Source organism: Methylobacterium sp. 190mf, assembly GCF_900107945.1.
In the GTDB taxonomy this organism is placed as follows: Bacteria; Pseudomonadota; Alphaproteobacteria; order Rhizobiales; family Beijerinckiaceae; genus Methylobacterium.
In genome coordinates this window covers 1-43,615 of the sequence record NZ_FNVI01000037.1, presented here as the reverse complement: position 1 = coordinate 43,615, position 43,615 = coordinate 1, and the positions used below count along the sequence as shown (strand labels likewise).

38 protein-coding genes and 1 pseudogene are annotated in these 43,615 nt (G+C 73.0%); 14 read left to right on the top strand and 25 right to left on the bottom strand.

Going from position 1 to position 43,615, the window contains the following annotated elements; genetic code table 11:
- Window positions 1-276, top strand: a pseudogene (locus C4T42_RS28535) (porin family protein); the annotation flags it as partial.
- A gap of 530 nt (window positions 277-806) precedes the next feature.
- On the opposite strand, the gene C4T42_RS28530 reads toward C4T42_RS28535, so the two are convergent.
- The gene (locus C4T42_RS28530; RefSeq protein ID WP_020096044.1) at window positions 807-2,918 is read right to left on the bottom strand and encodes an EAL domain-containing protein; all 2,112 of its coding nucleotides are present in this window, start codon (window positions 2,916-2,918) and stop codon (window positions 807-809) included.
- Window positions 2,919-3,164: 246 nt separating this feature from the next.
- On the opposite strand from C4T42_RS28530, the gene C4T42_RS28525 reads away from it, so the two are divergent.
- Window positions 3,165-3,521, top strand: a complete 357-nt coding sequence (locus C4T42_RS28525) for a VOC family protein (RefSeq protein WP_103986319.1) — start codon at window positions 3,165-3,167, stop codon at window positions 3,519-3,521.
- A gap of 39 nt (window positions 3,522-3,560) precedes the next feature.
- Here the strand turns inward: C4T42_RS28525 and C4T42_RS28520 are convergent, their stop codons facing one another.
- Complete coding sequence (locus tag C4T42_RS28520) at window positions 3,561-3,857, bottom strand: hypothetical protein (protein WP_234081578.1); 297 nt, start codon at window positions 3,855-3,857, stop codon at window positions 3,561-3,563.
- Between the two features lie 95 nt (window positions 3,858-3,952).
- Here C4T42_RS28520 and C4T42_RS28515 point away from each other — a divergent pair, with 95 nt between their 5' ends.
- Window positions 3,953-4,387: a hypothetical protein gene (locus tag C4T42_RS28515; RefSeq protein WP_043713321.1), complete on the top strand. Its 435-nt coding sequence runs from the start codon at window positions 3,953-3,955 to the stop codon at window positions 4,385-4,387.
- Between the two features lie 26 nt (window positions 4,388-4,413).
- Here the strand turns inward: C4T42_RS28515 and C4T42_RS28510 are convergent, their stop codons facing one another.
- The 14 genes from C4T42_RS28510 to C4T42_RS28445 all read right to left on the bottom strand — a co-directional run bounded on the left by C4T42_RS28510 (window position 4,414) and on the right by C4T42_RS28445 (window position 16,955).
- On the bottom strand, window positions 4,414-5,106 hold the full coding sequence (locus C4T42_RS28510) for a response regulator transcription factor (RefSeq protein ID WP_020096040.1): 693 nt from the start codon (window positions 5,104-5,106) through the stop codon (window positions 4,414-4,416).
- Window positions 5,103-5,624, bottom strand: coding sequence for an MxaH protein (locus C4T42_RS28505; protein WP_103986318.1), 522 nt, complete (start codon window positions 5,622-5,624; stop codon window positions 5,103-5,105). Before C4T42_RS28505 ends, C4T42_RS28510 begins: the two co-directional genes overlap by 4 nt.
- Window positions 5,621-6,577: a YncE family protein gene (locus tag C4T42_RS28500; RefSeq protein WP_020096038.1), complete on the bottom strand. Its 957-nt coding sequence runs from the start codon at window positions 6,575-6,577 to the stop codon at window positions 5,621-5,623. Before C4T42_RS28500 ends, C4T42_RS28505 begins: the two co-directional genes overlap by 4 nt.
- 8 nt (window positions 6,578-6,585) lie before the next feature.
- Entirely contained in the window at window positions 6,586-7,134 is a 549-nt protein-coding gene (locus C4T42_RS28495) for an SRPBCC family protein (protein ID WP_181049239.1), read from the bottom strand.
- 8 nt (window positions 7,135-7,142) lie between these two features.
- A complete protein-coding gene (locus C4T42_RS28490) occupies window positions 7,143-8,222 on the bottom strand; it encodes a vWA domain-containing protein (RefSeq protein ID WP_020096036.1) in 1,080 nt (359 codons plus the stop codon).
- Complete coding sequence (locus C4T42_RS28485; protein ID WP_020096035.1) at window positions 8,219-8,848, bottom strand: hypothetical protein; 630 nt, start codon at window positions 8,846-8,848, stop codon at window positions 8,219-8,221. Before C4T42_RS28485 ends, C4T42_RS28490 begins: the two co-directional genes overlap by 4 nt.
- The gene (locus C4T42_RS28480) at window positions 8,845-9,915 is read right to left on the bottom strand and encodes a vWA domain-containing protein (RefSeq protein WP_103986317.1); all 1,071 of its coding nucleotides are present in this window, start codon (window positions 9,913-9,915) and stop codon (window positions 8,845-8,847) included. Before C4T42_RS28480 ends, C4T42_RS28485 begins: the two co-directional genes overlap by 4 nt.
- A gap of 4 nt (window positions 9,916-9,919) precedes the next feature.
- Window positions 9,920-10,873 carry a hypothetical protein gene (locus tag C4T42_RS28475; RefSeq protein WP_012321125.1) on the bottom strand — a complete coding sequence of 318 codons (954 nt, stop codon included), beginning with the start codon at window positions 10,871-10,873 and terminating at the stop codon, window positions 9,920-9,922.
- A 2-nt stretch (window positions 10,874-10,875) separates the two neighbouring features.
- A complete protein-coding gene (locus C4T42_RS28470) occupies window positions 10,876-11,730 on the bottom strand; it encodes a DUF58 domain-containing protein (RefSeq protein WP_053622416.1) in 855 nt (284 codons plus the stop codon).
- Entirely contained in the window at window positions 11,727-12,758 is a 1,032-nt protein-coding gene (locus C4T42_RS28465; RefSeq protein WP_024828913.1) for a MoxR family ATPase, read from the bottom strand. Before C4T42_RS28465 ends, C4T42_RS28470 begins: the two co-directional genes overlap by 4 nt.
- 147 nt (window positions 12,759-12,905) lie before the next feature.
- Window positions 12,906-13,196: a methanol dehydrogenase [cytochrome c] subunit gene (locus C4T42_RS28460; RefSeq protein WP_012321128.1), complete on the bottom strand. Its 291-nt coding sequence runs from the start codon at window positions 13,194-13,196 to the stop codon at window positions 12,906-12,908.
- An 86-nt stretch (window positions 13,197-13,282) separates the two neighbouring features.
- Complete coding sequence (moxG, locus tag C4T42_RS28455; RefSeq protein ID WP_012321129.1) at window positions 13,283-13,870, bottom strand: cytochrome c(L), periplasmic; 588 nt, start codon at window positions 13,868-13,870, stop codon at window positions 13,283-13,285.
- Window positions 13,871-14,003: 133 nt separating this feature from the next.
- On the bottom strand, window positions 14,004-14,912 hold the full coding sequence (moxJ, locus tag C4T42_RS28450; RefSeq protein ID WP_024828912.1) for a methanol oxidation system protein MoxJ: 909 nt from the start codon (window positions 14,910-14,912) through the stop codon (window positions 14,004-14,006).
- A 159-nt stretch (window positions 14,913-15,071) separates the two neighbouring features.
- Window positions 15,072-16,955, bottom strand: coding sequence for a methanol/ethanol family PQQ-dependent dehydrogenase (locus C4T42_RS28445; protein ID WP_026605374.1), 1,884 nt, complete (start codon window positions 16,953-16,955; stop codon window positions 15,072-15,074).
- Between the two features lie 381 nt (window positions 16,956-17,336).
- On the opposite strand from C4T42_RS28445, the gene C4T42_RS28440 reads away from it, so the two are divergent.
- The 4 genes from C4T42_RS28440 (at window position 17,337) to C4T42_RS28425 (ending at window position 23,341) form a co-directional block, all read left to right on the top strand.
- Window positions 17,337-18,200, top strand: coding sequence for a serine protease (locus C4T42_RS28440; RefSeq protein ID WP_020096026.1), 864 nt, complete (start codon window positions 17,337-17,339; stop codon window positions 18,198-18,200).
- Between the two features lie 168 nt (window positions 18,201-18,368).
- Complete coding sequence (locus tag C4T42_RS28435) at window positions 18,369-19,838, top strand: cytochrome P450 (protein WP_103986316.1); 1,470 nt, start codon at window positions 18,369-18,371, stop codon at window positions 19,836-19,838.
- The gene (locus C4T42_RS28430) at window positions 19,828-22,311 is read left to right on the top strand and encodes an EAL domain-containing protein (protein WP_244603301.1); all 2,484 of its coding nucleotides are present in this window, start codon (window positions 19,828-19,830) and stop codon (window positions 22,309-22,311) included. Before C4T42_RS28435 ends, C4T42_RS28430 begins: the two co-directional genes overlap by 11 nt.
- Window positions 22,312-22,399: 88 nt before the next feature.
- Window positions 22,400-23,341, top strand: a complete 942-nt coding sequence (locus tag C4T42_RS28425; protein ID WP_103986314.1) for a hydroxyacid dehydrogenase — start codon at window positions 22,400-22,402, stop codon at window positions 23,339-23,341.
- An 83-nt stretch (window positions 23,342-23,424) separates the two neighbouring features.
- Here the strand turns inward: C4T42_RS28425 and C4T42_RS28420 are convergent, their stop codons facing one another.
- The 7 genes from C4T42_RS28420 to C4T42_RS28390 form a co-directional block, all read right to left on the bottom strand.
- A complete protein-coding gene (locus C4T42_RS28420) occupies window positions 23,425-23,664 on the bottom strand; it encodes a hypothetical protein (RefSeq protein WP_020096021.1) in 240 nt (79 codons plus the stop codon).
- 112 nt (window positions 23,665-23,776) lie between these two features.
- On the bottom strand, window positions 23,777-25,222 hold the full coding sequence (locus C4T42_RS28415; protein ID WP_026605372.1) for a CHASE3 domain-containing protein: 1,446 nt from the start codon (window positions 25,220-25,222) through the stop codon (window positions 23,777-23,779).
- Between the two features lies 1 nt (window position 25,223).
- A complete protein-coding gene (locus C4T42_RS28410) occupies window positions 25,224-26,621 on the bottom strand; it encodes a TAXI family TRAP transporter solute-binding subunit (RefSeq protein WP_043713328.1) in 1,398 nt (465 codons plus the stop codon).
- 12 nt (window positions 26,622-26,633) lie between these two features.
- Complete coding sequence (locus C4T42_RS28405) at window positions 26,634-27,554, bottom strand: DMT family transporter (RefSeq protein ID WP_020096018.1); 921 nt, start codon at window positions 27,552-27,554, stop codon at window positions 26,634-26,636.
- 34 nt (window positions 27,555-27,588) lie between these two features.
- Window positions 27,589-28,857 carry an arsenic transporter gene (locus tag C4T42_RS28400; RefSeq protein ID WP_020096017.1) on the bottom strand — a complete coding sequence of 423 codons (1,269 nt, stop codon included), beginning with the start codon at window positions 28,855-28,857 and terminating at the stop codon, window positions 27,589-27,591.
- A gap of 71 nt (window positions 28,858-28,928) precedes the next feature.
- Window positions 28,929-30,152 carry a metallophosphoesterase gene (locus tag C4T42_RS28395; RefSeq protein ID WP_020096016.1) on the bottom strand — a complete coding sequence of 408 codons (1,224 nt, stop codon included), beginning with the start codon at window positions 30,150-30,152 and terminating at the stop codon, window positions 28,929-28,931.
- Window positions 30,153-30,497: 345 nt separating this feature from the next.
- Window positions 30,498-30,740, bottom strand: coding sequence for a hypothetical protein (locus C4T42_RS28390; RefSeq protein WP_051123794.1), 243 nt, complete (start codon window positions 30,738-30,740; stop codon window positions 30,498-30,500).
- A gap of 548 nt (window positions 30,741-31,288) precedes the next feature.
- On the opposite strand from C4T42_RS28390, the gene C4T42_RS28385 reads away from it, so the two are divergent.
- From C4T42_RS28385 to C4T42_RS28360, 6 genes are all read left to right on the top strand, one after another.
- On the top strand, window positions 31,289-32,089 hold the full coding sequence (locus C4T42_RS28385) for a MetQ/NlpA family ABC transporter substrate-binding protein (RefSeq protein ID WP_020096014.1): 801 nt from the start codon (window positions 31,289-31,291) through the stop codon (window positions 32,087-32,089).
- Window positions 32,089-33,255, top strand: coding sequence for an ATP-binding cassette domain-containing protein (locus C4T42_RS28380; RefSeq protein ID WP_103986313.1), 1,167 nt, complete (start codon window positions 32,089-32,091; stop codon window positions 33,253-33,255). The genes C4T42_RS28385 and C4T42_RS28380 overlap by 1 nt, the downstream gene beginning before the upstream one ends.
- Window positions 33,256-33,333: 78 nt before the next feature.
- Window positions 33,334-33,987 carry a methionine ABC transporter permease gene (locus tag C4T42_RS28375; protein WP_020096012.1) on the top strand — a complete coding sequence of 218 codons (654 nt, stop codon included), beginning with the start codon at window positions 33,334-33,336 and terminating at the stop codon, window positions 33,985-33,987.
- A gap of 207 nt (window positions 33,988-34,194) precedes the next feature.
- Window positions 34,195-35,439: an SfnB family sulfur acquisition oxidoreductase gene (locus C4T42_RS28370; RefSeq protein WP_042675410.1), complete on the top strand. Its 1,245-nt coding sequence runs from the start codon at window positions 34,195-34,197 to the stop codon at window positions 35,437-35,439.
- 10 nt (window positions 35,440-35,449) lie between these two features.
- Complete coding sequence (locus C4T42_RS28365; RefSeq protein WP_042675408.1) at window positions 35,450-36,688, top strand: SfnB family sulfur acquisition oxidoreductase; 1,239 nt, start codon at window positions 35,450-35,452, stop codon at window positions 36,686-36,688.
- The gene (locus C4T42_RS28360; protein ID WP_020096009.1) at window positions 36,688-38,061 is read left to right on the top strand and encodes an LLM class flavin-dependent oxidoreductase; all 1,374 of its coding nucleotides are present in this window, start codon (window positions 36,688-36,690) and stop codon (window positions 38,059-38,061) included. Before C4T42_RS28365 ends, C4T42_RS28360 begins: the two co-directional genes overlap by 1 nt.
- On the opposite strand, the gene C4T42_RS28355 is transcribed toward C4T42_RS28360, so the two are convergent.
- A complete protein-coding gene (locus C4T42_RS28355; RefSeq protein WP_103986312.1) occupies window positions 38,062-39,249 on the bottom strand; it encodes a transporter substrate-binding domain-containing protein in 1,188 nt (395 codons plus the stop codon).
- Between the two features lies 1 nt (window position 39,250).
- Window positions 39,251-40,306 carry a helix-turn-helix domain-containing protein gene (locus C4T42_RS28350; RefSeq protein ID WP_020096007.1) on the bottom strand — a complete coding sequence of 352 codons (1,056 nt, stop codon included), beginning with the start codon at window positions 40,304-40,306 and terminating at the stop codon, window positions 39,251-39,253.
- 379 nt (window positions 40,307-40,685) lie between these two features.
- Here C4T42_RS28350 and C4T42_RS32815 point away from each other — a divergent pair.
- A partial coding sequence (locus C4T42_RS32815) for a S8 family peptidase (protein ID WP_181049238.1) occupies window positions 40,686-43,615 on the top strand: 2,930 nt, incomplete at its 3' end.

The window sequence follows — 43,615 nt, the reverse complement described above, 5'->3', positions numbered from 1 at the left end:
GCCGGCAACGACAGCTTCCGCACCGGCTGGGCCGTCGGCGGCGGCATCGAGTACGCCCTGCCCACCGACTCGTTCCTGAACTTCTTCCGCTCCTCGGCCGTGACGCTCAAGGTCGAAGGCCTGTACGTCAACCTCGACCGCAACACCCGCAACCAGGGCGCGTTCGTCATCAACGCCGCCAACAACTTCCCGGTCGTCTACAGCGGCATCGGCCGCCGCTCCGACGAGTTCGCCGTCGTCCGCGCCGGCCTGAACTACAAGTTCGGCTCCTACTGAGACCGACCAGCGACGGTCGGGTGCGACGCTCGCATCCCGACCGTCGCACCCGACCCGACACGCGAAGGGGCCGCTTCCCACAGGAGGCGGCCCCTTCGCCGTTCGGGCGGGCCGAACGCGGCCCGCCGTCCTCGCGAGCGCGGCGGCGCGGAAGCTCGACGGCCGGCCGACGATGCGGCCGGCCCGGGATCGAGCCTCAGCCGATCGCCCAGAAGAGCGGCAGGGCGCCCGCCAGGAACAGCGCTGAGGAGATGAGCACGGCGACGCGCTCGCGATGGCGGAGGATGAGGGCGTGGGGCTGGGCGAACATGGGATGGCGGAGCTGAGGGAGCCGGATCGGAGGTGCGCGGTCACGCTGGCATCCGAACCTTGACGGATCGGGGGCAGGTCGCGTCATCCACAGGCGGTCGTCGGCGGGTGTCGCGGCCGTGCCACAGAGGCCGGCGGCAGGGCCGCCGCTCGGCGCTCCGCACCGGTACCGCGACGAGCGTTCGGGCGTCCGGGCCGTCGCCGGGGCGTCGCGGCGCGCCTCAGGCGACGGCCGAGTCGGGGCGGCCGGGTGGCACGAACGTTTCGGACGCGTCGATCTGCGCGGCGAACCGCTCGATCGGCTGCGGACTGCTGATCAGGTAGCCCTGGACCTCGTCGCAGGCCTCCGCGGCCAGGAAGCGCATCTGCGCCTCCGTCTCGACGCCCTCCGCCACGACGCTCATCCCGAGGCTGCGGCCGAGCCCCAGAACCGCCCGCACGATCACCGCCGCCTGCGGGCTGACCTCGACATGGCCCACGAAGGACCGGTCGATCTTGATCTTGTCGAAGGGGAAGGCCTGCAGCGTCGCGAGGGACGAGTAGCCGGTGCCGAAATCGTCCATCGCGATGGACACGCCGAAGGCCTTCAGCCGGCGCAGGATGCCGAGCGCCCGCGCCATGTCGTTGATGATCAGGGTCTCGGTGATCTCGAGTTCGAGCCGCGTCGGCGCGAGGCCCGTCTCGGTCAGGATGGCCAGCACGCGCTCGGGCAGATCCGCCTGCTGGAACTGGCGCGGCGACAGGTTCACCGCCACCTTCAGCGGGTGCGCCCAGCGGGCCGCCTCGCGGCAGGCGGCCCGGAGCACCCACTCGCCGAGCGGCAGGATCAGCCCGCTCTCCTCCGCCAGGGGGATGAAGGCGTTCGGCGGCACGAGGCCGCGGGTCGGATGCTCCCAGCGCACGAGCGCCTCGAACCCGAGAAGCCGGCCGGTGGCGGTGCTCACCTGCGGTTGATAGTGCAGGATGAGCTCGTCGCCCTCGATCGCCTGGCGCAGGTCGCGCTCCAGATCGCGCCGGGCCGCCTCGGCCGCGTCCATCGCGGGCTCGAACACCCGGTGGGTGTTCCGCCCCTCGGTCTTCGCCCGGTACAGGGCGAGGTCGGCGCGGCGGACCAGCGTCTCGCTGTCGAAGCCGTGGCCGGGTGCCCGGGCGATGCCGACGCTCAGGCCCACCTTCAGCCGCCGCTTGCCGAAGGGGATCGGCGCCTGGACGGCCGCGATCAGGCGCGCCGCCAGGGCCTCCGCGCGGGTGGGGTCGTCCGCATCGGCAACCAGCACGGCGAACTCGTCGCCGCTGAAGCGCGCCACCATGTCGTCGGCCCGCAGCACCGCGCGGATGCGATGGGCCACCGCCCGGAGCAGGAAGTCCCCGGCCGCGTGGCCGAGGCTGTCGTTGACGGCCTTGAAGCGGTCGAGGTCGAGGCACAGCACCGCGCAGGTGCCGCCGTTCAGATGCAGGTCGGCGAGCCGGATCTCGAGCCGCTCGTAGAACAGGGCGCGGTTGGGCAGGTCGGTGAGGCCGTCGTGGCGCGCCATGTGGGCGACCTGCCCCTCGGCGGCCTTGCGGGCGCTGATGTCGATCTGGGTGCCGATGAAGCGCACCGCGCGGCCGTCGGCGGCGCGCGCCACCACCTTGCCGCGCGTCATCATCCAGGCCCAGGAGCCGTCTTTGCGGCGCATGCGATGCTCGGACATGTAGGTCGGCGCCCGCCCGCTCAGGTGCTCGATCAGGGCCCGCTCGGCCGCGCCCGCATCCTCCGGGTGGAGCAGGGCCCGCCACGTCCGCGCGTGGCTCGCCAGTTCGCCGGGCTCGTAGCCCAGGACCCCCCACCAGCGGTCGGAGGACCACGCCTCCCCGGTCGTGAGATCGCAGTCCCAGAGCCCGTCGCTGCCCGCATCCTGCGCCAGGGCGAGGCGGGTCTCGCTGACCTGCAGCGTCTCCTCCGCCCGCTTGCGCGCGGTGATGTCCGTGAAGGTCCGCACCGCACCGCCGTCGGGCAGCGGCACGGTGCGGATCTCCAGCACGGTGCCGTCGGGGCGCTCGCGCTCGTAGGTGTGGGCGCGGCACTCCAGGCCGCCCGCGGCCACCCAGCGCTGCAGGGTCTCGCTCGCCTTCCCGAACTCGCCCCGCGCGATCTGGTATTGCCGCACCGCCTCGAAGGTCGGGCGGGACCGCATCAGGTCCGGCGGCAGGTCGAGCAGCGCGAGGGCGCGGGCATTACAGACCTGAACGACGCCGGCGGCGTCGATCATCATCAGCCCCTGATCCATCGTGTCGAGAACGGTGTCGAGGAGCTTCGCCTTCTCCCGCAGCGCGACCGTCCCACTGTTCATACCCGGGGATCCCAATCGTCCGCCTGGGCGAACATTCTGCTGGACGGTGCGAGGTCCCACCGGCGCGGACGGTACCATCGGGGAGCTTTCCGGATTCTTTCCGGAGGCCCGCTTTCAATCGCTGCGTGCACTTCCGGGCGGCGGACCGCGACGAGGCCGGGGCGCGGATTCCCGAGGCGCCGTCCCGGGCCTTGCCGGGCCGCCCGCGGAGCCCTCTGATAGGCGGCGCGCAGCGGGGACCGGGCCATGGCCGTGAAGCGGATCGTCACCAACATCCGGACCACGCAGGTCGAGGCGGCGCGGTCCTTCTACGTGGAGGTGCTCGGCCTGGAAGTGGTCATGGATCACGGCTGGATCCTGACCTTCGCGGCCCCCGGGATGTCGGCGACGCCGCAGATCAGCGTGGCCAGCGCGGGCGGCTCGGGCACGCCGGTTCCCGACATCTCGGTCGAGGTCGACGACCTGGCGGAGGTCCTCGCCCGCGTGAGGCGGGCGGGCCTGCCCGTGCTGTACGGCCCGGCCCGTGAGCCCTGGGGCGTGGAGCGGTTCTACGTCCGCGACCCGTTCGACCGGCTGGTCAACATCGTCGCCCATCTGGCGTGAGGCCGCGCGCGAGGCCCTCCGTGAGGCCGGGCCGGCCGCTCACTCGGCCTCGTCCCGGACCAGGGAGATGCAGGTCCGCACCATCTCCTCGAGCCGCAGGTCCTTGGTGTCCCCGATATTGGCGGTCTCCTCCAGACAGCGCATGAAGTACGCCGCGTCCAGCTTGGGCGACAGCGTGTGGAAGGCCCGGCCCATCCGGGTCGAGAAATCGATCTTGTCGGTCGCGCTCGCCCGCGGCCACAGCGAGGCCTTGTCGTCCACGGTCAGGCGGGCGGCCTTCGCCGGCAAAGTCGCGCAGGCCAGAGTCACTAAGACGATTATAAGCTTGGTCTGCATTGTAAATCTCCGATCCAGCGGCATAGAACTGCGCGACTCTTCGCAGCGGTGACGGTCGACGGACGCGCTGCTCCTGCGACTGGATGGGAGAAGCGATGCGCGCGATCCGTCTTTCCGGCCCGATCTCGGCCGGCCTCCTGGGTCTTCTGACGGCCCAGGCCCATGCTCAGGCGCAGCCCCCCGCACAGCCCATCCCGCAACACCCGATCCAGCCCCAGGGACAGCCCCCGATGCAGGCGCAGGACCCGGCGTCCGCCGATCCGCGGCGCAATCAGGCGGCGAAGCTCGCGGGGCTCGCCGGTTTCGTGAACCTCGAATGCCCCGGCCTGCGCAGCGATCCGGCGCGCCTCAAGCAGACCGTCGAGGCCCTGGGCGTCGACGCGGCGAGCCTGGAGACCGGCGACCTGCACCTGACCGCGACCCGCTACATCGCGGCCTACCAGAAGGACGTCGCGGCCAATTGCCGGAAGGCCGAGGCGACGTTCGGGCCGCAGGGATCGATCGTTCCCGGCCTGATCGTGCCGCGGTAGCCCCGGCCCGCTGACGGCGGTCGTCGTCACACCGGGCGCCCGTCCCGCGACAGGGCGATGCGCAGGAGGTCGGCTAGGCTGCCGGCGCCGAGCTTCTGCTTCATGCCCGAGACGACGGCCGACACGCTCCGGTGGCTCATCGACAGGCTGTCGGCGATCGCCTCGTTGGACTTGCCCGCCCCCAGCAGCGACAGCACCTGAACCTCCCGCGCGGTCAGGCGCGCGAGGGGCGATTCCAGGAGCCCGGCATTCAGCATCGCGATCTTGGTCGCGACCTCGTGCGGCAGGTAGCTGTGCCCGGCCGACACGGTCGCCAGCGCCTCGTGGAAGCGCGTCACCGCCGTGTCCTTCAGGACGAAGCCGTGGGCCCCGCCCTCGATGGCCCGGGCGACGATCACCGGATCGTCGTGCATGCTGAAGGCGAGGATCCGGGTCGCCGGCTCGAGGGCCCGCACCCGGCGGATCAGCGACAGGCCCGACAGCCCCTGGTCGCGGAAGCCCAGGTCGGTCACCACCAGCCCGGGCCGGTGGCGGTGGAAGGTGCGGTAGCCCGACACCACGTCCGCGGCCTCGTGGACCGCCCGGACGCCGGCATCCTCGGCGAGATGGCGGAAGCCGCGCCGCACGACCGGGTGGTCGTCGACGATCAGCACCGCGTCGAGAACCCGCGGGCCGTCCCGCCCCGCCGGACGGTCGGCCGAGGCCCGGGCGGCGCTCACGGCGTCCCCTCGCCGACCGGGTGCGGGCCGGCGAGGCGCGCCAGCGCGGCCGCGTGGTCGGCCCCCTGCATCCGGGCGTTGTAGTAGTGCTGGCACATCTCGCCGTAGAGGCTCTTGCGGCGGCCGCGCCCCGCCGCGATGCCGCCGAGACCGTCGAGGATCGCGCCGTAGCCCTCGCCGATGCCGGCCTCGGCCAGCATCTGGCCGAGCTGGACGGTGCGGTTGGCGATCATGCGCGGGTCCTCGATGAAGCCGTCGCGGGCTCCGGCCAGCGCCGTCGCCATCGCGCGCACGCGGGGATCGTCGGCCGGCAGGGCCTTGCCGGCCTCGCGGCCCGCGAGCCAGCGGGCCGGGTCGGTCCCGTCGGTCGGCGCGAGCCAGGCCGGCAGGGTGCCCTCGGCGGTGGTGGCCACCACCGCGCCGGCCTCGTCGGCGCGCTCGTCCGCCCCGCGGTCGCAGGCGCCGAGGACCAGCAGGACCAGCCCGGACGCGATCCCGATGCGGCCGGCCCGTCTCATCGCGCGGGCTCCCCCGCCAGGACCGTGCGCGGGCCCTCCGCCACCTTGATGCGCGCCGTCTCGCGCCACGTGGCGAGATCGATCACCGAGACGTCGTCCGAGAACCAGTTCGCCACGTAGGCAAGCGGACCGGCCACCGCGATGCCCTCGGGATAGGGGCCCACCGCCACGGTGGCGACGATCTCGAGCCGGGCCGCGTCGATCACCGTCACGGCGGCGGCGTGCTGGTTGGTGACCAGGATGCGGCTGCCGTCCCCGGTAACCGCCACGCCGTAGGGCATCCGGCCGGCCGGAACCGTGGCGCGGGCCCGCAGCGTCGCCGTGTCGATCACCGTGAGGTCGCCGCTGCGCACGTTGGCGACGTAGAGGCTCGCCTCGTCCGGTGCGAGCGCCAGGGCGAAGGGCGCTTCGCCGGTCGGGACCACGGCCACGCGGGCCATCGTCCCGGTGTCGATCACGCTGACCTGACGGCTCTCGCGGTCGGCGACGTAGAGCCGCCCGCGCCGGTCGAGGACGAGATGGGCCGGGTCGCGGCCCACCGCCGCGGCGCCCTCGACGGCGCCGGTCGCCGCGGAGATCCGCAGGACGCGGTCGCCCGACCAGTCGCCGACGTACAGGCGCGCCCCGTCCGGGCTCGCCGCGAGGCCGAAGGCCTGGCCGGGGACGGGCAGGCGGCGGGGCGGCGCGCCGGGCGCGACGACGGTGACGGCGCGCCCGTCCGGGTGGGTCAGATAGAGGCGGCCGGCCCGGTCGGTCGCCGCCGCCACCGGCGCCGGTCCGAGCGGGATCCGCCCGGCCACTTTCCCGGCCTCGATCCGCGCCAGCTCGGCCCCCTGCTGGCTGACGACCCAGACCGGGTCGCCGGCCGCGGACGCGTCACTGGTCCCAGCGCCGGTCCCGGCCGCGACCGCGACCGCGACCGCAAGCGTCGCGATCAGCCACAGGTGGCGCATGCGGGGCCTCAATGGGTCGTCCGGCCCTCGACGGCCGCCTTCAGGCCCTTGAGCCCGTCCGCGAAGTAGCGGTTCATCGCCGTGCGCCCGGCCTCGTCGCTGAGAGTCTCCGGCGGCTCGTTGCCGGTGTCGCCCCGGTAGAAGCGGCCGATCCACGACACCTTGGAGCCGGTCCCGTCCGGGGTCACGGTGAGCGTCGCCGAGTAGGAGGAGACGGGGAGCGCCTTCAGGTCCGGGTCGGACATCCGGTACGAGTAGGTCCGGCCGTCGGCCAGCCACTCGTCCAGCCCCTCGACCAGGGTGCCGCCGGCCTTGAGGGTCACCCGGCGGGTCGTACCCTCGACGTTGCCGCCACTGGCCTCGGCCTTGGCCACGTCCGGGTGCCAGCGCCCGATGCCGCCGAAATCGCCCACCACCTTCCAGACCGCCTCCGGGGGCGCCTGGATGGTGATCGACTGGTCGATCTTCTGCGGCGTCGGCCCGTGGGCCAGCGCCGCGCCGGCGAGGCCGACGACGGCGAGGGCCGCGGCGAGGGCCGGAAAGAGGGCGAGGGGCATCCGCATGGTCAGGTCCTGATCGCTCCGGTTGGAGCAGGGGTTGGAGCAGGGGTTGGAGCAGAGTGGCCCGCGCGCCCGCGGAGCGCGCGAAGGGCGCGGGCGAGGGGCCCCGCCAGGAGGGCCAGGAGCGTCAGAGCCAGGGCCGCCGCCAGGAGGGCGGGCCGCGGGTCGAGGCGGCCGGGCAGCGGGCGCGGCGTCGCCGCGGCGCGCAGAGGGGCGGCGAGACCGCCCGGGCCGTCGAGATGGACGTAGCCGAGGCCGGTCTCGGCGGCGAGGCGCTTCAGGTAGGGCTCGCGGACCGACGAGAGGTGCTCGGTGCCGTGGGCGGCCTGGGCCCCGAAGGGGGCGTTGCGCGGGTTGTAGCCCTCGCGGGATTCCGCGTCCGCCGGGGGCGGCCCGGAGCGGTTCTCCTGCTGGACGTCGCTCTCGCCGAGGAAACCCGTCTCGCGCCCGCGATCGTCGAAGCGCGGGATCGGCGACAGGCCGTAGCCGCCCGCGCCGACGATCAGCCCGCGCACCGCGCCGGGCCTGCCGTCGAAGGTCGGGCCGCCGGAGGCGGGCAGCGGCGGCGTCTCCTGGCCGTCGGTGAGGAACAGGAGGTCGGCGTCGATCTCCCCCGCCATGGCGATCGACCGGAACAGGCCCGCCGCGATGCGGCTGTCCCCCTCCCAGGCCATGCGCGGGTCGAGGGCCGCGATGGCGCCGTCCAGCGGCGCGAAGTCGGCGCAGACCTCGACCGGCGTGAACAGCAGGAACGGCCGCCGGTCGGTGAACAGGCCGAGCGCCACCCGCGAGCCGCAGGGGAGGTCGGGCAGCGTCGCCCGCAGCGCCGCCTTGACGGTCTCGAGCCGGCTCACCGACCCGCCGGCGGCGGGATAGTCGCGCACCGCCATGCTGCCGGTGATGTCGACCACCGCCAGCACCGACACGCCGGTGCGGGTGACCGGGATCGGCGGGGCGACCAGGGCCGCCAGCGCCAGCGCGAGGGCGGCCGCCAGGGCGCGGAACCGCCCGTCGCGCAGGTTGCGGGCGACAAGAGGGGGCAGGACCGAGGGCAGCCCGGGGGGAAGGACGCGCCGCGGGCTCACGGGCCGCCCCGCGGCTGGCCGGGGATGTCGGTCCAGATCTTCTTCGGCTCGGCGCGGAGCTCGTCCCCGGTCTTGCGGTCGAATTCCGGGTAGTCGCGCACGAGGCGCGAGGCGACGTCGAGGTTGTACTTGGCGTCCCAGAACTCGGGCCGGGCCTGGAGGGCGCGGCGGTAATCCTGCCGCGCCAGCGTCACCTGGGGCGCGGCCTTGTCGAGGTCGCCGCGGCCGATCAGCGCGAAGGCCTGCCGCATCCGCGCGTTGCCGATGACGTACCGCGCCCGGGCCGCCTCCCGCACCGCGCCGGCGCGGTCGAGGGCGTCGAGGAGGGGCTCGGTCTCGCCGAGACGGTCCCGGGCGGCGAGGAAGCCGATCCGCGCCGCCAGGAGGGCGGGCCGCGCATCCGGCTTGACCGGCCGGTCGCGGCCCGCCTCCAGGGCGGCGATCCGGTCGTCGTCGCGCGCGGCGCTCCAGCCCGAGACGGCGAACCACAGGGCGGCGGCCGCGAGGACCAGCGGCAGCGCGACCAGCAGGGCCGGCCGGACCCGGCGCCACGCCGCGGCCAAGCCGAGGCGGGGGCGGGCGGTGCGGCGCGGGGCCGGGCCGTCGAGGAGGGCGCCGGCGCTCATGCCGCCCTCCGCGCCGCCGCGCCCGCGGTCTCGGTCTTGGTCGCGGCCTCCGTCGCAGTCTCCGCATCCGCCGGTGCCGCCGCGAGGTCCACCTCCGCGAGCTTGGCCAGGACCAGCAGCGCGAGGCCCAGGGCAGCGAGCGCGGCGGCGAGCCCGGTCAGGTCCCGGCGCGGGCGCTCCTCGACGTAGGGGATCGGGTCCCGCTCCAGGGCCTCGATCTGCCGGATGGCGGCGGCCACCGCCTCGGCGCCCTCGGCCTCGAAGGCGCGGTAGGGCACGCCGAGGCTCTTGAAGAACAGGTCGAGATGGCGCTCCGGCGCGGCCTGGGGCGTGTCCTCGCCGGCCGGCCGGTCGGCGATGCCGGGCGATCCCTGGGTGCGCAGGAACAGCCAGTACAGGTTCGGCCGGATCCGCGCGACGGCGGCGCGCAGCTGGTCCTGGACGCGCGGGTCGATCACCGCGGCGCCGTCGGAGACCAGCAGGAGCACCCGCGAGGCGCCGACATCGATTCCGAACTGCGACAGGGCCATGCCGAGGCCCCGGCCGATATTGGTGTAGTCGAGGCCGGGCCGGTCGATGGCGGCGATCGCCGCCCGCACGGCGTCGTGGCGGTCGGTCATCGGCATGACCAGCATCGGCGCGGTGGAGAAGGCCGTCACGGCGAACAGGTCGTGCGCCCGCGCGCCGACGAAATCGGCGAGGAGGCGCCGGGAGGCCGCGGCCTTCGACTCCTCGGCGCCGGAGGGCTGCCGGCCCGCGAAGGTCTCGTTCATGCTCCCCGAGCGGTCGATCAGCAGCGAGACCTGCGCGCCGATGCCGAGGCGCTCGATCCGCGCGCCCGTCCGGTAGGGGCCCGCCAGGGCCGCGATGAGGCCGGCGACGGCCAGGATGCCGGCGAGCGTCAGCGTGCGGCCGAGCCAAGCCGAGAGGGGGTCTGCCGGCGCGGCGGCGACCGCCGGCACGGACGTCCGGCGCAGGGCCGAGCGGGCCAGCGGCAGCAGCGCCAGCGGCAGCAGCCACAGGACCCAGGGATCGGTCGCGCCGAGGCGGGGGAGGAGATCGGTCACGGCCTCACGCGCTCCGCTCCGCCGCCGCGAGGCGCGCCAGGAGCGCCTCGGCCTCGGACAGCGGCCAGGCCGCGCGCGCGGCCGGCAGCTGGCCGCCGAAGAAGGCGAGGCGCGAGGCCTCGAAGAAGCGCGCGAGCTCCGCCGCCCGGCCCCGGAAGGCCCCGTGCCGCGCCAGGAAGGCGCCGAGATCGTCGGCCAGCACCCGCCTTCCGTCGGTCTCGTCGAGGCCCCGGTGCAGGGCCAGCAGCGCCGCCCGGTAGGCCTGATCGGGCTCGCCCCCCGCCTGCCGCCGGAGCGCGCGCAGCGCCGCCGCGAAGGGGCGGCCCGGCCGCTGCCGGAACGGCCCCCAGGCGCGGTCGTGCGCCAGCGCCAGCGCCGCGAGGCCGGCGAGGGCGCCGAGGCCGGCCGCCGCCGCGACGTCCGGTGCCGGATCGATCCGCCCGCCGCTTCCGTCCGGGCGCAGGTACTCGGCCGGATCCTCGCGCCGCTGCGGCTGCACCTCGCGCAGGGGCGAGACGCCGAGGCTCCAGCCCGGCACCTGGACGGCGGCCGTGGTGAGGCCGGTCGCCGCCTCGCTCGCCAGCGTCAGGGGAAAGCCCGGCACCTCCAGGGTGCGGGCGTCGAGGGCGGCGTAGAAGCTCTGGTAGGTCAGGCGCAGGCGCACCCGACGGGCGCCGGCCACCGGGGCCTCGTCGACCGCCACGGCGCGCAGGTCGAGCCAGTAGGTCACCGGACCGGGCCGCGGCAGCGTCGCGCGCTGCAGCCGGAAGTCGGGATCGGCCAGGATCTCCACCTGCGCCTCGACCAGGTCGCCCAGGAAGATCCCGAAGGGCCGCTTGCTGCGCACCTCGACGGAGCGCACCTGCGCGGCGGCCGTGCCGGCCGTCAGGGCGAGGGGCGCGGCCAGGACGCCCGCGAGGAGGCCGGCCAGCAGGAGGGCGGGACCGCGCGCGCCCATGCTCAGGTCGTCATCAGGTGGCGGGTGAGCGCCTGGGCGTCGAAGCGCCCGGCGAGCCGGAAGACCCGGCGCGCGAAGGGCGCGGCGGCGCGCTCCAGGGCGGCGATCCGGTCCCGCTCCCGGGCGATCCAGGCCCGGCGCAGGCTCGGGCGCAGCAGGACCACGCGGCGGCCGCCGCCCTCGAGATCGTCGAGTTCGACGAGGCCGAAGGCCGGCAGCGCCTCCGCCTCGGCGGGGTCGGCGAGCAGGATCGGCACCGTGTCGTGCGGCGCCAGGGCGGCGAAGACCCGGGCGATCAGGCTCTCCGGCCAGCGGAAGTCGGAGGCGAGGAAGACGAGCTTCGGCCGCCCGGCGAGCCGCCGCGCGGCCTCGAGCATGCCGGCGCAGCCGCGCCCCGCCCGCTCCGCGCCCGCGACCCGCTCGGCGGCGGCCACGGCCGCGCCCCGGTGGCGGGTGGCGGGCAGGGTGAGGTCGTCGCGCAGGGTCTCGTCGCAGCCGATCAGGCCGAACCCGTCGCTGATCCGGGTCGCCGAGACGGCCAGCGCCCGGCAGAGATCGCCCGTGAGGCGCGCCCGGTCGGCCGTGCCGCGGAAGCCCATCGAGGCCGAGAGATCGACCAGGACCCAGGTCTCGACCGCGGTCCGCGCCTCGAAGCGGCGGACATGCACGCCCTCGAACGGGTCGCGCAGCGTCGCGCGCAGGTCGATGCGGCGCGCATCCGGCAGCTGCAGGAACGGCACCTGATCGCGGAACGGGCCGGCGCCGCCGGCGTCGCGCCCCCGGTGGAGACCGGCCCGGCTGCCGCGCGGCCGCCAGCGCGGCAGGTAGACGATGTCGGCCGTGCGCGGGTCGCTCACGGCGCCGGCACCGTCTCGAACGCGGCCCGGCACAGGGCCGGCACGATCGCGCCGCGCTGCAATTCGTGGACGGGCTCGAGGAAGACCCGGTGGGCCATCACCTCGGTGAAGACCGCCCGCACATCCTCCGGCACCAGCCAGTCGCGGCCCTCCAGCCACGCCCGCACCCGGGCGGCCCGCACCAGGAAGGCGACGCCGCGCGGCGAGGCGCCCCCCTGCACGAGGGTGGCGGTGTCGAGGCCCGGGAGCCGGATCCCGGCCTCCGCGGGGCGGACCAGCGCGTCCCAGAGGGCCACCACGTAGGCCTCGATCGACGGCTCCGCGCGGACGGCGTGCTGGATCGCGGCCGCGATGCCGCCGATCCGGGCGTGGTCGAGCACGCCCTCCGCGACCGCGCCGACGAGGGCGTCGGTGTCGTGGAAGCGCGGGTCGAAGACCAGGCTCCGGCGCACCGCCGCGTCCCGGGGCGCCTCCAGCCCGATCTCCATCAGGAAGCGGTCGCGGGCCGCGGCCGGGAGCTCGAAGGTCTCCTCGCGCTCGACGCGGTTGCGGTCGGCGAAGACCTGCAGGTTCGGGAACGTGTAGGTGCGGCCGAAGGCCTGGACGCTGCGCTCGGCCATCAGCCGGAGCAGCAGGGCGTGCACCTGCGGCCGCGCCCGGTTGATCTCGTTGAAGAAGAACACCGAGAGATCCTCGGCCCGGGCCAGGACCGGGCCGGGATCGACTCGCGGCCGGCCGTCGGGGCCGAGATAGGTGTGGTAGATCAGGTCGGTCGGCATCATGTCGACCGTGCCCTCGACGCGCTCGTAGGCGCCGCCCAGCGCCCGGGCCACCGCCCGCAGCAGGGTGGTCTTGCCGACGCCGACATCGCCCTCGAGCATCACGTGGCCGCGGGCGAAGATCGCGATCGTCGCGAGGCGGATCGCCCGCTCCTGCCCGACAACCGCCTTGGCGACCTCCGCCTCGAAGCGGGCCGCCGCCGCCCGCCAGTCGGTGAGCATCGTGTCTCCGGGACGGAGGGTGTTCATGAGGCGGTGCCTGCGGTGTCGGGCGGGGCGCCGGAGCGGCGGCGCCGGGTAACGGTGCGGCGTGTCGGTGCGGCGCGCGGTGCCGAGCGTCGCTGCGGGCCGGCGCCGCGGCGCGGGCCGGCCCCGGGCCGGTCGGACCGGCGGCGATCAGTTCGACGAGATCTTGGCGACGTCGTACTCGAACTTGCCGGTCTTCTTGGCGTTCTCGATCCGCTTCCTGTTGCGCTCCTCCATCTGCTTGATGGATTCGGCCTGCTTGCTGACCTCCTTCGGGTCGTGCTTGGGATCGTACTTGGTCCCGGCGACCTTCTCGGGGAAGCCGGGCTTCGGCTGCCAGCAATTGCCGGGCGCCTTGCAGGTCTGCCCGTCATAGGCCAGCGCCGGCACCGCGAAGGCCGCCCCCGCGATCAGCATCGCCGCCGTGATCACTGTGCGCATCGTAGATTCCTCCGTCTCTTCCTCGGGCGGCCGGTCGGGCCGTGGGTTCGCCCCGTCTCCCGCGGGGCGCGACTTGCCGAGAGCGGCTAGTCCAGCGGCTTGCACTGGCCGGGCACGTCCTTGGCAAAGGTCTCGCCCTCCTTGAAGGGCTTGTAAGTCTTCTTCTGCTCGTCGGTGAGCCACTCGGCATCCTTCACCGGACCCGTGTAGAGATGACGGATCCAGGCGATGACCTGCAGCATCTCGTCGGGATTGAGATCCTCGTTGTGCGGGCCCATCATGCCGTTGGCGCCGCCCCAGAGGGTCGAGAACAGGCCGACATCGGTCGTGTTCGCCGGGTAGGTCCAGTAATCGTCGTTGAGGCCGGGCCCGACCTTGCCCTCGCCGAGATGGCCGTGGCAGCCGGAGCACGAGGTCAGGAACAGGCTCTCGCCGTTGCGCAGGCAGGACTTGTCGTCGATGTAGAGATTCTTGCCGGTCTGGAAGAAGGTCTTGACCGCCTGCGTGTCCCGCCCGCCCGGCTTGCCCTCGGCCGTGTCCATCGCCTCGCCGGTGATGGTGTTGCGGAAGACGATCCCGGTCTGCGGGCCGGACTGGGGCTGCGCGCGGGCCGCGACGGGCATCGCCGCGGCGAGGGTGAGAAGGGCGACGCGGGCCGAACGTACGATGAGCATCTGTTGAGCGGGTCCTGATGTCCTGATCGACGTCGCGAGCGACGTCTGGTCGATGTCTGGGGCGGTGTCTGGCGCGGTGTCTCGGTCGGCGGCCCGGTCGCGCCGGGCCGGGCGGAGGCGGGGCGGGCGCAGCTCAGTTCGAGGCGACGACCGGCACCCCGTCCTGCTTGAGGATCGCCGCGATCGCCGGCCGGGCCTTCTCGATCCCGGCGTCGAGCGCCTTGCGCAGGGCCTCGTCGTCCTTGCGCACGCCCATCGACTGGTCGAAGACCTGCGGGACCTTGCGGCCGTCGCTGCCGACCGTATCGGCCGGGACCAGCGTCATGCGCAGGGGCGTCGGGGACTCCTTGACGTAGCGGGCCACGTCCGGGCCGAAGGCGACGCCGACATCGGCCTTGTCGGTGGCGACCTCGCTGACGATGCGGGCCGGGTCGATCTGGGTGTACTGGTTGCGCGGCGAGCGGAAGTTCACCAGCGAGTAGAGGTAGGCCATGTCCTCCTCGTAGCGGCCGATATCCTTGAGCATCGCCTCGCCGGGGGAGCCGAACGGCACCACCATGTGGTCGAGGGTCTTGAGCCGCGGGTCCGACCAGGACTTCACGTCGAGATCCTTGTCGGCGCGGGTGATGAAGACGTAGCCGCTCCGGTAGTACGGCCGGGTGGTCAGCACCCGCGGATCGTCGCTGTCGAGCCCGACGACCACGTCGCAGGTCCGCTTCTCCAGGCCGTCGCGGACGAGGTAGATCGCGGGCTTCGGGAGCCAGACGAAGACGGGCTTCTTCCCCATCGCCTCGGCGACGGCGACGGCGACGCGGTTCTCGAGCCCCGAGCCGTCCTTCATCGAGAGCGGCGGCTGCTTCTCGGAGGCGCAGATCCGCAGGGTCGCGGGGTCGGCCGGCGGCGCGGGCGGGGCCTTGCCGGGCTCCGACTGGATGGCCTGGGCCTCGGATTCCTGGGCCGCCACCGGCCCGGCGGCCAGGGCGGCGAGCGTCAGGACGGCGGCGAGACGGGCCGCCAGGATGCGGGCGCGCGGGCGCGGCATGGACGTTGATCCCTGTTGTCGAAGCGTTTCTTGATGGCGTGTCCGGATGGCGTGTCCGGGGACGGGCGGGGCGCCGGAGGGCCCCCCGCGCGTCGGGATCCGATCCCGAAACCCCGCCGGCCGGAGGCCGACGGGATGCGGGCGGGGTGCGGGCGGCCGTTACTTGGCGGCGTGCTGCGCGTACTCGCCGACGTTCGGGTCGTCGTACGGGCCCTTGCCGTCCAGCGAGAACACCATCACGCCGCCGCCCATCTGGGTGTAGTTGGCGAGCTTCTTGAAGGCGCCCACCGCGCCGAGACCGGCGGTCGGGTCGGCGAGGTCGAACACCAGGCCCACGCCCGGCCAGCCGCCGACGCCGTAGTAGATGGCGACGTACTGCGTGCCCTTGTGGGTGTAGGTGATGGGGTAGCCGATGGCGCCCGACGGCAGCTTGAACTTCCAGAGGAGGTCGCCGTTGTCGGAGTCGCGCGCCTTGATGAAGCCGTCCAGCGTCCCGTAGAGGACGAGGTCGCCGGCGGTCGCGGTGGTGCCGCCCCAGACGGCGAAGCGCTCCATCTTCTCCCAGTTGAACTTGCCGGTGATGGCGTTGTAGCTCTTGATCTGGCCGAGGCCCTCGTAGTTCTGCCGGTCACCCTTCGGGCCCGGATACATGTTCAGCGTCGCACCGACGAAGAACTGACCCGCCCGGTAGGGCAGCATGAAGGGCTCCCAATCCATGCAGATGTGGTTGATGCCCATGTAGAAGGCTTGCCGCTTCGGATCGTAGGAATCGTGACCCTGGTTGTGGTAGCCCATCGCCGAGGGACAGATGTCCTTGGCGAGGTGGTCCATCCGGGTGCCGTATTCCGGATCGCGCACCGGCGTGCCGGTCTTCAGGTCCACCGACTTGAACACGTTGACGGTGTCGTCGATCTTGTTGGCCGAGACCAACGTGCCGTCCGTCCGGTCGAGGGTGTAGACGATGCCGTTGCGGTCCGGGTGGGTGAGGAGCTTCCTCATCTTCCCGTCCTTGTCCTTCTGGTCGGACAGCATCATCACGTTGACGCCGGCATAGTCCCACTCATCGTGGGGCGTCTTCTGGTAGCCGAACTTCGCCTCGCCGGTGTCGGCGTCGCGGCCGAAGATCGTCATCGTCCACTTGTTGTCGCCGGGACGCATGGTCTCGTTCCACGGCGCCGGGTTGCCGGTGCCGAAATAGATCAGGTTGGTGCCCGGATCGTAGGCGTACCAGCCCCAGTTGGTGCCGCCGCCGATCTTCCAGGCGTCGCCCTCCCAGGTCGAGGTGCCGAGGCCCTTCTGGCCGTAATGGGCGTTGTGGATGTTGAAGTCCTTGGCGAGCAGCAGGTCCTCGTCCGGGCCGGTGGCGTAGGCGCGCCAGACCTGCGCGCCGGTCTTGACGTCGTAGGCGGTGAGGTAGCCGCGCACGCCGAGCTCGGCGCCCGAGGAGCCGATGATCACCTTGTCCTTCACCACGTAGGGGGCGATCGTGAGGGTCGAGCCGACCTTGATGTCGGAGTTCTCGACCTTCCACACCGTCTCGCCGGTCTGGGCGTTGAGGGCGGCGACGTTGCCGTCGAGCTGGGTCTTGAGGATCAGCGCCGGGGTCTTGCCGTCGCCGGGCCAGTAGGCGAGGCCGCGGTTCACGAGATCGCAGCAGGCCACCGAGCGCGCGGCCGGGTTCTGCTTGGGCTTGTCCTGCCACAGGATCTTGCCCGGATCGTCGAGGCCGAGGGCGAAGGTGTTGTTGGGGAACGAGGTGTGGATGTACATGACGCCGTCGACGACGAGCGGCGCGCCCTCGTGGCCGTTGAGCAGGCCGGTGGAGAACGTCCAGGACGGCTTGAGCTGCTTGACGTTGCTCTTGTTGATCTGCGTCAGGTCGCTGTAATTGTTCGAGTCGTAGTTCTTACCGGGCATCACCCAGTTCTCGTCGCTCTTCGATTTCTCGACGAGCTTGTCGTTGGCCTGCGCCACGCCCGCCATGGCGACCGGCGCGAGCGCCATGATCGCCAATGCCGAGACGGAATTCCGGAGCCTGATCATCCTGCGTCTCCTCGCCGGACTGCCACGCCGTTTGGCCTCGCAGTCATCGTGGTGTTGATTCGATGGCGACACGACTTTCACCGACAAACCCGCCTCCAGCGTCGCGATAACCGGGCTATTTCTAGTATTCGCTGAGCTTATGAAAGACTTATTATCGTTGTGCGCCACTTGATTATTCGCACGGCTTGTAATGCGTGTCTTTGCAAAACGAAACATTTCTTTTCGGGATGATTTGGCAAAAGAACACCGGAGATCTGGTAAGATCACGGAGACCTTGACCGAGAGCCGGCCGCCATCCCAGACAGGTGGGCCAGACAGGTGGGAACGATACGCGGGCGTGCGGGCCCGGAGCCGGCCGCCGACCCGTCCCGGGAGGACGCCATGGGTCATGTCACGGGCTGCGCGGCCCGCTCTCCGGCGCTGGCCGCCTGCTGGGCGGCTCTCGCCCTGGCGCCTGCGATCCTGGCACCCGCGACCTTGGCGCCTGCGGCCCTGGCGGCCGGGACCGGCGGGGAACGCCGTCTCGCGGCGCTCTACCAGCAGGACGGGCGGCGCGAGCTGACGGGGGCCGACCTGGAGCGCTTTCCCGGCGCGGGCGTCCTGTGGTGCCGGCGCCCGGACGGGATTCCCCAGAAGGCCGCCGCCGCGTGGCTGATCGGGAGCCGGTCCCTCGTGCTGATGAACGCGCACAATTTCCGCAATCGACAACTGGAGGTTACTCGAAACGTCGCCGACTGCTACTTTCAGATAGCAGGTCGGAACTACGCCTTCGTGCCCGAGATCCTGGAACTCGGCGTCGAGCCCGAGGCGCGGCGCCTGCACATCACCGACGACTGGGCGCTGCTGCGCCTCGCCGAGCCGGCCGAGGCGCGGCCGCAGCCGATCCCGGACCCGCCCACCCTTCCGACCGGCGACCTGACGCTCCCGGTGACGATGGTCTCACCGGCCGGGCACGAGAACTACCGGGGGCAGAGCAGCCGGGAATCCTGCGCCGTCCGGCGGATCGATCCGCCGAGCGAGGGCGCGATCCGCCGCGCCCGCCACGATTGCAACGACGGCTACGGCGGATCGGGCTCGGGCCTGTTCGACGCGGAGGGCCATCTCATCGCGATGCAGAGCGCGTCGCTCTCGATGAACCAGCGCCACGCCTTCGACATCGAGTTCCACTACGGCTCGGCCCTGCTGATCGAGGGCCGGCTCCACGAGGCCCTCGAGGCTCAGGCCCGCGCGACCCGGGACCGCTAGGGCGGGCCGCCCCCGGGTGTCCGCGGCGCCTCCCCGGGAATCCGGTAAGCTCCCGGTAAGCAAGGCGGCGTTTTCCGCCCCGGCGCCGGGGGAAGCGCTCGACGGCGCCGCGGCGGCAAGCCAAAACTTAACGTTGAACCTCGAATCTGGTCCCGCGAGGGAGCCGGTATGCCCGCTGTCGGAACGTTCAGGGTCTGCGCGCCGGGACGGCCGCCGTTCGCGGCGGCCGTGGCAGAGGGCGTGGCCGAGGCGGTCGCGCTGCCATCCGTGCTCGTCACGATGCTGGGCAGCCTGATCGAGGCCTGGCCCCGGCAGATCTACACACAACCCCTGGTGACCACCCGCTTCCTCGGCCAGCGGACCACCTACGTCTGCGATCCCGGCCACATCCGCAGCCTGATGGTCGACCAGGCCGAGGCGCTGGAGCGGGAACCCTTCATGCTGCGGGCGCTGGCCCCGGCCCTCGGCGCGGGGGTCCTCACCGCGGACGGGGACCACTGGCGGCGTCAGCGCAGGACCGCGACCCCGATGTTCCGCCCGGACCGGGTCCGGAGCTTCGTGCCGGCCATGGCCCGGGCCGCCGCGGCGACGCGGGCGCGCTGGCGCGACGCCGATCCCGCCGGGAGCGAGCGGGACATCCTGCGCGAGATGATGCGCACGACGTTCGACGTCATCGTCGCCACGATGGTGTCGGGCGATCCCTACCTGGAGGTCGGGCCCTTCGGGGCCGCGATGGACGCCTATCTCGGCCAGACCAGCTGGAAGATCGCCCTGGAGATGCTGCGGGCGCCGGCCTGGATCCCGCATCCGGGGTCCCGGGCCGGGGCGGAGGCGGTGCGCTACCTGCGCGGCGAGGTCGCCCGCACGATCGCGCGCCGCCGGGCCCGCGGCGAGCCCGGCTCCGACCTCCTCGGCCTCCTGCTGCAGGCGCGGGACCCGGAGACCGGCGCGCCGCTCACCGAGGCGAGCCTCGTCGACAACCTGCTGACCTTCGTGTCCGCCGGCCACGAGACCACCGCCCTGGCGCTGGCCTGGACCTTCCGGGTCCTGGCCGAGCACCCGGAGGTGGAGGAGCGCGTCGTCGCCGAGATGGCGTGCCTCGGCGCCGATCCGGAGTCCGATCCCGGTTCCGTGGACCGGCTCCCCTACACGCGTCAGGTGCTCCTCGAGGTGATGCGCCTCTATCCGCCGGCCCCGCTGATCGTGCGGCGGACGCGGGCCCCGGTCCGGCTCGGGGACACGGTCGTGCCGGCCGGGCAGTCGGTCCACGTGCCGGTTTACGCCCTGCACCGGCACGCGCTGCTCTGGGAAAGTCCGGAGGCGTTCGACCCGGGCCGCTTCGCGCCGGAGCGGGCCGCCGCGCGCGACCGCTACGCCTACCTGCCGTTCGGCGCCGGCCCGCGGGTCTGCATCGGCATGGGCCTCGCCCTGACCGAGTGCCTCGTCGTCCTGGCGACGCTGCTGCCCGCCTTCCGCCTCCGGCCGGTGACGGCGGAGATGCCGGCGGCGCAGTTCCGCGTGACCCTGCGGCCCAGGGGCGGCCTGACCATGAGGGTCGCGCCCCGCCACGGGGCCGGGCAGGGGGACGGGCACGGGGCCGAGCACGGGGCCGAGCAGGGGGCGGCCCATGCCGCCTGAGATGTCGCCCGAGGTGTCGCCCGAGATCTCCGCGGGCGCGACCGGGCCGGGCGCGCGGCGGGGGACCTGGCCGGACCGCCGGCCGGGATCGCTGCTCGCCCGCCTCTTCGGTCCCGACGCCGACGACGCGCTGCCGAGCCGCTACCGCCTGCAGGTGCGGGCGGGGCTCCTCGACGAGACGCTGAAGCTCGCCACCTACTCGGCGGTGACGCACCTGATCATCGCGCTGGCCGTCGCGTACTTCTTCTGGGGTTCGGCCTCGCACACCTACCTCCTCGGCCTGCTCGCCGTGGTCGCGGTGCTGATCACGGCGGCGACCTACGCGACCTGGCTCTACTGGCGCACTCACGGCGACACCGCCTCGGCGCACACCGTCCGGTGGGGCTGCCGGATCTCCGCCGGCCTCGCCTTCGCCCTGGGCCTCGCCTGGGCGACCCTGCCGGTCGTGCTGTTCGCCCCCTCCGGCGGCGACGCGCGGCTGCTCGTCGTCGCCATCGTGGCCGGCCTGATCTCGGACGCCTACGTGGTCGGCCCGCTCCTGTCGGTCTCGTACCTGTTCGCGGTCCCGGTCATCGTCGGCAGCTTCGTCGGGCTGGCCCGGTCCGGGGAGCCAGTCGCGCTCAGCATCGGCTTCCTGCTCGCCGTCTACGCGATCTTCGTGGTGACGAGCGTGAGCCGCATGAGCCGCCTGTCGCGCCAGCGCATCCTCGACCGCGTGCGGGTCGAGGACCAGAGCGAGACGATCGGGCTGCTGCTCAACGCCTTCGAGGCGAATGCCAGCGACTGGCTGTGGGAGACGGACGGGACCGGACGGTTCCAGCACGTCTCCACCCGGATGGCGGACGTGCTGGCCTGCCCGGTGCAGAGGCTCCAGCACGCCTCGTTCCCGGCGCTGCTCGCCGGCCGGGCGGAGGCGCCCCCCGAGGCCGACCAGAGCGCCGACCTCGTGGACCGTCTCCGGCGGGGCGTCGCCTTCCACCAGCACCTGATCGCCGTCGACACGCCGGCCGGCCGGCGCTGGCTCCGGCTGAGCGGCAAGCCGTTCCTCGACCAGAAGGGGCGCTTCGCGGGGTTCCGGGGCGTCGGCTCCGACGTGACCGAGGCCCGCCGGGCGGAGGCGCACATCGCCTATCTGGCCACCCGGGACCCGATGACCGACCTGTCGAACCGGGTCATGTTCCACGACGTCGCGTCCGAGGCCTGCGCGGCCGCCGCGCAGAACGCGCCGCAGAACGCGCAACCGGCCCCGGACACGACGGTCAGCCTGCTCTACCTCGACCTCGACGGCTTCAAGACCGTCAACGACAGCATCGGCCACGCCGCGGGCGACGCCCTGCTGGGGCAGGTCGCCGATCGCCTGCGCGCCCTGCTCCCGGCCGACGCGCAGGCGTTCCGTCTCGGGGGCGACGAGTTCGCGATCCTGCAGCGCGGCCGGGACGGCGCGGCCGCGCAGGCCCTGGCCGAGGCCACGATCGCGACCCTGCGCGAGCCCTACCTCATCGACGGCGTCCGGGCGGAGATCGGCGTCAGCGTCGGGATCGCCTGCGCCCCCGCGGACGCGACCGAGCCCGAGGACCTGCTCCGGAAGGCGGATCTGGCGCTCTACAGCGCCAAGCAGGGCGGCAAGGGGCGCTGGCGGGGCTTCGACCGCGACCTGGACGTGCGCGTCCAGCGCCGGCACGAACTCGACGAGGCGATGCGCCAGGCCCTCGCCGACGGCGAGATGGCGCTGCACTACCAGCCTTTGGTCAGCCTGCAGGACGGCCAAGTGGTCGGCTGCGAGGCGCTGCTCCGCTGGACCCGGCCCGGTCTCGGCCCCGTCTCGCCCGCCGAGCTGATCCCGATCGCCGAGGGAACGGGCTTCATCCTCGCGATCGGGCGCTGGGCCCTGCGGCGGGCCTGCGCGGAGGCGCTGACCTGGCCGGTGCGCCTGCGCGTCGCCGTCAACATCTCGTCGGTCCATTTCCGCCGGCCCGACTTCTTCGCCGACGTCGCGGCGGTGCTGGGCGAGACCGGCCTCGCGGCGGACCGCCTGGAGATCGAGATCACCGAGTCGATCTTCCTGGCCAACACGCCGCACGTGCTGGACAATCTCCGCTCCCTGCGGGCGCTCGGCGTGCGGATCGCCCTCGACGATTTCGGGACGGGCTACTCCTCGCTGAGCTACCTGACGCAGTTCCCGGTCGACAAGATCAAGATCGACCGCGCCTTCGTGCGCGACCTGAGCAGCCGCCCCGAATGCCTGACGGTGATCGAGGCGATCATGGTCATCGCCCGCGACCTGCGCATCGACGTCACCGTGGAGGGCGTCGAGACCGAGCAGCAGGCCGAGCTGCTCCGGCTGCGGCGCTGCAACAGCGCGCAGGGCTTCCTGTACAGCCCGGCCCGGCCGCCCGAGGAGATCCCCGGCCTGATCGAGAGCCTGCCCCGGCGGGCGCTCCCGACCGAGCGGGCGGTCCGCGCGGTCGCCTGAGGGCGGGCGAGCCCGGATCCGGGTTGCCACGCGGGCCGGAACGGCTCTAGCGGGAGACGATCACGCGGAACCGGGACACAGGCGCGCCATGCCCAAGGTCGTCATCAGCGAGTTCATGGACGAGGCCGCGATCGCGGCCGAGCTCGCCGGCCTCGACGTGCAGTACGATCCTGGCCTCGTCGACCGGCCCGGGGACCTCGCCGCCGCCGTGGCCCGGGCCGACGCCCTGATCGTGCGCAACCGGACCCAGGTCCGCGGCCCCCTGCTCGACGCCGCCCGCGACCTCAAGGTGGTGGGCCGCCTCGGCGTCGGCCTCGACAACATCGACGTCCCAGCCTGCCGGGACCGGGGCATCGCGGTCTACCCGGCCACCGGCGCCAACGACGGCGCGGTCGCCGAGTACGTGGTCGCCACCGCGCTGCTGCTCCTGCGCGGCGCCTACGGGGCCACGGCCCGCGTGGCGGCCGGGACGTGGCCGCGCAACGCCCTGATGGGCCGCGAGATCGCCGGCAAGCGCCTCGGCCTCGTCGGCTTCGGGTCGATCGCCCGCGAGACTGCCCGGAGGGCGGCGGCCCTCGGCATGACGGTCGCCGCCCACGACCCCTTCGTGGCCGCGGGCGACCCTGCCTGGAACCCGGCCTACGGCCCCGTGCAGAGCCAGGCGCTCGACGCGCTGATCGCGCAGAGCGACGTGCTCTCGCTGCACGTGCCGCTCACCGATCAGACCCGCGGACTGATCGACGCGGCGGTGCTGGCGCGGATGCCGAAGGGCGCGATCCTGATCAACGCGGCCCGGGGCGGGGTGGTGGACGAGGCCGCCGTGGCGCAAGCCCTACGGTCCAGCCATCTCGGCGGCGCGGCGCTGGACGTGTTCGACCGCGAACCCCTCGACGCGGCGGCGGGCGCCGTCTTCGCCGACGTGCCGAACCTGGTCCTCACGCCGCACATCGCCGGGGTGACGCAGGAGTCGAACGTGCGCGTCTCCGCCGTCACGGCCCAGGCCGTCCGCCGCCACCTCACGAGGGACTGAACCGGGAGGGCCCGCGCGCGGCTGCACATCGACGGCAACCTGCGCGCCGCGCGGGTCGCCTTCGACGGTCTCGACCGGGAGGCTCAGCGCAGGGCGAGCACCTGGGCAGCGTGCGAGGCGACGGCCTGCACGGCCGGGAGATCGTAGGCGTAGACGCGGCCGGCCAGGATCGCGAGCGCCAGCGTCCAGAACACCGCACCGCCGACGCGCCGCGCCGTGCGGTCGCCGGTCGAGGTGGCCGGGCAGGCGCCGGCGACGCCGTCGGCGACGGGCTCGCCGAACGGATCGAAGGCCGGCGACTGGTTTTCAGAGGCGCTGCGCATGGTGCCGAATGTCGCGCTCGGCAGGTCCGTTCGCAATGGACACGTCTTTCGAATTTCGCTGCGCACGGAGATGCTTGTTCTCCATTCGATCCCCACGACAGGCAGGTTCTTCTCAGAGGGCCGGTTCGACCGCCGGAAACGCGATATCTTCTTCCCGGCGGGGGCCGGGGCCGCCCGCTCCCGGGGCGGCGGGCGTGTGGTAGGCCATGCGCTCGCGGCGCCCCCGCAGGGGCTCGCGACTGACTTCGCGCCACGCCTCGGCCGGCGCCCCCGCGGCCCGCCGCGCGGCCTCCGAGACCAGGATCGGGACGCCGTGGAGCTTGGTCGCCTGCTCGAGGCGGGCGGCGACGTTGACGGCGTCGCCCAGCACGGTGAACTCGTAGCGCGCCTCCTCGCCGATGATCCCGCAGAACACCTCGCCGTAATGGACGCCGACACCGATGCGCACGGCCTGCGCGGGTGCGGCCCTGTCGGTCCAGCGGGCGATCACCGCGACGAGGTCCTGCGCGAAGGCGAGGGCGCGGGCCGCGTCGTCGGGCCGGGGCTCGGGCAGACCGAACACCACCAGGGCGCCGTCGCCGATGAACTTGTCGACCACGCCGCCCCGCAGGCGGGCGAGGCGCGTCACCCGCCGCCGGAAGGCGGACAGGAACTCGGAGAGCCGGTGCGGATCCAGGCTCTCGGCCAGGGTGGTCGAGCCGCGCATGTCGACGAACACGATGGCGGCCTGCTGGCGGCGGCCGGCCTTCAGGCTCCCGTCGCCGTCGGCGAGCCGCAGGACCAGCTCCTGCGGCAGGAACCGCGACAGCCGGTTGCGCCGGGTCGCCTCCCGCAGGGCCGACACGGCGAACAGCACGAACAGCACCGCCAGGGCCCCGACCATGACCCAGATGGCCAGGGCGATCCGCGACACCGTCGCCTGCCGCCGCTCCATCCGCCGCGCCTCGTGCGCCTCCATGCGGCGCACCCGGTCGCGGATCGCGTCCATCACCTGCTTGCCGCGCCCGTCCGCCACGGAGGCGCGGGCCGCCGCGCCGTCGCCGGCGCGCATGAGGGCGACGCTGGCGCCGAGCTCGTCGAGCTTCCGGCGGATCAGCCCGGCCAGGGTGTCGAGGTCGCCCCGCTGGTCGGGATCGTCCTGGACGAGGTCGCGCAGGAGATCGAGCTGCTGGTCGACGTTCAGCCGCCCCTCGGTGAAGGGCAGCAGGAAGGCCTCGTCGCCGGTGAGCAGGTAGCCGCGCTGGCCGGTCTCGGCGTCCTGCACCGCCGACAGGACCCGGGCGAGGCGCCCGTCCACCGCCACGGTGTGGCGCACGGCGTCGACGCCGCGCTGCTGGTACACGAAGGCGCCGAGCGCGATGGCGGTCATCACCAGGATCGTGGCGAACCCCACCGTCATCCAGGTCACGGTGCGCGAGCGCAGGGATCGCTGCACCCGCGCGCCCACGCGCGCGCCGACACGCGCCCTGACCGAGGCGGCGTCCGGCGCGGCGTCGCTCCGGTCCGATTCTGTTGCGGTGGCGGGCACGGTGGCGGGCGCGGGCGCTGGGACGGACATGTCAGGCCCCGCCCGCGCCGTGCAGCCGGACGGGCCGCCCGGTCCGCCCCCCGTCCTCGGCCGCCCGCGCCCGGCAATCCGCGATGGTCGCCCGCGCCGTGTCGATCGCGACGGACGCCGCCGACATGGTGCGGGTGTCCGGCTCCCGCTCGCGGGCGTAGCGGACGACGTCCATGGCCAGCGCGTCGACCTCGACGGTGAGCGCCTCGATCGCCGCCGGGTCGCGCAGCGCCCGGGCCTGCCCGGCGATCTCCAGGAGCCGGTCCAGGAGCTCGTCGATGCGCTCGCGGCGCAGGCTGGCGAGGCGCTGCCGGATCCAGGCCAGCACCGAGACGAGGCCGCCCACCAGCGCGCCGAGGAGGTAGAGCGTGTCGCCGTAGCGCTCGATGAAGCCGTGCTGGTCGCGCTCGTAATAGTCGATCGCCCCCGGATGGATCGGGATGCGGGCGCTGGTGGCCGCCACGGTCGTGTCGTAGGCCGGGGCCTGGACGTACTCGGCGGCGTCCGTCGCCAGGGCGGCGGCGCCGCGCTTCTCGAAGAGCTGCTGGGTCACGTCGGCCGCCACGACGCGGCTTAAGGAAGCCCGGGCCATCAGCCGGTACGAGGCGCCCACCGTCTTCACGTCGTCGGCCGGCAGCTTCGGGCGGCCGCCGAACAGGCCGCCCGGGACGGTGACCGCCTGGAGCCGCGGGAAGCGCTCGATCACCGCGCCGTCATCCTCCACGGCGACGAACGCCACCTTGCCGCCGCGGGCGACGCCCTGCACGGCCGAGACCAGGGCCAGCGCCTTCGGCGCCGAGGGCGCGATGATGCTGACGAAGGCGTCGATCCGCCTCTCGCGGAAGGCGCCGGCCACCGCCTCCTGGTCGACCGGGACCAGCAGGACCGTCGAGTCCCGGGCCGGGCCGGCGGCCTCCTCCAGGGTGAGCCCGTAATAGCCGAGGAGGTTCCGGAGCAGCCAGAGATCGGCGTCCCGGTGCGCCGCGATGCCGAGCCGCTTGCCGGCGAGCTTCGGGAAGCTGGTGATCCCGGCCTGCTCGGGCGAGGCGATGACCATCGCCTGGTCGCGCAGGATCGCCAGGGTCAGGCCGTTCGTCGGCAGGAGCACGTCGGGGCGGACCACCGCGAGGTCGGCGCGCCCGTCCTGCAGGGCGGCGGCGCTCTCGCGCACGTCGTCGAAGGACAGGATCTTCAGCCGGACATTCTCGTGCGCGGCCTCGAGCGCGTCTGCGTAGGCCTTGATCAGGCCGGGCTCGGTCCCGTCCCGGGGAGCGACCGCGATGGTGAGCACCGTCGCCTGGAGCAGGTACCACGCCGCGACCCCGCCCGCGCCCAGGAGGGCGGCCCCGGCCAGGAGCAGGGTCTCCCGGCGCAGGATCCAGGCGGGGAGGGTCCACATCGCCCCGGCCACTCAGAACAGCGAGATCAGCACGATGCCGCCGACCATCAGGGCGGCGCCGATCAGGCGCGGCGGGCCGGCCTTGACCCGCTTCATGCCGAACCAGCCGAAATGATCGAGCGCCACCGAGGTCAGGAGGTTGGCGGTGATGAGCAGGCCGTTGAAGGCGCCGGCCCCGACCTTGTCGACGAAGAGCAGTCCGGCGAAGACCGCGACCGCCCCGGTGAGGCCGGCGAGGGGCATCCACCAGCGGACGCCCGCGACGTCGTCGCGGGTCGGCAGCGGCGACGGCCGCAGCAGGAACATCAGCGCGAACACGAACACGACCGGCACGAACGACACCGTCGCGGCGAGCCAGGGATTCTCCAGGGCGCCGCGGAGCTGCGCGTTCCACACCACGCCGATCGCCATCAGGGCGCCGGCCACGAGGATGAACGGGTAGAGCAGCTTGCCGCCGACCCCCGAGCCGCCGCCGTCGCTCTTGCCGCCCGAGCGCGCGATGAAGGTGACGCCCACCGCCATCAGCAGGCCGCCGAGCCAGGGCATCGGCTTGAAGCCCGCCGCCTGCAGGCCGAACAGGCCGAGCGCGTCCATCGCCAGGGAGGTGAGGATGTTGGCGGTGAGCGTCAGGCCGTTGAACGGCCCGGCGCCGACCTTGTCGATGAAGGCGAGGCCGCCGAACACCGCGACCGCGCCGGCCAAGCCTCCGAGGGGCGCGTACCAGGGCATCTTGCCCAGGGAGTCGAGGCTCGGCAGCGGCGTCGGCATCGTGAGGAACAGGGTCGTGAACACGAAGACGATCGGCAGGAACGACACCGTCGCGGCGAGCCACGGATTGACCATGCGGCCGCGCAGCTGCGCGTTCATGGCATTGCCGATCGCCTGCAGCGCGCCCGCCACCAGGATGAAGGGATAGAGGAGGGCAGCCGTCACGCGCGCGGACCTTCGGGTTTGCGGGGAGGGAGGGTCAGACGAGGAGCAGGCCAGCGAGCGCCAGCGCGAGGGCCGGCGGCATCACCAGCAGGCCGAGCTTGAGGAAGGTCCAGGCGCCGACATCCTGGCCCTCGCGGCGGATGGCGGTCAGCCAGAGGATCGTGGCGAGCGAGCCCGTCACCGACAGGTTCGGCCCGAGATCGACGCCGATCAGGATCGCGCCCGCCACCTTCTCGGGCACGTGGGCGGTCTGGACCGCGGCGCCCGCGATCAGCCCGGCCGGCAGGTTGTTGACGAGGTTGCACAGCACCGCGACGAGGCCGCCCGCCCCCCAGGCGGTGGCCTCCGGGGCGGCGTGGGCGTAGCCCTTGAGGAGGTCCGCCAGCATCGCCAGGACGCCGGTCTTCTCCAGGGCCTCCACGAGGACGAACAGCCCGGCCACCAGCGGCAGCACGCTCCACGACACGTCCTTGGCCACCTCGACGAGGCCGCCGCGCTTGAGGAGCAGCACGACGATCGTGGTGGCGAGCCCGGCCACGAAGGTGGGCAGGCCGAGGTCGAGGCCGAGCGCGGAAGCCGCGATCAGCACGCCGCCGGTCGCCACGATGCCGATCCCCGCCACGAGGCCGGTGCGGGACAGTGGCACAGCCTCGACGTCGGTGGCGACCTCCTGCCCGCGCAGGGTCTTCGCCTGGGTCAGCCGCAGCACCGCGTAGGTCGTCGCGATGGCCAGCAGCGAGGGCAGGGCGAACAGGCCGAGCCAGCGCACCAGCGGCGGCATGTGCTCGGCGAAGACCACGAGGTTGGCCGGGTTCGAGATCGGCAGCACGAAGCTCGCCGCGTTGGCGATGAAGGCGCAGATGAACAGGTAGGGGAGGGGGTTCTCCACCTTGGCGGCCTTGGTGGCCGCGTAGACGGCGGGTGTCAGCACCACCGCGCAGGCGTCGTTGGACAGGAACACCGTGACGACGGTGCCGACGAGGTACACGAGGGTGAACAGCCGGGTCGCCGAGCCCCTGGCGGCGCGCACGGCGATCGAGGCGAGCCAGTCGAACAGGCCCTCCTTCCGGGCCACCTCCGACATCAGCATCATGCCGACGAGGAACAGGTAGACGTCGGTCCCCTTCAGCACGCCGTCCCAGGCGGTGGCGGGGGCGAGCAGGCCGAGGGCCACGAGGGCGCCGGCCCCGAGCACGGCCCAGATCGCCTCCGGCCACGCGAACGGCCGCAGGATGACGCCGAGGGTCGCGAGGGCGGCGATCGTCCAGGTCGCGATGTTGGGGGTCAGCGTCAGCGCGCCCATCGGTTGCGGTGGTCCTCTGGTGGGGTGGATCGATCGTGCGGTGCGGTGTGCCGCGATTCGGGCGGGACCGGCTACCAGTGCCGGCCGTTGCGGTTCGGCCCGAGCTGGTCGCCCCGGAGCCCCTTCTCGGGCCAGGCCGGCAGGCGGAACGCGTCGCTGCCGGGCCGCTCGTGCGCGGGCGGCGGCACGAAGCTCCGGTCCACGGGCTCGATCACCTCGGTGTCGGTGTGGCCGGTGCCGTCCGCGACCGTGACGGCGAGGCGGCGCGCGCCGTCCCGCCAGGGGATGCGGGCGTGGACCGTCCGGGGGCCGTCCGGCACCATCGGGTGGGCCGGGCCGCCGTCGACGCGCAGGTGACAGCGCCACGTGTCCTGCGGCCGGTCCGACAGGACGAGGGCGCGCACGGAGACCGTGCCGTCGGCGGCGTCGAGGGGCGCCGTGGCGAGGCGCCGGTCGGCGGGGCTCGTGATCATCACGAAGGGCAGCGCCCGGTCGAGGGGCTTGAACCGCCAGCTCGCGACCGGCCCGTCGATCGCCGCGACCGCGTAGCCGACCGAGCCGTCCTCGTTCTGGCCGACCGAGCGGGCCGCGGCGTAGAGGGTGCGCCCGTCCGGGGCGAGCTCGTTGTAGTGGGTGTGGCCCATCTCGACGAGGCGGACGCCGTAGTGGCGGATCAGGCCGGCGAGCGCCGCCCGCTCGTCGGGCACGCAGAGGTCGTCCGGGTAGGTGTGGGCGAAGACCGCGCAGGGCTGGCCCTCCCGCTCGGCCCGGGCCAGCTCCTCGCCGAGCCACGCGAGCTGGTGGGGGCCGAGGCGAAAATCGAGGCCGAAGCCCTTCTGGCCGTAGCCGGGGCTGACCATGTCGAGGAACAGGCAGCGCACGCCCGCCCAGGTCTCGGCGAAGTAGTAATGCGTCACCGAGACGGGGTCGCGCGGGCGCGGCAGGTCGTGGCGCCGCGCCGCGTGGCCGCCGCCGCGCGGGCTGCCCGCGACCGCGGCGAACAGGGCGTCGAAATCCGCCATCGTGCCGTGCTGGCGGTCGTGGTCGCCGGCGATCAGGCGCACCGGCAGGTCCGGGTGCCGGTCCAGGGCCTCGCGCAGGACCGCGTACTGCTCCGCCCGCCCGTCCTCGGCGAGGTCGCCGGGGATGTAGACGAAGTCGAGGAGACCGTGTCGGTGCAGCCCCGCCACCTCGGCGAGCATCGCCCGCAGGTCGGCGGCGTGGGGGTCGGAGGCCCGCTCGAGATGCAGGTCGCCGATATGCGCGAAGGCGAACACGCCGTGGCTCGCCGTCATGGCGCGCCCGCGCGCCGTCTGTGGTTTCCCTGAGCCATCGTGCCCCCCGGACAGGCCCGTCCGCCCCGGCCGGGAGATCGGCCGCGGTGGTCGCGACCGGCCCGACGTTTCGGAGCCGGCGGGGTTCCGGCCCCGGGGGGAGACGCGCGCCGGTGGGGCCCTACATTTTCGTGAGCGCGGGCCCGATCCGTGTCCGGCGCCGCGAAGTGTCGTGAAAACAGACACTCGCTGTCCTCTCAGCCGACAGATCCGGGCGATGTCGGCGCAAGGTCAGCCCGGGGTCAGCCTGGGGTCAGCCCGGGGTCAGCCAATGACTCCGCCGGCCGGCGGGCCTGTCGGCGCGCCTCAGTGCACGCGCCGGAACAGGTCCGGCAGGTAGCGTTCCAGGGTCTCGTGTCCCTCGAACTGCACGTCCACGGTGGCGGCCGCGCCCCACGGGCGGTGGAGCCCCACGACCCGGCCGCGGGCATGGCGCCAGATCCCGAGGATCTCGGCGAGGTCGAGCCGGTCGAACACCACCTCGTCGCCCGGGGCGAGGGCCGGCGCGGCGAGGCCGGACCAGGCCTCGGGGACCGGGCGGCGGGGTATCTCCGCGACCCGGGAAGGCTCATCCCCCGGATCGAGAATGGGGGAGAAGGTTTCGTTCGCGGAGTGCTCGCGGAAGAGCATGATCTTCACTAAGCCGTTGCGATGACTGGATAATCGCAGGTTCATTCCGATCCGACAAGGCTTGTTCCGACGCCCCGCCCGCCGGACCGACCTGTATTCGGCGCTCGGTCCGGCCGGCCGGTCCGGCCGACCGGGACCTGCCCGGGCGCCGCGCCACGTCCCCGCGACCGGACCGCCCGCGGGACCGCGCGCGGGGACGGAGCGGGGCCGGAGAGGAGCCCAGCGGGGGCGCAGCATGCGCCTCTCCGGTTCAGGGGTATCGGGAGATCGTTCGTGTCGTCGAACGACGATCTTTAGAATTTCGGGGCGGGCCGCGCTGATCTAAACCTGACACGAGACAATCATCCACGTGAGACGGCGCCTGTCGATTTGATGGATCGTGTCCGCATGCCTTCGGATGCGGCGCGAACCATCGCGGCCCGGCAGCCGGACTTGCCCCCGTTCATCCTGATCAGAGTTCCCGCCCGATGAAGTTCCTGCGTGTCCTCGCCGTCGCGGCGCTCAGCCTCGGGGCTCTGCCGGCCGGGGCGGAGACCCTCCGGGTCGGCGTCGTGCCCGGGGCCTACGGCGACGCCGTCACGGTCGCGGCCCGGGAGGCCAAGGCCGAGGGCCTCGACGTCAAGGTGGTCGAGTTCAGCGACTGGACGACGCCCAACGTCGCCCTCGACGCCGGCGACATCGACGTGAACTTCTTCCAGCACCGCCCCTTCATGGAGAACGCCGCCAAACAGAAGGGCTACGCGTTCGACATCGTCGGGCTCGGGATCCTGTCCAATATCGGCCTGTACTCCCTGAAGCATAAGAGCTTCGACCAGATCCCGGCGGGCGGCACGGTGGCGATCGCCAACGACCCGGTGAACCAGGGCCGCGGCCTGCTGCTCCTCCAGAAGGCCGGGCTGATCACGCTGAGGGACGGTGTCGGCTTCCTCGGCACCCTCGACGACATCGTCGAGAACCCGAAGACGCTGCGGTTCACCGAGGTCGAGGGGCCGCAGCTCGCGCGGATCACCGGCGACGTCGACCTCGCCCTGGGCTACCCGCACTTCATCGTGGCGGCCGGCAGTTTCGACCCGACCAGCGGATTGATCTATTCCGGTATCGAGGACCGGCGCTTCGCCGTGAGCTTCGTCACCAAGGCCGCCCGCAAGGAGGACCCCGTGATCCGGAAATTCGTGACGCTCTTCCAGAACTCGGAGGCCGTGAAACAGCAGATCCGCAAGTCCTTCGCCAACAGCGACAAGCTGTACCTGCTGGCGTGGCAGAACTGATGGTCGGCCTGATCTTCGACAGCCTGCGCGATCCGGGCACGCCGGCCGCGGCCGGGCGGACGAGCCCGGGCGCCGCGACCGCCGCCCGGACCCCGGCCGCCGCGCCCGGCAGCGAGGCCGACCGGGAGACCGGCACGGTGCGGTTCGAGTCCGTCTCGAAGACCTACCGCTCGGCCGCCGGGCCGGTGCAGGCGCTCGACCGGGTGGACCTCGCGATCCCCGCCGGCGCGATCTTCGGCATCATCGGCCGCTCGGGGGCGGGCAAGTCGAGCCTCCTGCGCACGGTCAACCGGCTGGAGGCGCCGAGTTCGGGCCGGGTCCTGGTCGACGGCGCCCCGATCGACGCCCTCGACACCGACGGGCTCGTCGCCCTGCGCCGGCGCATCGGCATGATCTTCCAGCACTTCAACCTGCTGGCGGCCAAGACCGTCCGGCAGAACGTGGCGCTGCCGCTCACGGTCGCGGGCGTCCCGCGGCACGCGATCGGCCCGCGGGTCGCGGAGGCCCTGCGCCTCGTCGGCCTGGAGGACAAGGCCGACACCTACCCGTCGCGGCTCTCCGGGGGCCAGAAGCAGCGGGTCGGCATCGCCCGGGCGCTCGTGAGCGATCCGGAGATCCTGCTCTGCGACGAGGCGACCTCCGCCCTCGACCCGGAGACGACGCTGGCGATCCTCGACCTGCTGCGCGACATCAACCGGCGGCTCGGGATCACCATCGTCCTGATCACCCACGAGATGAGCGTGATCCGCGAGATCTGCAGCGACGTGGTGGTGCTGGAGGGCGGCCGGGTCGTCGAGACCGGGCCGGTCTGGCGCGTGTTCGGGGCGCCCGAGCACCCGACCACCCGGGCGCTGCTCGAACCCCTGACCCGCGGCCTGCCGCCGGATCTGGCGGCCCGGCTGCAGCCGCGGCCCGCGCCGGGCGGCTGGGCGATCCTGCGGATCACCTGCTCGGGCCGGGCCGCGCCGGATCTGTCGGGCCTCGCGGGGGCCGGGGCGCCGGTGCGCCTGCTCCAGGCGGGCATCGAGCGGATCCAGGGCCAGGCGGTCGGCCGGATGCTGGTGGCCGTCCCGGCCGAGGACCCGGGCGCGGAGGCGCGGCTGCGGACGCTCGGCGGCGACGTGGAGCGGGTCGGCTACGTCCCCGCCGACCCGGCGGAGGGGTGAGACGATGCGGGACTGCTCCTCCCCCGATACCCCGACCGCTGCACCGCCGCCCCTGCACCCCGAACCCGGAGGCCCGCCATGTCGCCGCAGATGATCGAACGCCTCTGGCAGGCCTTCCTCGACACCGCGCTCATGGTCGGGGTCTCGGCCGGGATCGCCGTGGTCGCCGGCATTCCCCTGGCGCTGTTCCTCGTCACCTCCGGGCCCGGCGGCATCTTCGCGGCGCCGACGGCCCACCGGGTGGTCGGGACCGTGGTCAACGGCTTCCGGGCCGTGCCCTTCATCGTGCTGCTGGTGGCGCTGATCCCGTTCACCCGGCTGGTGGCCGGCACCACGATCGGCGTCTGGGCGGCGATCGTGCCGCTCTCGGTGAGCGCGACCCCGTTCTTCGCCCGAATCGCCGAGGTCTCGCTGCGGGAGGTGGATGCGGGCCTGATCGAGGCCGCCCAGTCCATCGGCTGCCGGCGCCGGCACATCCTCGCCCACGTGCTCCTGCCCGAGGCGCTGCCGGGCATCGTGGCCGGCTTCACCATCACGGTGGTGGCGATGATCGGCGCCTCCGCGATGGCCGGCGCGGTGGGCGCGGGCGGGCTCGGGGACGTCGCCATCCGGTACGGCTACCAGCGCTTCGACACCACCGTGATGGTGGTGGTGATCGCGATCCTGATCGCCCTCGTGTGCGCGGTCCAGTTCGCGGGCGACACCGCGGTGCGGCGGCTCCGGGCCCGCTGAGCGAAACCGTCCGATCTGGGCGATCCGACCGGGAGCCTGCAGCCATGGATCGTCCCCGGTCGACGACCTCGACATCGCCGTCCGCGCGCGCGGAGCGAAGCGATCCAGGCAGCGCCGCGTCTTCCGACCGCGCGCGGCCCCGGGGCGCTTCGCAGCGCTCGCGATGACGGCGGGACGTCCCAACCCGAGCGGTCAACCGGAAACCGTATGAGCCTGCACCTGGACGATCCCGTCACCGACCCGGTCGAAGATCGGCTGCCGCCGCCGCCGGCGCCGCCGCACCGGATCCGCTCGGACGCCGAGGCGATCGCGGCCGCGCGGGCCGTGGCCCGGATCTTCGCGGCGGGCGCGGCCGAGCGCGACCGCGACCGGCGCCTGCCCTGGGCGGAGATCGCGGCCTTCACGGAGAGCGGGCTCGGCGGCATCACGGTGCCGCGCGAACACGGCGGCGCCGGGGTCTCGCACGCGACGCTCGCGGAGGTCTTCGCGATCCTCGCCGCCGCCGACGGCTCGGCGGCGCAGATTCCCCAGAACCAGTTCGGCGTCCTGGCGCTGGTCGCGGCCGCCGCCAGCCCCGCCCAGCAGGCGCGGATCTACCGGGACGTGCTCGCCGGCCACCGGATCGGCAATGCCGGCCCCGCCCGCAACGGCAAGGCGATCACCGGCGTGGACACGCGGCTGACCGCCGGGCCGGAGGGCCCGCGGCTCAGCGGCACGCGCTTCTACTCCACGGGCGCGCTCTTCGCCCACTGGATCCCGACGCGCGCGGTCGGCCCCGACGGCGGGCCGCTCCTGGTCTTCGTGCGCCGGGACGCCCCCGGCGTGCGGGTGGTGGACGACTGGCAGGGCTTCGGCCAGCGCACCACGGCGAGCGGCAGCGTGATCTTCGCGCAGGCCCCGGTCGAGGCGGAGCTGACGATCGACCTCGCGCCCCTCGCCGGGCGCCCGGGCCTGTTCGGGCCGGTCTCGCAGCTGATCCACGCGGCGATCGACGCCGGGCTCGCCCGGGGCGCGGCCGCCGCCGCCCTCGACTTCCTGCGCACCCGGACCCGGCCCTATCCCTTCACCGCCGAGACCGTCGCGGAGGATCCCCACATCCTCGGCGAGGTCGGGCGGCTCACCGTCGACCTGCACGCCGCCGAGGAGGTCCTGGCCCGGGCCGGACGGGCGCTCGACCGGATCGCCGCGGCCCCCGTCACCGCCCAGAGCGCGGCCGAGGCTTCGGTGGCGGTGGCGCAGGCCAAGATCCTCACCACCGAGGCGGCCCTGGAGGCCTCCGAGCGGCTGCTCGAGCTCGCCGGCGCCTCGGCGACCCGCGACGGGTACAATCTCGGCCGGTACTGGCGCGACGCCCGGGTCCACACCCTGCACGACCCCGTGCGGTGGAAGTACCACCTCCTCGGGAACCACGCCCTGAACGGCGTGCTGCCCGCCCGGCACCAGTGGAACTGAGGACCGGGCGATGCCGCTCCAGCCCCACGAGACCGCCTTCACGCAGGCACCCGCGCCGCCGCGCCCGGTGCCGGTCCTTCCGGACGCCGCCGCGGCGCTCGCCGTCGCCGACCGGCTGGCGGAGGCCTTCGCCGAGGCCGCCGCCGAGCGCGACCTGGAGCGCCGCCTGCCGCTCGCCGAGATCGCGCGCTTCACCGAATCCGGCCTCTGGGCGATCACGGTGCCAAGGGAATACGGCGGCCCCGGCCTCGACAGCGCCACGGTCGCCCAGGTGATCGCCCGGATCGCCGCGGCGGACGGCTCCCTCGGCCAGATCCCGCAGAACCATTTCTACGCCCTGGAGGTGCTCCGCAACGGCGGCACCGAGGCCCAGAAGCGCGCCCTCTACGGCCGCGTCCTGGCGGGCGAGCGCTTCGGCAACGCGCTCGCCGAGACCGGCGCGCGCGACCACACCCGCCGCACCCGCCTCGTGCGCGACCCGGCTGGCTGGACTGTCGAGGGCCGCAAAGACTACTGCACCGGCTCGCTCTACGCCCACCGCATCCCCACCCTGGCCAATGCCGAGGAGGACGGCCGGGCGGTCACCTACCTCGTCTTCGTCCCCCGGGACGCGCCGGGCGTGACCCTGGTCGACGACTGGGACGGGTTCGGGCAGCGGCTCACCGGCTCGGGCTCGGTCCTGTTCGACCGCGTCGCCGTGGAGCCCGACTGGGTGGTGCCGTTCCAGGCCTCGCTGGAGCGGCCCACCGCCCTCGGCCCCTTCGCGCAGATCCTGCACGCCGGGATCGATCTCGGCATCGGCGCGGGCGCCTTCGCGGCGACCTTGCCCTTCGTGCGCGACCGCGCCCGGCCGTGGATCGATTCCGGGGTCGCGCGGGCGAGCGAGGATCCCCTGACCCTCCACGCGCTGGGCGACGTCCAGGTGCGCCTCGCGGCGGCCGACGCCCTGCTGGCGCGGGCCGGCCGCTACGTGGACGCCGCGCAGGAAGCCCCCGACGCCGACAGCGTCGCGGCGGCCTCCGTGGCGGTGGCCGAGGCCCGGGCGGCGAGCCACCGGGCCGGCCTGCTCGCGGCCAACAAGCTCGTCGAGCTCGGCGGCACCTCGGCCACCGACCGGGCCGAGGCGCTCGACCGCTACTGGCGCGACGTCCGCACCCACACCCTGCACGATCCGGTGCGCTGGAAGTACCACTGGATCGGCGCCTACCACCTCGACGGCCGGCAGCCGCCCCGGCACGGAGCGCTCTGATGGCCGCCGCGACGAAGCAGATCCTGCTGAACGCCTTCAACATGACCTGCGCGGGCCACATCAACCACGGGCTCTGGACCCACCCGCGCGACCGCTCGGCCGATTACAACACGCTGTCCTACTGGACCGAGCAGGCGAAGCTCCTGGAGCGCGGCCTGTTCGACGGCCTGTTCATCGCCGACATCATCGGCGTCTACGACGTCTACGGCGGCGGCATCGACGTGACCGCCCGGGAGGCCGTGCAGCTCCCGGTCAACGACCCGACCGTGATGATCTCCGCCATGGCGGCGGTGACCGAGCATCTCGGCTTCGGGGTGACGATCAACGTCCACCAGGAGGCGCCCTACACCTTCGCCCGGCGCCTCTCGACCCTCGACCACCTGACGGGCGGCCGGATCGGCTGGAACGTCGTCACCGGCTACCTCGACAGCGCCCACCGCGGCCAGAGCGGCGGCGCGTTGCCGGCGCACGACCGGCGCTACGACTACGCCGACGAGTATCTGGAGGTGCTCTACCGGCTCTGGGAGGGCAGCTGGGACGACGCGGCCGTGCGCCGCGACCGGGCGGCCCGGGTGTTCAGCGATCCCGCCCATATCCGCAAGGTCGTCCACCGGGGCGAGTTCTTCGCGGTCGAGGGCTACCACCTGTCGGAGCCGTCGCGCCAGCGCACGCCGGTGCTCTACCAGGCCGGCGCCTCGGGCCGCGGCCGCGCCTTCGCGGGCCGCCACGCCGAGTGCGTGTTCATCTCGGCCCGCGACCCGGCCACCGCCCGCGACTCCGTCCGCGCCATCCGGGCCGAGGCGGTCGCGGCCGGCCGGGAGCCCGACGACGTGAAGGTGTTCGTCGGCCTCGCGGTGATCCCCGGGCGGACCCGGGCGGAGGCCGAGGCCAAGCGCGACGAGTACCTGTCCTACGCGAGCCCGGAGGCGGGCCTCGCGCATTTCTCCGCCTCCACGGGGATCGACTTCGCCCGCTACGGCCTCGACGAGCCGATCCCCTACGCGCCGGGCAACGCCATCCAGTCGGCCACCGCGGCGGCGGCCAGGCGCGGACTGACGAAGCGCGACCTCCTCGCCGAGTTGCAGCTCGGCGGCCGCTACGCGGTGCTCACCGGCGACGCCGTGACGATCGCCGACGAACTCCAGGCCTGGATCGCGGAGGGCGAGGTCGACGGGTTCAACCTCAGCCGGATCGTCGTGCCGGAGAGTTTCTCGGACTTCATCGACCTCGTGATCCCGGAACTGCAGGACCGCGGCCTCTACAAGACCGCCTACGCCGAGGGCTCGCTGCGGGCGAAGCTGTTCGGCCAAGGGGACCGGCTGCCCGCCCGCCACCCGGCCGAGGCCTATCGCGGCGCGCCTCGGCGGCCCTGATCAGCGCCCCTGGGACTCGCCGCTCTCGGAGCCGAACCAGCGGCCGTAGATCTCGTCGTAGCGGCCGTCCTCCCGCAGGCCCAGCAGGGCCTGGTTGACGCGCTTGCGCCGGGGATCGTTGGCCGGGAACAGGATGCCGTAGGATTGCCGGTTGAACGCGGTGCCGACCAGGCGCAGGGCGTCGTGGCCGGGCCGGGTCGCGTAGTAGCTGAGCGCGGGGGCATCGTAGACCACCGCCGCGACCGTGCCGGCCTGCAGCGCCGCGCAGGCCTCCTCCAGGGTCGCGAAGCCCACCGGCGTGGCGAAATGGTCCGCCAGGTAGGCGACCGAGGTCGTGTCGGCGACCGTGCCCACCCGCTTGCCCGGCAGGTCCTGCGGGCCGTTGATCGCGCCGCGCAGGCGCTCCACGGTCGCCGTGCTGGTCAGGCCCGCGGTGAACCACGCCACCAGGGCGATGCAGGTGAACAGCCAGAGCACCGTGACGGCCCGCGCCAGCGGGCTGCGCGGCATCTCCTCCGCCTGGGCGGCGAGGCTGCTCAGGGCCCACCAGACGACGTGGGCGAAGCCGCGCGCCGGTCCCGAGCGCGCCGCCATGCCGCCGGGGTGGCGCCGCTCGAGCCACCAGACCAGGGCCGCCACCGCCAGGATCAGGGCGGCGAGCCCCAGCAGGACCTGCAGGAAGGCGGCGTCGCTCAGGAGCGCCCGGAGAGCCCGCGCGGTGGCCGAGCCGGTCGCGTCCGGCTCCGACCGGACGGCGATGCGCAGGCCGGTCTCCAGCATCGTGACGGAGAAGTCGAAACGCCGCTCGCGCTCCGCGGTGATCGACACCGCCGCGATGGCGAGGTCCGCGCGCCCGTCCGAGACCGCCGCGAACAGCGCCGGCAGGTCGTCGACGCGCAGGTAGGCCGTCCGGACGCCGAGATCCCGCGCGATGGCGTTCCAGAGATCGATGCTGAACCCGCGCAGCCGGCCGTCCTCGTCCATGACCAGGGGCGGCACCGGATGGGTCGCGACCCGCCACGTCTCGGGCTCGCCGGTGCGGAGCGCGGGCGCCGCCTCCCGGGTCTCGGCCTGGACGGGGCCCGGGGCGAGCGGCGCGGCGGCCGCGCAGCACAGGGAGAGGCACAGGCAGAGGGACAGGACGCCCGCGGCGCCGGCGCGCCGCCGGCCGGCGGACCGGCGCGGCACGTCAGAGGCTCTCGATCCAGTTGCGCAGGACGGCGCCGGGCGCGGGTTCGGGGCCGGTCTCCAGGCGCTGGGACGCGTCGCTCGGGATGAAGCCGAACCGACGCTTGAACGCCCGCCGGAAGGTCCGCTCGTCCGAGAAACCGACCGCGAAGGCGACCTGCGAGATGCGCAGGGGTTTGGGGGCATCGTCGCGCACGAGCATCCGCATCGCCGCCATGAGGCGGCGGTCGCGGATATACGCCACGATGCCGTTGGGGGCGAACAGCCGGTACAGGGTCGAGCGCGACAGGCCGAGCCGGGTCGCGATCAGGGCGGGCGTCAGCTTCGGGTTGCCGAGTTCCGCCTCGACGAGGCGGCGGACGCGGATCCGGATGTCCTGGTGCTGGGAGGGGCGCCCCTCCTCCTGCCCGCGCAGCCAGCTGGCGCAGAGCTGGGTGATCGCCGCCGAGGCCGCCAGGGCCTCGCGGCGGTCGAGGAGGTCGCCGCAGGCGACGACGTTGGCGACGAAATTATGGACCAGCCGCCCGAACGGGTCGCCGTCGTGGTCGAGGGGGCGCCCGTGCAGGGCGTCGGGGTGGCAGCCCTGCTTCTCCAGCAGGGCGCGGGGGATCACGACGTTCGTGGCGTCGACGGCAGCCGCCACGATGCGCACGGGCTGGGCGAGGTCGAAGACGATGCACTGCACCTCGTTCACGGGGCCGGTGCCCTGCTCGGTCTCCACGCGGCTCTGCCCCCGCCGGTAGAACTGGAGCAGGATGTGGTCGAGGCCCTGCTGGCCGATCATCTCCCGCGTCCGCACGAGGGTGTGGGCCGGCGCCACCACGTCGCCGACCAGCAGGTCGCCGAGATGGTAGCTGCGCATCGCGATCGGGACGGTGAGATCGGTCTCCGGGCGGAAGCTCACGTCGAAGATGGGCGCGAGATGGTCCTGCCACGCCCGCCCCAGCGCCGCGGGATCCCCGGGCGGCTCGAACCGCAGGCAGGCGATCTCGCCGCCCGGCGCCTCCCCCCCGGCCGGTGCCGCGTCCAGGTCGTGGTTTCTCTCCTCGGAAGACATACGTAGAGCCTGACACCTGCTGTTCGCGCGACCGATGAAGAACGGGGGCCTGTCCCAAGGTGACGCGTGGCAACGCGGTCCGGTCGTCCCGCACGTTAGCCGCGTCCACCCGGACAGTCCTCCTGTCTCCCGCCGACCCGAGCGGCTGTACACTGTCGTTTGCCCGGGCGGCGTGCGATTCGACGCGGGGGCCGCCCGACCGGACCGCCCCCGGCGCAACGTCCGATCAACGTGACCCGCGAGCCGGCGGTGTGGTTCCATCCGTCCCAGAAAGGGGGATCCCCGTTTCAGGACGTCGCGCGCGGCGCCGGGTGTGGCCGCGATGTGATAGTCCGTTAAAGCCGCATTTCCTACCCCCCGTGCAAAGCTTGCGGCAGGCATGACGGGGGTCAGTCTGGTGGTCCAACAGTATAGCGATGTAGAGCGTGTGACCGGATCCTGTGATCCGAGCCGGGGCGCGCGCGCCGGAACCCGGCGGCGCGGCCCCGTACGGCTCGGATTGCTGGTCGGCAGCTCGCTCGCCACCCTCACGCTGGCTCTCGGACCTGTTGCGGCGCAGACCGTGCCGGCGCGCTCGCCTTCGACGTTCGATGCTTTTGGCGTTCCCCTGACCGCGGCGCAGTTCGACACGCCCGAATACAGAGCCGACTGGGGCTTGTCTGCGATTAATGCCGCCACCGCTTACGCCCGAGGCTTCACCGGTCTAGGCGTATTGGTTGCCGTGATTGACTCCGGGATCGACCCCACGAATCCAGAATTCCGAGGACGGATCTCTCAGCAATCAAGAAATTTTATTCCCGGACTAAATCAAACCCTTATATTCGATACGGACACTGCATCCAGTCATGGAACCCATGTGGCTGGTACAGTTGCGGCTGCCCGTGATGGCGTCGGGATGATGGGGGTCGGTTTCGACAGCAAGATATTGGCGTTATTCAATTTACGCAATACAATCTCTGCAGTGGAGGCAGCAACTCAAAGCGGCGCCCGGGTCTTGAATGGCAGTTATGGACCGACGACCTCTTCTCCGATCGTCGATGGATTTTTAAATCCTAACTATAGAAGAATGTCAATTCAAGAATTCGAGATATCAGATGAAAGAGAGGCCAGTGCGCTTCTTGGGGCCGCACAGTCAGACATGCTCATGGTCTTTGCCGCAGGCAACGATCGAAGAAGTCAACCCGATGTAACTCAAAACCCGAGCGGCGCCGCATTCTATCCATTCATCAAGCCAGCGAATGCGAATAGCGGTCTCTACCAATTTTATACCACCTACGGGACTGACCCTAATGGCGATCCCAGCCCCGACTATGCGCCGACCGGCCCCGTCGACCAAAGCAAAATTGATTTTTCGAAGCTGGACGGCTTTATCGTTTCAGTAGTCGCAGTCAACGAAAACAAGAAGATCGCCAATTTCAGCAACTGGTGCGGTGTTACGGCAGCGTGGTGCATCGCGGCACCGGGCGTCAATATCTATTCAACCGTGCAGGTCGGACAGGGCTACAGCGGCTTCGACGCCAACAACAATAAAATTCTCAATGGTTCAAACTATGGGCCTCTGCAAGGCACCTCAATGGCCGCGCCGCACGTGGCCGGTGCTGCGGCCGTATTGCGTCAGGCGTTCCCGTTCCTGACGGCGCCGCAGATCGCCCAGACCATGTTCACAACCGCCACCCATCTCGGTGACGGGCCCGCCAACGCCCCGAACGCCATCTACGGCTGGGGCCTGCTCAACCTCGGCAAGGCCATCGACGGCCCGGGTCAGTTCACCTCCACTTGGACGGTCAACACCACCTACAATGGCCAAGCCTATTACGGCCGCTTCGCCAACGACATCTCGGGCGTCGGCGGTCTGATCAAGGTTGGTCTCGGCACACTCGAACTCGCCGGTACCAACACCTATGCCGGCGGCACCGCCGTCCTCGGCGGTACCCTGGCCGTCTCCCGCGACGCCAATCTCGGCGCCGCCGGCACCGGCCTGACCCTCGGCGGCGGCACCCTCGAGGTCCTGGCCGACGGCTTCGCCACCGCCCGCCCGATCACGCTGGCCGGCCCCGGCACCCTGCAGATCGACCTCGGCACCGCCACCTTCGCGGGGCCGATCGACGACGGCAGCCAGCCGGGCGTGCTCGTCAAGACCGGCCCCGGCACCGCCGTGCTCTCGGCCGCCAACACGTTCACGGGCGGCGCCCTGGTCGGCACCGGCACCCTGGCCCTGACCGCCACCGGCAGCCTCACCGCGCCCGTTCTCGTCGGCTCGGCGGCGAGCTTCCTCAATGCCGGCCTCGTCTCCGGCAACGTCGGCAACTTCGGCGTCCTCGCCAACAGCGGCACCATCACGGGCGGCCTCGCCAATGCCGGTCTGGCCCTCAACACCGGCACCGTCGGCGGCGGCGCGACCAACAGCGGCAGCCTGATCAACGCCGGCACCCTCGCGGGCGGGCTGACCAACACCGGCACCGCCCTCAACACCGGCGCGATCGCCGGCGGCGTCATCAGCAGCGGCATCCTGAGCAACAGCGGCGCCATCGGCGGCGGCGTCGCCAACACCGGCCTCCTCGCCACCAGCGGCACGATCAGCGGCGGCCTGACCAATGCCGGCACCGTGCTCGCCAGCGCCGGCCGCATCGACGGGCCCATCGCCAACAATGCCGGCCTGCTCGCCGTCGCCGGATCCGTGGCCGGCACCGGCCCCTTCGCCAACGCCGCCGGCGCGACGCTCGCCGTCACCACGGGCGGCAGCTACAGCCTTGCCGGCCCCCTCGCCAATGCCGGCCTCGTCGCCGTCGCCCAGAGCGCCAGCCTCACCGCCTCCGGCGGCCTCAGCAACGCCGGCCTCGTCGCCAGCGACGGCACCCTCACCGCCGACCTGACCAACACCGGCGTCGCCCGCCTGTCCGGGCAGTTCAACGGCACGCTCACCAACACCGGCCTCGTGCAGATCACCGGCCCGCTCGCCGGGCTGACCGGCCTGACCAACACCGGCGCCCTCGACCTCGGCGGCACCGCCCTCACGCTCACCGACCTCGCCGGCCCGGCCTCCGCCGTCCTGGGCAACGGCGCCCTCACGGTCTCGGGTGCGGCCGCCTCGACCTATGCCGGCGCCATCCTGGAGACCGCGAGCCCGACCAGCCTGACCAAGGCCGGCCCCGGCACGCTCCTGCTCACCGGCCCCGGCCTCTTCTCCGGCCCGACCACAATCCAGGCCGGCACGCTCTCCCTCAACGGCCTCTGGACCTCGCCGGTCACGGTCGCGGCCAATGGCACCCTGCGCGGCATCGGCACCGTCGCGGCCCCGGTCACGGTCGC

Coding starts and splice junctions, on each gene's coding strand:
- moxJ (WP_024828912.1), bottom strand. CDS start 14,912: ATGCCGCGCCCGCGCGCCCGCATCCTGGCGGCCCGTCTCGCCGCCGTC.
- C4T42_RS28465 (WP_024828913.1), bottom strand. CDS start 12,758: ATGAACACCCTCCGTCCCGGAGACACGATGCTCACCGACTGGCGGGCG.
- C4T42_RS28400 (WP_020096017.1), bottom strand. CDS start 28,857: ATGGGCGCGCTGACGCTGACCCCCAACATCGCGACCTGGACGATCGCC.
- C4T42_RS28435 (WP_103986316.1), top strand. CDS start 18,369: ATGCCCGCTGTCGGAACGTTCAGGGTCTGCGCGCCGGGACGGCCGCCG.
- C4T42_RS28460 (WP_012321128.1), bottom strand. CDS start 13,196: ATGCGCACAGTGATCACGGCGGCGATGCTGATCGCGGGGGCGGCCTTC.
- C4T42_RS28485 (WP_020096035.1), bottom strand. CDS start 8,848: ATGAGCGCCGGCGCCCTCCTCGACGGCCCGGCCCCGCGCCGCACCGCC.
- C4T42_RS28475 (WP_012321125.1), bottom strand. CDS start 10,873: ATGGGCGCGCGCGGTCCCGCCCTCCTGCTGGCCGGCCTCCTCGCGGGC.
- C4T42_RS28425 (WP_103986314.1), top strand. CDS start 22,400: ATGCCCAAGGTCGTCATCAGCGAGTTCATGGACGAGGCCGCGATCGCG.
- C4T42_RS28350 (WP_020096007.1), bottom strand. CDS start 40,306: ATGTCTTCCGAGGAGAGAAACCACGACCTGGACGCGGCACCGGCCGGG.
- C4T42_RS28505 (WP_103986318.1), bottom strand. CDS start 5,624: ATGAGACGGGCCGGCCGCATCGGGATCGCGTCCGGGCTGGTCCTGCTG.
- C4T42_RS28525 (WP_103986319.1), top strand. CDS start 3,165: ATGGCCGTGAAGCGGATCGTCACCAACATCCGGACCACGCAGGTCGAG.
- C4T42_RS28385 (WP_020096014.1), top strand. CDS start 31,289: ATGAAGTTCCTGCGTGTCCTCGCCGTCGCGGCGCTCAGCCTCGGGGCT.
- C4T42_RS28520 (WP_234081578.1), bottom strand. CDS start 3,857: ATGCAGACCAAGCTTATAATCGTCTTAGTGACTCTGGCCTGCGCGACT.
- C4T42_RS28410 (WP_043713328.1), bottom strand. CDS start 26,621: ATGTGGACCCTCCCCGCCTGGATCCTGCGCCGGGAGACCCTGCTCCTG.
- C4T42_RS28395 (WP_020096016.1), bottom strand. CDS start 30,152: ATGACGGCGAGCCACGGCGTGTTCGCCTTCGCGCATATCGGCGACCTG.
- C4T42_RS28370 (WP_042675410.1), top strand. CDS start 34,195: ATGAGCCTGCACCTGGACGATCCCGTCACCGACCCGGTCGAAGATCGG.
- moxG (WP_012321129.1), bottom strand. CDS start 13,870: ATGCTCATCGTACGTTCGGCCCGCGTCGCCCTTCTCACCCTCGCCGCG.
- C4T42_RS28515 (WP_043713321.1), top strand. CDS start 3,953: ATGCGCGCGATCCGTCTTTCCGGCCCGATCTCGGCCGGCCTCCTGGGT.
- C4T42_RS28445 (WP_026605374.1), bottom strand. CDS start 16,955: ATGATCAGGCTCCGGAATTCCGTCTCGGCATTGGCGATCATGGCGCTC.
- C4T42_RS28495 (WP_181049239.1), bottom strand. CDS start 7,134: ATGCCCCTCGCCCTCTTTCCGGCCCTCGCCGCGGCCCTCGCCGTCGTC.
- C4T42_RS28380 (WP_103986313.1), top strand. CDS start 32,089: ATGGTCGGCCTGATCTTCGACAGCCTGCGCGATCCGGGCACGCCGGCC.
- C4T42_RS28500 (WP_020096038.1), bottom strand. CDS start 6,577: ATGCGCCACCTGTGGCTGATCGCGACGCTTGCGGTCGCGGTCGCGGTC.
- C4T42_RS28365 (WP_042675408.1), top strand. CDS start 35,450: ATGCCGCTCCAGCCCCACGAGACCGCCTTCACGCAGGCACCCGCGCCG.
- C4T42_RS28530 (WP_020096044.1), bottom strand. CDS start 2,918: ATGAACAGTGGGACGGTCGCGCTGCGGGAGAAGGCGAAGCTCCTCGAC.
- C4T42_RS28415 (WP_026605372.1), bottom strand. CDS start 25,222: ATGTCCGTCCCAGCGCCCGCGCCCGCCACCGTGCCCGCCACCGCAACA.
- C4T42_RS28360 (WP_020096009.1), top strand. CDS start 36,688: ATGGCCGCCGCGACGAAGCAGATCCTGCTGAACGCCTTCAACATGACC.
- C4T42_RS28420 (WP_020096021.1), bottom strand. CDS start 23,664: ATGCGCAGCGCCTCTGAAAACCAGTCGCCGGCCTTCGATCCGTTCGGC.
- C4T42_RS28430 (WP_244603301.1), top strand. CDS start 19,828: ATGCCGCCTGAGATGTCGCCCGAGGTGTCGCCCGAGATCTCCGCGGGC.
- C4T42_RS28440 (WP_020096026.1), top strand. CDS start 17,337: ATGGGTCATGTCACGGGCTGCGCGGCCCGCTCTCCGGCGCTGGCCGCC.
- C4T42_RS28375 (WP_020096012.1), top strand. CDS start 33,334: ATGTCGCCGCAGATGATCGAACGCCTCTGGCAGGCCTTCCTCGACACC.